Here is a 57,265-nt window from a genome sequence, read left to right as displayed (position 1 = left end):
CAGCCAATGTCGGCACGCCAATCTCGCCAGATCGGAAACGCACTTGGCTAAGCTCAGCTTCTGTGTGTTGCGCGAATGGCCCTGTGGCTTCGGTCAAGCGATCAAGGTGATAATCGTGGAACACCATCGCTTGGCCGTCTTTGCTTTGCTGAATGTCGATCTCTATGCCGAAGCCGCCTGCAATCGCCGCCTCAATCGCTGCGAAATTATTCTCCGCACGACCTTGCCCCTCATCATGCAAAGCACGATGCGCTATTGGCGATTTCAGAAAAGCATCAGGAAGAGAGACCCTCATTTAAACAACTTCGAAAATGGCTTCGATTTCAACAGCAACACCGAAAGGAAGAGAGCCAGCGGACACAGCAGAACGCGCATGGCGACCAGCTTCTCCCATCAGCTCAACCATCAAATCGGATGCGCCGTTGATGACCTTAGGCTGATCGGTGAAATCAGGTGTTGAGTTGACGAACCCAACTAATTTTACAAGGCGTTTGATCTTGGACAAATCACCGCCAGCGGCAGCTTTGGCTTGAGCCAAAAGTGACAAGGCGCATGTTTGTGCTGCCACAGCCCCCTGCTCAACGTTGAGATCAGCGCCAAGTTTACCTGTGATCAAACCATCTGGTCCGTTAGATATCTGACCAGAAACATGTACCAAATGACCGACCTGTACAAAAGGAACGTAGTTCGCAGCGGGCGCGGGCGCATCTGGCAGCGACAGGCCAAGCGCGGTCAATTTTGCTTCGATGGGATGGGTCATAATCTTGATCCTAACTCTAATGGTGTTGTCAATCTTCGCGGAACGCGCGCATAAAGTAATCTGTGAGCGGTTTTGTTAAATAAGCCAAGGGCGAACGTTCGCCCGTTGACATATATGTTTCTACAGGCATGCCGGGAATAAGAACAGATCCTGCAGGCAGCAGACTTCTTTGATCTTCATTGATACGGATTTCCACCAAATAGTAGCTTGTGCGTGTGGCATCATCGATGAAAGCATCAGCGGATATTTTGGTCACAGAACCGTTTATTTCAGGCGTGGTGCGACTGTCAAAAGTGGAAAAGCGCAAACGCACCGGTTGCCCTAGGTAGACTTTATCAACATGGATAGGGCTTACACGCGCGGCAACAACCAAAGGACGATCTTGAGGCACGATGAACAACAGTGGCTCAGCTGATGTCACCACCGCGCCAGCACCAAAGACCGACAGATCATACACAACGCCGGACAAGGGCGCGCGCACATCAAGCCGCTTAAGACGCTCTTGCAGGTTTTCGCGCTGCTGACGCAATTCCAAACTGCGCGCTTGGATATCTCGCAACGCGGTGATGGCGCTTTCGCGGCGGTCAGAACTCAGCTTAAGAATTTGCAATTCTGTCTCAGTGCCTTGAGATTCAGCCTGTGCCATCGCCGCGGACAGCGACCCGATTTGCCCTGCGGTGCCAACCTGTTCGCGACGCAAGGCATTTACGCTGCTTTGCTGCGTGAGGCCGCGCTTTAACAATGCTTCCTGAGACACCAAATCTTCGTCAATCAAGGCCAGTTGCTGTTCCAATGCCGAACGCTGCGCCATAAACCCTGCGATTTGTGCTGTGATTTGCGCTCTGCGCTTGCCAAGCTGTTCAATCTCTTTTTGAGCCGTAAGGCGGCGTGCTGTAAACAAGTCAAGCTGGCCAGCAATCAACCGCGCCACGTCGTTGTCGGTTTGCGCCCGATCCAACAACTCTGGAGCAAAAGCAATCTCGTCCGCCCCATCTCGCTCGGCTTGCAATCGCGCGGCACGGGCCATGGCCTCAAACAATTGCCCTTCAATGATCGCCAGTTCGCTAGTCAGTTCGCGACCGCTGATTTGCAGCAAAAGTTGACCCGCCTCGACAAGATCACCCTCAGACACTTTAACAGAAGCCACTTCGCCACCATCGCGATGCGCCACAACTTGACGATTCTGTTCAACTTGCACCTGTCCTGAAATGACAATAGCCCCGTCGATACGTGCCAGAACGGCCCATAAGCCAAAACCGCCGAACAGCACCAGAATACATATAAATCCCATGATCAAAGGCCCGCGAACAGACCATTGTGCAGGCTCTGGTGCCGCAACACTGGCGGCATTCAAGACATCTGCAGCGGGCAGTTTACCGATCTTAATTTTGGTTGGAAGCTTCTTGGTCATTGCACGCCCCCCGGGCCAGGCTGGCGCATAATATCCTTGCTGTTTTTGACCATCTCATTGAGCACAACATCACGCGAACCGAACGCGCGCAATGCGCCGCTTTCAAGCACCAATAGCTTATCGCATTCTTGAATCGCAGACGGACGATGCGCCATGATCATAACCGCACCGCCTTCTTCTTTGTGACGTCGGACGGCCGTGTTCAGCGCGACTGAGCCATCATTATCCAGATTAGAGTTTGGTTCATCCAAAATCACCAAAACCGGATTGCCGTAAAACGCACGCGCAAGGCCGATGCGCTGCAATTGGCCGCCAGACAGCAAGCCCCCGATTGAAGATACTGGCGTATCGTACCCTTTGGGCAAAGATAGGATCATGGCGTGCGCGTCGACTTTTTGAGCAGCGGCAACCACAGATGCGCCATCAGGTTCAAAGGCAAGTTTGGCGATATTTTCAGCAATTGTGCCATCAAACAACTGAATGCGCTGTGGCAAGTACCCAATATAGTTGCCCAGAACATCTGGGTCGTATTGATCGAGCTTGGCACCATCCAAACGGATCGCCCCGCCAGAGGGAGACCACACACTCGTTATTGCGCGCGCCAACGTGGACTTGCCAGCGCCTGAGGGACCAATCACAGCAATGGCTTCGCCCGGCTCAACTTTGAAAGACACCATACGCAACGAAGCTTGCGCTTGGCCCGGCGGGATCACGGTTAGATTCAGTACATGCAAATTGGCTTTTGGACGTGGTAATTCTGTGCGCGCCGGCTCGATATCAACCGAGCCAAGCAATTCGGATAGGTTTGACCAACCCCAATTGGCACGCTGTACCGAACTCCACTGGCCGACCATCACATCGATAGGCTGCAAGGTCCGTCCGAGCAAGATCGAACTGGCGATCATCGCGCCTGCAGAGATGTCCTGTTGCAGCACCAGCCATGCGCCCAGCGCAAGCACCGCCGATTGTAAAAACAAACGCAGAGCTCTGGACATCGCCGAGAAACTCATCGTCAGGTCAGAGGTTCGAATAGCATGACTCATTGCCACTTTGCGCGACTTGAACCAACGATCATAAGCAGCACGTTCCATACCCAGCGACCGAACGGCTTCGGCTTCAGAGCCAAGGCGGTATGCCATCTGTGACGATGCGGCCTCGGCGCGGGTCGTAATGTTTTGTGGATGTCTAGACATTGCGCGATTGATCAAGGTGACCAACACCAAAACAAAACCACCGCCAATCGCAAGATATCCCAAATAAGGGTGGAACAGAATGATGCCGAATAAAAACAACGGCACAAAGGGCAAATCGAACATGGCAGCCATCACGGGGGATGCCAAAAACCGCTGGATGGCTGTCAAATCATCCATGGGATTGGCTTTGCCGGGCTGTTGTTGATCGACAGAGGATCGACGTAAAGTGGCCCTAAAAACACGTTGTTCAAGGTCAGACTGAAAGCGCGCCGCGATCCGCGTAAGCACGCGCGAGCGCACTGCATCAAGCAACCCCATCATCACATATAAAAAACCGACGATCACGATAAGCGCGACCAGCGTTGCCTCAGAACCAGACCCAAGCACACGATCGTATACCTGCAACATGAACAGCGGGCCTGTTAACATCAACGCGTTCAAGCAAATCGAAAAAATGCCAATTGCGACGAAAAGGCTGCGAGATCGATTACGGACCTGAGCGAGTTCTTCTTTGCCCTGACGAATATTGTCTTGAGTCATTGGGTATTTTTAGCCCACTGTTGTAACGTCGTGCGGAGGTTCAGCGTGGAATAACGAATATCTGCTCGAACATTGTTGATTCTGTGTCACAGGATTTTATTGCGAAACATGTTAATATTGGGCTTCTGCCAATTAGAGACTATCTCGCAGCTACACCCAGCAGCTTTGCGCTGCCAACGCATCAAACTGGATTTTCAATCAGTGAAACAGCTTGCCCTTATTTTTGTCGCCGTGCTCACCTTGTCTGCCTGTGCATCCCGCACGCCGGCAACGGGCATAAACGACCCGCATGAAGCGCAAAACCGCGCGACATATGAGTCTAACATTCAGTTAGATCGCGGTGTGATCAAACCTATCTCGGTTGCCTACGGGACGGTCGTGCCTGATCCTGTGCGCAAAGGCCTAAGTAATGTGTCTGACACCTTGGGATTGCCTGGGACCGTGGTCAATAACCTGCTTCAGTTCAAACTTGTGGACGCGCTTCACAACACGGCACGCTTCGCCGTAAATGCGACGCTTGGGTTTGCTGGGCTTTTCGATCCAGCCTCCGAGGTTGGGCTTGAAGAACGCGAAAGCGATTTCGGCGAGACCTTGCATGTCTGGGGTTTTGCCGAAGGGGAATACATTGTGTTGCCCGCTTACGGCCCCTCGACGAAGCGCGATATGGTCGGGCTTATCGTCGACATCGCGCTTGATCCACTGGGCACAGTCTTGGACCCCAAGGTATCGAACGTCAAAACCGGTCTTAAAGTGGCAGACATTGTTGACACGCGATATCGTTACTCTGATCTCTACGAGTCTGTGATATATGACAGCGCAGATGGCTATGCGCAGTTGCGTTTGTCATATCTGGACAGACGCCGCTTTGAACTTGGCACACCGATTCCGCAAAACGACTCTGCGCCTGCGGATAACCCCTCCTACGATCTTTACGAGGATTTTTATGAATAACCTGTTTTCTTCCCGCCCCTCCGATCTTGGCCGCCGTCGTTTTTTGACTGGTGCAGTCTCTGGTGTGACGCTGCTTGTCGCCATGCCACACGCGGCGTTTGCTTTTTCAAGCTCTCAGGCTGAAGCGCTGATCACCAAGACCGTGAGCGACATCAACACAATCATCAACTCAGGCAAATCCGAGTCAGGCATGTTCGCTGACTTTGAACGTGTCTTGGTCAACTACGCTGACACGCCGAATATTGCGCGTTCAGTGCTTGGCCCGTCCGCGCGCTCAGCGTCTGCCGCTCAATTGAGTGCGTTTACACGTGCGTTCCAAGGCTACATTTCTCGCAAATATGGATCGCGGTTTCGCGAGTTCATCGGTGGCAAAATTGAAGTGAACAAGACACAAAAGATCAATTCGATCTACGAGGTGTCCTGTACCGCCATTTTGCGCGGGGAATCGCCCTTCGCGATCTCATTCATCGTGGCTGACAAAACGGGTAAGTTCATTGACCTGACGATTGAAGGCATTTCACTGCTGAAATCTGAGCGCGCTGAAATCGGTGCGATGCTGGATAAAGCCGGTGGCAGCATCGATAAGCTGACAGCAGCCCTTAAATAAGCCCAATCAAGACTGACATGCTTTCAAAAACGGCGCGCCCCACCATAGGGACGCGCCGTTTTCATTTCAAACCATATACATCACGGATGCTTCAATTCTTTTTGCCAAATATAGACGACAAGATATCGCCCAAAACATTCTGCGCCTTGTCGTTATTTTGGCGGGCGCCACTATTGGACACGCTTTGGCTGGAGTTCGCAGGAATCTGCGGTGGCACAGAGGGACGCAACATTGGCAATGGATTTCCCGGCTGACCTTGCTGCACACGCTTCATGGTTTCGTGCCAAATATCAGCAGGCAAACCACCGCCTGTGACCCCAGTCAAAGGCGAGTTGTCGTCATACCCCATCCAGACACCCACAACGTAATCTGCAGTGAACCCCATGAACCACGCATCGCGCGCAGCTTGGGTTGTGCCGGTTTTACCTGCGGCCTCGACACCATCAAGACGGGCGCGGGTGCCAGTGCCATTTTGAACCACGTTGTACATCATATAAATGAGTTGCTCAGCAGCAGCCGGCGTGATGACGCGTTCACCCAAGCCGCCATCTTGCCCCATGATCTCGTCCGATGTGCCTTTCAGACGCAAAGAGCGCAATCCATAGGGGGTTACTGACGATCCACCATTCAAAATACCCGCATATGCTCCGGTCATTTCCAGCAGTGTCGATTCTGATGCACCAAGCGCCAAAGCTGGCCCCTGCGCGAGATCGCTTTCAATACCGAACATCTGCGCCACGGTGCGCACGTTCTCAAGCCCCACATCCATCGCCAATTTTACCGCTGGAATGTTAAAACTTTTTTGCAGCGCCTCAGTCACAGTCACCATGCCGTGAAATTTACGATCATAGTTTTGTGGCGACCATGGACCAGAGCCAGGGATGTTCACCGTGATAGGTTCGTCCAAAATCGGGCTGTCGTATGACCAGCCCATATCCAAAGCCGTGGCAAAGACAAATGGCTTGAACGCAGACCCCGGCTGGCGCTTGGCTTGTGTGGCGCGGTTGAACGCGCCTGTGATGCCGCGCAATTTACGCCCACCGACCATGCCACGGACCGCGCCATCTGCGCTCATGATCACAATCGCGGCTTGGGCTTTGGACCCTTCACGCACCTTGTTATCAAACACCCAAGTCAGCGCCTCTTCGGCAGCGTTCTGCAAGCGGGGGTCAAAGGTCGTTTCAATGATGACGTCTTCAGTGGTTTCACGCGTTAAAAAGTCAGGACCAGCGCCCATCACCCAATCGGCGTAATATCCACCCGCACGTTGCTGTGCGGCCTCCGACAACTCGGCAGGATGCGCTTTGGCCTCGGCACGCTCAGCGTCCGAAATAAAACCCTGCTGGTTCATCAGCAGCAATACGATACCAGCACGTTCCTGCGAGCGCTTGAGATTGCTGGTGGGCGCATAGCGCGATGGTGCCGTCAAAAGCCCTGCAAGCATGGCACTTTGGGCAATATTCACGTCAGCAGCGGATATGCCGAAATATCGCTCAGAGGCCGCCTCGAACCCATTTGCGCCTGCCCCTAGATAGGCACGGTTCATATAGATCGACAGAATCTCGTCTTTGGAATAACGCGCCTCCATCGCCATGGCATATACGGCTTCTTTGGCTTTACGCGTGATGCTACCTTGGCGACAATCAGCTTCGTATTCAGTTTGGCTTTTCCACTCTTTGGGGTCAAAAGGCACCCCAAGACACAGCAGCTTCGCCACCTGTTGCGTCAAAGTTGAGCCGCCATGACCTGACAAAGGCCCGCGCCCTTCGCTCAAGTTGATCTTTACCGCTGAAGCGATACCACGCGGCGATAAGCCGAAATGTTTATAGAAGCGCCGATCTTCTGTCGCGACGATCGCATTTTTAAGGTGCGGCGAAACTGTATCGGCAGTGATCTGTCCACCGAACTGTTCACCGCGCCAAGCAAACACCGCGCCATTACGATCCGTCAGTGTCACAGACCCACGTGCCCGCCCATCAAGAAGCTCTGAGAACGGTGGAAGTGTGGTGTACACATAAAAAATCGCGAGTCCTAAGACAACGGCTCCCGCCAAAGCACCACGTGAGAAAACCAGCCAGATCAAGCGCAGCACCCAACGGATCATGCCCCCGATCACGCGCACAAAAATATTGGACGACCGTTTTGGTGCCGCTTTGCGTCTGCGTGTGGGGGCTGCGCGTTTAGGTTTTGCCTTAGCTTTTGATTTAGATTTCGGCTTCGCCTGTGATGCTGCGGGATACCTGCGTTCCGCCACCAAGCGCTTTTTACCGCCACCGCGACCTGTGCCACCTTGTCCTGCCATGTTACTGCTCAATCGTTTTTTGTATGTTGTTTGTACAGTATAGAGGCGCCTCAAGAATGTTGAGGGGAATCGCACCACGAACTTTGCTTTATTTTTCGCCTATTTTTTAATCTTACTGATTAAAATGTGCAATTTTTAAGCACCGCTGCCTATTTTCGACTCACAATTGGGCACCTCCTTGCTTGTGTACACCCCGTTAACAGCGTCTTTCTTGGCCAGTGCCTGTCTCACATGACAGCACCCGACTAATCGGAAGGGGAACAACGTGAAATTAATTATCGCAGCAATCAAGCCATTCAAGCTTGAAGAAGTCCGCGAAGCTCTCACCAGCATTGGTGTGCGCGGGATGATGGTAACGGAAGTTAAGGGTTTTGGCTCTCAATCCGGCCATACAGAAATCTACCGCGGTGCAGAATACGCCGTGAACTTCGTACCGAAGGTAAAACTTGAAGTTGTTGTGGCAGACGCCATGGCAGAACAAGTTGTCGACACCATCGCAACAACCGCCAAAACCGATAAAATCGGCGACGGCAAAATCTTTGTTCTCGACGTGGAAGGCGCGGTTCGCGTCCGTACCGGCGAAACCAACGACGACGCGATCTAAGCGCGCAAGATTTGAGACGAAAAGGGTCACCATACATGAAACTCACCAAACTCATCCCAGCCTCACTGGTCGCCACTGCGCTGCCTGTTGTGGCCTTCGCTCAGGACGCCGCGGAAGCCGCGCCTGATATCACCCCCTACATTCTGACCACGTTGCTCTTCCTTATCGGCGGCTTCTTGGTGTTCTGGATGGCCGCTGGTTTCGCAATGCTCGAAGCAGGCCTTGTACGCTCTAAGAACGTCACAACACAGCTCACCAAAAATATCGCTCTCTTCGCGATTGCGTCCATCATGTACTGGCTCATCGGCTACGGCATCATGTACCCAGGCGAATGGGTTATCGAAGGCGTCATGGGCCCATGGTTCGCCATCACATCTCTTGAACCAGTTGGTCTTGCCGCTGCCGATGCATCACTCGATTACGCATCTGGCGCATCCGACTTCTTCTTCCAGTTGATGTTCTGTGCGACAACAGCCTCCATCGTTTCTGGTACGCTTGCTGAGCGTATTAAACTGTGGCCATTCCTTATCTTCACCACGATCTTGACCGGCGTTATCTACCCGATCGAAGCATCTTGGCAGTGGGGCGGCGGCTTCTTGTCTGAAATGGGCTTCTCTGACTTTGCTGGTTCCACATTGGTTCACGCAGCAGGCGGTTTCGCGGCACTTGCAGGTGCTATCGTTCTCGGCCCACGCATCGGCAAATACAAAGACGGCAAAACAGTTCCAATGCCTGGTTCCAACTTGGCGCTCGCAACATTGGGTACATTCATCTTGTGGCTCGGTTGGTTCGGCTTTAACGGCGGCTCACAATTGGCTGCTGGCACTGTTGGCGATATCACTGACGTGTCTCGCATCTTTGCAAACACAAACATGGCGGCTGCTGCCGGCGCGGTTGTGGCACTGATCCTCACACAAATTCAGTACGGCAAAGTTGACCTGACTATGGTTCTCAACGGCGCATTGGCTGGACTTGTGTCTATCACAGCTGAACCACTCGCACCTTCCTTGTTCATGTCTTTGGTCATCGGCGGCATCGGCGGCATCATCGTTGTCTACACAGTACCATTGCTCGACAAATTCAAAATCGATGACGTTGTTGGCGCGATCCCAGTACACTTGGTTGCTGGTATCTGGGGCACAATGGCTGTTCCAATCACCAACGACGGCACATCTTTTGTCACACAAGCCACAGGCATCATCATCATCGGCGCCTTTGTCTTCATCACTTCGATTGTTGTCTGGTTGATCCTCAAAGCGTTCGGTGGCATCCGCGTCTCCGAAGAAGCTGAGGTCCTCGGTCTCGACAAAGCAGAGCTCGGCATGGAAGCATACCCTGAGTTCTACAAAGGCTAATCCCTTTCACCATACATCCAAATCGGCCCGGGCATCATTGCTCGGGCCTTTTGCTTTGGGTGCGGAATATTTTCAAACTCAACCAATTCTAAATAAATTGGACCGATAGTCTCCTTGTTCGCCGCATCCATCTGCTGGGGTGCGCTGCCATTACAGGGAGGTCAGAATGACTTTTATCTACCGTGCGCTTGGTGCTCATATCTTACTTTTCGTGGCTTTGGGGTCAGCCATCGCCGAACCCAGTACGATGATCGGTGGATCTTTGTTCTTTCAAAATCGCGGTGTACTTGCGCCAACCGGTAGCGCGCGCCCGCTTTTCCTTACCTCGACACAAAGCCCAAGCCTTGTCCCTATGAGTGCCAATTTGGGGTTATTTGCACAGCTGCCGCCGCGTCCTAAGCCCATCCCCGCACACACAGCAGCCAGCGTTCCTGCCGCACTCCCGAAACAAACCCATGTGATGACCGCTGCCATGCGTGCCCCGTATCGTCGCCCCAATGGCACGACGTCAATTGCACAAATTCGGCACATCATCGGTCAAGCAGAATCGCGCCGCGATGGTTATGACGCCGTGCAACACGGTGCCAAGATACGCCCGCAAAAACGTCCCACACAAATGACCATCGATGAAATCTATGCTTGGATTGATGCAACACCAGGACAGCCCCACGCCATCGGTCGCTATCAATTCATCCCTAAGACTCTCAAGCGGGTGGTTGCAGAGACAGGAGTCCCCACAGCGGCTCTATTTACGCCTGACGTGCAAGACGCGTTATCTGATGTCTTGCTGGTTGATGCTGGATTGATCGCGTTTCAGGCTGGTGACATGACGCGGCACGATTTCATGAATAACCTTGCCAAGATTTGGGCTGGCCTGCCCAATTCAAGCGGCAAATCTCACTATCATGGGTTTGCAGGCAATAAAGCCTCTCTCACATGGAAATCCTTCGACGCGCAGATGCAGAAAGTTCAATCCGGCTAACATCCAAGATCTTATAGTTTCGTCGAAACCTAAGACTGCGCACATAAAAAAAGGCCCTCAACTAAGGGGCCTTTTCGCGTCAAATGTGGTGCAATATCACTTGCAAGATTTTGCAATCGCCTCGGCCAACAAAGGCACTGTGGTTGGCGTCAGACCTGCAATATTCATCCGGCTGTCGGACACCATGTAGATCGCGAAATCTTCGCGCATCTTCATCACTTCCTCAGGCGTCGCGCCGATGCGCGAGAACATCCCACGATGCTTTGCAATGAAATCAAACCGATCAGAATTGGTCCGCTGGCGCAGCTCGTCTGACAGTTGTGTGCGCAGACCAAGCATGCTCAAACGCACATCTTCCAACTCAGTTTTCCACTGTGCTGTCAGCGCTTCATCCGTCAAAACAGTTGTCACCAAGCGCGCACCGTGGTCTGGCGGAAATGAAAATGCGACACGGTTCAGGTAGTTCATATTTGCTTGCGTCTTAGCAGTCATGGACGCCTCTTCCGAGATCGCCATCAAACACCCCGTACGTTCACGGTAGACGCCAAAGTTTTTAGAACAAGATGCTGCCACAAGCATTTCAGGCAGCTTAGATGCCAGTAAGCGCGTGGGGGCTGCGTCTTCTTCCAAACCGTCACCAAATCCTTGGTATGCGATATCGACCAGCGCCAGTGCGCCTTTGTCTGCGATCAAATCAGCTACGAGCCCGAATTGCTCAAGCGTCAGGTTCGCCCCAGTTGGATTGTGGCAGCAACCGTGCAACAGCACCATGTCACCCGCTTTAACACCTTTAAGGCTGTCAATCATCGCGTCGAAATCAACGCGACAAGTCACTGCGTCGAAATAGGCGTATTCTGTGTTTGGAATGCCCATAAATTTCAAAATAGCCAAGTGGTTCGGCCATGTCGGGTTCGATGTCCACACAGTCACATCGGGGTTCGCCAAGCGCGCCAATTCAAACGCTTGACGGATCGCCCCTGTACCGCCGGGTGTCGCGATAACGCCAACACGGCCTGCATCGACACTGTCAGCCAAAACCAATTCACGCATAGCCTGACCAAACGCTGGATCACCAGGCAGGCCAGTGTAGACCTTGGTGGTCTCATTGTCCCAAACCTTTTTGCTTGCAGCACGCACCGCTTGCATCACAGGCGTTTGTCCTGTGCCGTCTTTGTAGACGCCAACACCAAGATCAATTTTTGTATCACGCGTGTCTTCGCGACACAGCGTGATCAACTGCATGATCGGATCAGGATATTGCGGGTTCAAGTTGTTCAGCATCATGCTTCTCCTGTTGCGACTTTCAAGTCGCCATACATGCCCCATTCGGCCCAGCTTCCGTCATAAAGCGCGTGCTTTACACCGATCCGCTCAAGCGCAAGGCTCAAAATTGCTGCGGTCACGCCTGATCCACAGGACGTAATCGCGGGTTTGGTCAAATCGACGCCGGCGGCTTCGAAAACGAGACGCAGTTCACCGGGATGTTTCAACGTGCCATCAGCTTGCAACAGGTTGGCAAACGGCACGTTACGCGCATTTGGAATATGACCGACCCGCAAACCCGCACGCGGTTCTGGTGCCTCACCGCGAAAACGGGGCCCAGGGCGTGCATCAATAATTGTGTGATCGCCAAGCTTCGATGATGAGGCCACTTGAGTCACATCGCGCAGCAAATCGCTTTGCTCAACAACAACCATATGACGGTCACGAATGACAGGTGGCTCAGTGGTCGTGGGGCGTTTTTCGGCTTTCCATTTGGGCAAGCCGCCATCCAAAACAGCAACCTTGCTTTGGCCAAAATATTTAAACATCCACCAAAGACGTGGCGCTGAAAATAGTCCTGCGCCGTCATAGATCACAACTTGATGTCCATCGCCGACACCAAGCGCGCGCATCCGTGACATAAACTTTTCGGCTGGCGGCAACATATGCGGTAAGGTTGAGCGCGCATCGGAAACATCGTCAATGTCGACAAACCTTGAGCCCGCGATATGCTCGTTCACATATTCGGCTTTGGCGTCTCGGTTCATATCAGGCAAATACCATGACGCATCAATCAGACGCAAATCTGGGTCTTTTACATGTTCGGCGAGCCAAGTCGTCGACACGAGCGTTTTCGGATCGCTATGGGGCATTTCTCGACCTTTGGATTGGTACATCTTCGCATAACGCTCTGCCTCATTTCATGCAAGGCGCGAGACCTAGCAAAGGAATGATTCTGCGCCAAAATGGCAGACTTCAGACCAAAAATCTATAAATGCGCGGTTTCACTGCGACCACCCAAGTCGCTTGAGCTAAAGCTAGGTCTTGCGCATCTGCGACTTAAGCAGACCAACAACAACCATCAGCAAACCACCACCGACACCGCCGCCTGCGAAACTTTGAATGATCGCTTCGACATCGATGCCACCAGTCGCCATCCCGATACCGCCTGTGCCAAGCTTATTCAAAAGCTGCCCACCAATGCCGCCACCAACGATGCCAACGACCGAGTTTCCAAGCGTTCCAAGATCCAGCTTTGGCACAAGTTTGCCAACGGCATTTCCGCCTGCGGCACCAAAAATCAACTGTATCAAAAGGTATTCCATATCATTCTCCATCTCGGCCAACCACGAAGCGCCAAAGCAGGCCCTTCGCCTTGGTTTTCAATCCTTAAAGGAGAACACAGGCACAGACCCAGGGGAGAAATCGCAAGGTTGTCCCCACAAGGGGCAAACACAAGCGTCAGTTTATGAATTGTGACGTAGTAAGCGTGACTTTTGGCGAGCCCAATCACGCTTGGCATCCGACGCGCGTTTGTCGTGATTTTTCTTACCTTTGGCGATGCCGATTTTGATTTTGACACGGCCTTTATGGTTGAAATACATCACGAGCGGTACAAGGGTCATGCCCTCACGCCCCGTTGCCTGCCACAGCTTAGACAATTCACGTTTAGACACGAGCAACTTACGCCGACGGCGTTCTTCGTGCGGGAACATCGCCTGCTGGTAGGGCGCGATATAAGAATTGACCAACCACAGCTCGTTCGCCTCAACAGCGGCATAGCTTTCCGCGATATTTGATCCGCCAGTGCGCAAAGATTTGACCTCAGATCCATGTAGCAAAACGCCACATTCGAGATCGCTCTCGATCGCATAGTCATAGCGTGCGCGCCGATTCTCGGCGATCACCTTGTAGTTCTTTTCTTCTGCGGTCTGTTTCTTTGCCATAATCCTGTTCAAATAGGGCATCCGCAGCACAGTGTCCACTGGCCCGCGTAGGCTTGCTCAGCCATATTCATGCAAAATCAGAGGTTACCAGATCATGTTTCTTCAAATTTTCGTCGGAACCTGTCTTATTTGCTATCCGTTGCCGTGGCGACGCTTGGTTTTTGGTGTTTGAAATCACTCTAAACCGCGCGCAGAAATAGTTGATCAAGGAACCTCACACTCTAAATTTGCAGTCGTACTGGCGGGCGCTCAGCGGCATATGCCCCACGAAGGGGCTGCTGAATATCGGCATGATGACCGTATTGCTGATGGAAGTGCTATGCCATCTGCGGCGCAATCAATTGGACACGTTGAAAAAGCACACGCCAGTAGACCATTAAACATTAAAAAAGGGAGGCCAAAGCCCCCCCTTCCATAACTCGGTGCGATAGCGCGTTAGAACAATCCAGCAAACTCAAGCGCGGATTTAATCTGCGCCTTGGTCTCATCTGCCACTGGCAAAAGCGGCAAACGCACCTCATCAGAACACAGGTCCAAAAGTGACATAGCATATTTCACGCCGCACAGACCTGGCTCAACAAAAATCGCTTGATGCAATGGCATTAGTTTATCCGTGATCTCCAAGGCCGTCGTATAGTCGCCTTTCAACGTCGCGGCCTGCATATCACTGCACAGCTTTGGCGCCACATTCGCGGTGACAGAAATACAACCAAGCCCGCCATGCGCGTTGAATCCTAAAGCTGTCGCATCCTCGCCAGACATCTGCAAAAAATCAGTGCCGCATGTGATTCGTGTGGCTGGCACACGCGCCAGATCGCCAGTTGCATCCTTAACGCCAATAATACGTGGCAATTTTGCCAATGCAGCCATGGTGTCTGGCGTCATATCCACAATAGACCGTCCAGGGATATTGTAGATAATAATCGGAATATCAGCCGCGTCATGAATGGCGGTGAAATGCGCGATCAAACCCGCTTGGGTTGGTTTATTGTAATATGGCGTGACCACCAAAACAGCGTCAGCACCAACGGATGCAGCATGGCGTGCAAGATGGATGCTTTCAGCCGTATTGTTGGACCCAGCGCCAGCAATCACAGGAATGCGCCCAGCGGCAGTTGCCACAACGGCCTCGACAACCTGTTCATGCTCTGCGTGAGACAAAGTCGGGCTTTCGCCTGTTGTGCCCACGGGGACAAGACCGTTAGAGCCTTGAGCGATGTGCCACTCAACCAAACGTTTGAGCGCGTCAAAGTCCACTGAGCCGTCCTTCAACGGCGTCACCAGGGCTGGAAATGACCCTTTAAACATTGTGCGCTCCTTTTCGTCTGCAAGTTGGGCACCATCGCCCGCGCGGGACTGAATCGCCCCTTAATCTCACGCGGAAACTAGCCGTCTTCGACAGGAATGCCAAGATTGTGTCTTGCGACTTGAGGCATACACACTACCTTTGTGGCAATACGGACAAAAAGTTCGAGCACGAGAGGCACAAAACCACAATGATGCGAGCCATCTATATATCTGTTTTTATGGCATTATCTTCGCCATCCTTTGCACAATCGACAGATGCGCAGGCCTTGAGTGCTGCGTATAAATTTCGTGCCTCTGGCGACTGGGAAAAAGCAACATCTCAGGTAAATGGGCTTGGACGGGACGTCATCGAGTGGCACCGCCTGCGCGCAGGCATCGGCTCCTTCGACGACTACCGCGCTTTTTTACGCGACAATGCCGACTGGCCAGGCTTGCCTTTACTGGCGCAAAAGGGCGAAGCGGCAATCCCTGACAACGCAAATCCGCGCCAAATCATTGACTATCTGACGGCCTATCCACCAAGCACCGCTCAAGGTGCTTTACGATTGATTGATGCTTATGAAGCGACCGGTGCGAAAGGTGACGCGGCCGCACAGGCTGTGATCACTTGGCGCGAATTGTCCTTGTCTGCAGCTCAGGCGCAAATCTTGGTTGATCGCTACGGCGACATCGTCTCAGACCACAGCACGGCACGTATGCAACGCACACTTTGGGCTGGCAACTACGCCGAAGCATCGCGTATCGCACCACTTTTACCCGCTGGATGGGATAAATTGATTGCGGCACTCAAAGCCTTAGCTGAGGACGAAACAGGCATAAACACAGCTATCAACGCCGTGCCCAACGCATTGGGCGGAATGCCGATTCTCAGCTATGAGCGCTTTATTTGGCGCGCAAAGAACAACGGGGCTGACGACGCCGTCACATGGATGCTGCAACATTCCACCAGCCGCGAAGCGCTGGGAGAACCGGAACGTTGGGGGGATCGCAGGCGGGCCTTGGCGCGCCAAATGATGCGCGACGGCAAGTCTAAAATCGCTTATGCTGCCGCCTCACGTCACTATCTGCGCCCAGACGAAGACCACTATGCTGATCTTGAATGGCTGTCAGGCTATATTGCCCTACGCTATTTGAACGACCCTGCTCGGGCCTTAGATCACTTTAATCGCTTTCGCATTTCAGTGAGTACCCCGATCTCACTGGGGCGTGCCGGTTATTGGGAAGGACGCGCGCTAGAAGCTATGGGCGCCAAGGATGACGCAGCCGCTGCTTATGCGTTTGGGGCGCAATTTCAAACGTCTTTCTATGGCCTTTTGGCGGCAGAGCGCGCAGGCCTTCCAATGGATTCGAAACTTGTAAGTGAAGCGCGCTTTACGCCATACGCGCAGGCCACGTTTATGGGCTCAAGTGTGCTGCAAGCAGCGCTGCTTTTGTATGAGGCAGATGACCTTCCTCTCGCGGCACGGTTTATGCGTCATCTCGGCGAGGCGTTAACACCGCAAGAATTGGGCCAGTTGGGCGATCTCGCGCTCGATACAGATCCATACCTTGCAGTGCTTGTCGCCAAGTTTGCCGCAGATCAAGGCGTCGTGTTAGATCGCGCCTACTACCCTCTGCAAGGGCTTGAGAAAAACGCTTTACCTGTGCCACCTGAATTGGCCTTGTCGATTGCGCGACGCGAAAGTGAGTTCTACCCCAAAGCACGCTCACATGTCGGCGCGGCAGGCCTTATGCAATTGATGCCAAACACCGGTAAAGCTATGGCCGAACGCGTGGGCTTGCCAAGTTTTGAGACGAATGATCTGTATACCCCAGACGTCAACGTGCGCCTTGGCTCCGAATATTTGGCTAAGCTGACAGAGGATTACGGCTATAACATTCCCTTGATTGCGGCGGGTTACAACGCTGGTCCCTCACGGGCAAACGCTTGGATTGAACGCTACGGTGACCCGCGCTCGAACGATACGAATGTTATCGATTGGATCGAACACATTCCTTTCCGCGAAACACGCAACTATGTCATGCGTGTCGCCGAAAGTGTGCCTGTATATCGCGCAAAATTAAGCGGCAGCGTGCAACCGATCACTTTGTCTAAAGACCTAAAAGCGCGGTAAACACAGGTTATCGTTTACCGCGTGAGGCCGCCATTTGTGCGCGCACAAGTGCAAAAACCCCTGCGCCGACCACAAGTGCTGTCCCAATCGCCACGTTCAATCTGATCACATCGCCAAACACCAAAACCCCCATCACGGACGCAAATGCCAAATGCAGATAAGCGAAGGGTTGAATGGCCGAAGCTTCGGCAAGCTCGTAGGCACGGATCAAAAGGTAATGCCCCAAAGTGGCCGAGACACAGAGCAGCGCCATCATCGCCCAGTCTGCGGGTGTCATAGGTTCCCAAAACCACGCGCCGATCAGTGTCATCACCACTGCACCGGACACACCCGTATAAAAGAACGTCACCGAAGCGGCATCTTTGCGCGACACATAGCGGTTGAGCAATCCGTAGACGGCAAACATGGCAGCTGCAACCAGTGGGTATATGGCTGCTGGCGCAAAGACACCTCCGCTCGGTTTTAAAATAATCAAAACCCCCACGAAGCCCACGGCCACCGACATCCAACGCCGCCAACCAATTTTTTCGCCCAAGATCGGTCCCGACAAGGCCGTGATCAAGAGCGGATAGATGGCAAACATCGCATGGCCTTCCACAAGCCCAAGTTTAACGAAACCGATCACCATTACGATCACTTCCAGCGCCAAGATAGCGCCGCGAAACATTTGTAATTTCGGTTGAGCAGATCGGACCACAGCCCGCAATCCGCCCTGCGCGCGCATGGACCACATGATCACGAAGCCTGCGAAAAACCAGTAACGAACCATCAAGACCATATAGACGTTATACTCATCGGCCAAATGGCGTGACAGCCCGTCTTGCATGGCGAAAATGAACATGGTGATGACCATGATCCAAATGCCCATGGTCGAATTTTGTTTCAAGGGTTGCGATGAACTCATGCTGTTTGTCCTAAAGGTATATCGATAAAAGTCCCGCGGCTCATATGCCGCTTGTTGCCGAAACCTGAAACGCGTTCAACATCAAAGCCAGCCGCGCTCAATGAGCGGCGTACATGCCCTGCCGCCGTATAGGTCGCAAAAGTTCCACCGGTTGCCGTATGCGCGCCAACCTGTGCCATCAGGTCTGCGCTCCAAAGCTCAGGATTTTTGGCGGGGGAAAACCCATCTAAAAACCAAGCATCCGCTTTGCCAGACCAGTGTTCAAGTGTTTCGCGTGCATCGCCCACAACAACGTCCACCTCTATATTTTCGACCCTGAACTGGCGCAAACCTGTACGCCATGCATCCAGAAATGGCCCAGCAATGGCATCCGCTTCGGGAAACGCAGTAAGCGCAGTTTGAATATCGTTCGCGTCCATAGGATAAGCCTCAAACGACGTAAACCTAAGCGTTTCATCGCCGCACCACATCAACGCCAAAGCCAGCATATTGAGCCCTGTGCCAAAGCCCAATTCGGCCACATGAAACCCCTCCGTCAGGCGCACAGGCAGATCATTGCCAGCCAAGAAAACGTGACGTGTTTCTTCCAGCCCAGAGCCAATCGAAAAATACGGATCATCAAATTGTGTTGAAACAGGGATAACCCCGTCACGCCATTCTATGGCTGCTGTCTGGTGGTTGGTCATAGGATGTCTTAGATAAGGAAAATCTGGGCCGACCATGCGCGTGTGTTCGGCGAAATTCAATGGGCAAAAATCCACTATGTGCAGTGCAGACATCACAATTTATGGCGCTGGGGCCTTTGGTCTCACGGCGGCACTTGAGGCCTTGATGCGCGGCACAAAGGTGCGGGTCATCGACCCGAACGGTGTCGGCTTTGGATCCTCAGGCGGCATTGTTGGCGCATTGGCGCCGCATACCCCCGAACGCTGGGACGCTGTGAAAGAGTTTCAACTGGACAGTCTTTTACTATCACGAAGCTATTGGCCACAGATTGAACAGATCAGTGGCATCTCGACGGGATATGACAACTTAGGGCGCCTGCAAGCCATCCCCAATGATCATCAACTGGATTTAGCGCACACCCGCACCAACGATGCACAAACGCTGTGGCGAGGGTTGGCAGAGTGGCGGGTTATTTCAGTTGAACAGGCGCAGGGATGGGCGCCGCACACACCAACAGGCTGGCTTGTCCACGACACCCTATCTGCCCGTATCAACCCCGCCCGCGCTTGTGCAGCTTTGGCCGCTGCGGTCATTTCCAAAGGTGGCGAGATCGTGACCGACGCCGCCCCCGAAGGCAAAGTGATCCACGCGACGGGCGTTTGGGGATTAGACGAGATGAGCAAACGTTTGGGCCGTGAAGTCGGAAACGGCGTCAAAGGCCAAGCAATTTTGTTGCAATATGACCTGCCAAACGCGCCACAGATTTTCACGGGTGGCATCCATATCATTCCGCACAGTGACGGCACTTTGGCCATCGGATCAACGTCAGAGCGCTATTTCGAGAACCCGCAAGACACCGATGAATTGGCCGATGACCTTTTGGCACGCGCTATTACGGCGATGCCGCAACTCGCAGATGCCCCCGTACTGAAACGATGGGCTGGCGTGCGTCCTCGGGCAGCGACCCGCGCGCCGATGATGGGCGCGGATCCTGATCGCATGGGCGAATTTGTGTTCAACGGTGGGTTCAAAATCGGTTTTGGCATCGTACCGCTGGCAGCTCAACGATTGATGGATTTGGTGCTGGAAGGCCGCGATACGATTCCGGAAAATTTCAAAGTGGAAGCATCACTATAAGTTCCAGATGCCTCAATCCGCGACGGTCAAGATTTGATCCAATGTCTTTTTCATTTTGGCAACCTTCGGCACCAATGCATCCTCAGCAGGGTGCCCGACCGCCAAAATCATGATTGGCTTTTCTGACTCTGGGCGCCCCAAAAGGCCGTTTAGGAATTTCATAGGATTGGGCGTGTGGGTCAATGACACAAGACCCGCATGGTGCAATGCAGACAGCAAAAAACCAGTGGCAATGCCTGTGCTTTCAGGCACGTAATAGTTTTTAAACCGTGTGCCATCATCAAACTGCCCCCAGCGTTGCGCAAAGATGACAATAAGCCACGGGGCAATATCAAGGTGCGGTTTGTCCGCACTTGTGCCAATCGGTTCAAGCGCTTTGATCCATTCATCACTGGCCCCACCATCGTAGAATCGCTTTTCTTCCTCTTCAGCGGCCAAACGGATTTGGTGTTTCAAATCAGGATTAGAAATCGCAACAAAGTGCCAAGGTTGATGGTTCGCGCCAGATGGAGCCGATCCCGCTGCGCGAATGCATTGCTCAATCACCTCACGGGACACGGAACGATCTGAAAAGTCACGCACTGTATGGCGGCGTTTCATTTTGTCGTAAAACGCATTGGCATTTTCTAGCATTTCTGCGTCGCTTAAATCCATGCGGTCCGGCAATTCCAACGCTTCGTATTCAATATGATCACGCGCAAACATCGGCTTAATACTCCACGCCGATTTGTGCTTTCACACCAGACCGGAACGGATGTTTGACCAATTCCATTTCAGTCACCAAATCAGCCGCTTCAATCAGTTCCTCTTTGGCGTTGCGCCCCGTCAAGACCACATGTGTGAGCGGCGGTTTTTCGGCCTGCAAAAAGGCGACAACTTCGTTCACATCCACATAATCATAGCGCATCGCGATGTTGATCTCATCAAGCAAAACCATACGGTTGCTTTCATCGCGGATCAATTCTTTGGCCTTAGCCCAAGCGGCTTGCGCCATCTCAATATCGCGAGCTTTGTCTTGGGTTTCCCATGTAAAGCCTTCGCCCATGGTGTGAAATTCACAAATATCGCCAAAGCGCTCGGTGATCAAATTGCGCTCACCACATTCCATACCGCCTTTGATAAACTGGACAACGCCGCATTTCATGTCATGCGCGATACAACGAAAAATCATGCCAAAAGCGGCTGAAGATTTGCCCTTTCCCTTGCCCGTATGCACCATAATCAGGCCTTTTTCACCTGTCTTTGTGGCCATGATTTTATCGCGGGCGACTTTTTTCTTTGCCATTTTAACGGCGTGGCGGGCGTGATCTTCGCTCATGGGTCTCTCCTGAATAGGGTGACTTTAAATTTGCATTGCTCGGGCGCGAATGGCAATGGGCCGCCCTGCGATTGAGGCGACCCTTTTTGTGGTGAGACACACATAAAATGCGCGTTACCAATCTAGTTTTTGCATCAAAATTTTGGGAAATACATATCACCCGGAGATAAGGTGAAAATTTCACTTCCTGTGGCAGTCACCACAATCGAATGTTCAAACTGCGCGGTCAGCTTTTTGTCCACAGTGATTGCAGTCCAGTCGTCTTTCAGAACCTTAGTCTCAGGACGCCCCAGATTGATCATCGGCTCAATCGTAAAGATCATGCCCTCTTCCAAAACTGGTGCTGTTTCACCAGCACGACGTGCAGGGACGTAGTGCAAAACATTGGGCGGAGAGTGAAATACGCGCCCGATACCGTGGCCGCAAAAATCGCGCACAACAGACATACGGTTTTTGTGGGCATGGGTTTGGATCGCGCCTGCGATGTCGTCAAAAGTGTTCCCCGGTTTGACCGCATCGATACCAAACATCAAAGCGTCATGCGTCACAGTGATCAAGCGTTCTGCGAACTTTTTGGCTTTGCCTGCAACATACATCCGGCTGGTGTCGCCAAACCAACCGTCTTTGATGACTGTAATATCGATATTGACGATATCGCCTTCGAGTAAGACATCATTCTTACGCCCAGGGATTTTCGATCCTGGAATGCCGTGACAGACCACGTGATTGACCGAAATGCACGACGCGTGCGCATAGCCTTTATAGCCGATGGTGGCCGATGTGGTTCCAAGCTCAACCACGCGGCGTTCCACAAAGGCGTCAATCTCGCCAGTGGTCGCGCCGGGTTGCACCAGTGCTCCAACTTCGTCCAAAATCTGTGCGGCTACCTGACCAGAGGCGTGCATGCCTGCGTAGTCGGTGGGCTCATATATGCGAATGCCATCTTTGGTGATGCGGCCATGATGCGTGTCGTTCACATCGTTCTCCTGATTGCGATGCGGGTGATATAAGGCCAAAGACAGCAAAGTGCCAGAGTGTAGGTGTCACATGTGATCTAAGGGCCTCGGGTCCAATGTGATTTCATGGGGTGACACGTGGATACGCAACACCATGATCTCTACCCCAGCGTCTTTCGCGTCGCTTTCAGCAGCGGCATAGACTGGATCAATGTCAGCAGCAGGCGCAAACCGGTCGCAATCATCGCGACTGACCAAATACAACATAACGGCGCGGTCGCCAGCCAGAACCCGCTTAGTCAGTTCCCCCAAATGTTTGGCCCCGCGCGCTGTTTTACTATCGGGAAATTCAGCAAGGCCTGTTTGGCGCGACAAGGTAACCGACTTCACTTCTACCCATGTTTTAAGTCCATCTTTATCGACCAAAAAATCGACGCGCGAGTTGTCCCCATAAGGCACTTCGGATCGTACATCGCCTTCCAAACCAGAGATCAATCCAGCCACCAGAGCTTCTTTCACCACCCGATTGGCGATCCCAGTATCGACGACAATTGTAGCCCCGCTCTTTTCAATCAAGCGCAATCCGTATTTGAGCTTTTTCTTAGGATCATCATTAGGCTCGACCCAAACCTCTAGGCCAGCATCAGACATGCCCATCATTGATCCGGGGTTGGGACAATGCGCCGTGACTTCACGCCCATCCGCCAATCGCACATCTGCAAGAAAGCGTTTGTAACGTTTTAGCAGAACGGCAGGAACGAGAGGGGTTTGAAAGCGCATAGGCAAGCACTATACCTTAGTGAACCCTGACTCAAGGATCACTCAAGGAACGTGTTATGCCCAATCCCACTGCAGCCATGCTTGTTATCGGCGATGAAATTCTATCTGGGCGCACACGCGATGCGAATATGTATCACCTCGCCAATGAACTGACCAAAGTTGGAATCGACCTCAAAGAAGTGCGCGTGGTCTCGGATGACAAAGATGCAATTGTCGCGGCAATTCAGTCTCTAAAGCAGGGATTTGACAGCGTGTTTACCTCTGGCGGCATCGGCCCGACGCATGACGATATCACTGCTGACTGTGTGGCCGCGGCCTTTGGTGTTGGCATCGACGTGCGCCAAGACGCGTATGATGTCATGGCCGCGCATTATATCGCGCAAGGGTCGGAGTTTACGGAAACGCGGATGCGGATGGCACGCATTCCAGACACAGCAACATTGATCGACAATCCCGTGTCTGTCGCGCCTGGGTTTAAAATTGAGAATGTTCATGTGATGGCAGGCGTGCCTAAAATATTCGAAGCCATGGTGGCCTCTGTCTTGCCCACGCTGACCGGCGGCGCGCCTTTGACATCGCAGACCTATAGAATTGAACGCGGTGAAGGCATCGTCGCAGCCCCCTTACGCAGCTTGGCTGAAAAATACGCTGACTTGTCTATTGGCTCATACCCGTTTCAAAAAAACGGCGCCTTTGGCACGAATATCGTAATCCGTGGCGCAGACGAAGCCGAGGTGTCCAAAGCCATGGCGGAACTGGTCGCTATATTTCCAGATCATGGCGCGTGATGACGCAGGCGGACCTTTGGCAAGTGCTTGAGGCCACTTGGCCTGCCGCCTCACGCACCGCTTTCGGGCCATTCATTTGGCGTGAAGGCGCAGGAGGCGGAAGTCGTGTGTCTGCTGCAACGGCCGATACTCTGCCTGACGTCCCTGCTTTAGACTCTATTGAGCGCAAATTTACTGCGGCCAACCGCGACGCACTGTTTCAACTGCGCGACACAGAGGGTACTTTCGATCAGATGCTAGAACAGCGCGGTTATGATTTCGTGGACCCAACGCTGTGCCTAGCTGCACCTGTCGATAGCTTTGCCAAATCAGACCCTAAAGCGGCTTATATCAGCTGGCCGCCAATCGCCGCACAGCGCGATATCTGGGCCCTCGGGGGCATTGATTCTGCGCGGATCGACGTGATGAAACGCGCTCAAATGCCAAAGACAACCTTGCTAGCCCGCGATCAAGATGCGCCTGCAGGGACGGCGTTCGTCGCCACTTTAGGGTCGATTTCAGTTCTTCATGCTCTGGAGGTCGCGCCCCAATACCGGCGGCGTGGCCTAGCCCGTGCGCTGATGAACCATGCCGCTGATTGGGCTAAAAACAACGGCGCATCCACGATTGCCGTTCTGGTCACCCGCGCCAACACAGCCGCCATTGCTTTGTATTCTTCTCTTGGAATGCGTGAAGTAGGTCATTACCACTACAGGCGAAAGAGGACATTGTAATCTATGCCTGCATACTCAAAACCTATTGCCAGATCTGCCTACTTGACCTGTTTCATTATACACCTTGCTGCCGCGCCTTTGGCCGCACTGGATTTAAACGTACCTGCGAATATGGTCCGCACCGCCCAGCGCGAAGAAGTCACAACAGTGCAGCCTTTGCCTAGCGCTGCTTTCTCCGGCGCCGAGACGCCGTTTTTATCCGCCGAAGGGCGTGTCGTGCATACGGCTTATACGATTTCATCCACAAGCCTCACACCATTTCAGTTGATCGCGCCTCTCAAAGAACAACTGGAATCACAGGGCTATCAAAGCGTTTTTGCTTGCGCTGATACAGTATGTGGCGGCTTTGATTTTAGATACCTTCTGGACCTACTGCCTGAACCGCATATGCACGTGGATCTCGGAAATTTTCAGTATCTATTGGCCTCAACCCCCCAAGGCCGTGTTGCAGCACTTGTGACCAGTCGCGCGCGCACAGCAGGTTTTTTACAAATCACCGAAATCACGCCCAAGACTGGGCCGACGGACCTTTCAATTGTCGAGAGTGCGCCATCCGAGACGATAGACACAACACTGGTCACGCAGACCCTTGGTCCGCTTGCGCAAGAACTTTCCGCGCATGGGTCAGTGGCGCTCGATGATTTGGCGTTTGAAACCGGCTCGTCGCAGCTTGGCGATGGTCCATTTGAAACATTGCAAGCCCTAGCCGCATATCTGATGCAAACCCCTGATGCGCACATTGTTTTGGTTGGTCACACCGATGCAGTAGGAAGCTTAGAAGGCAACATAGCTCTATCGCGAAAACGCGCCAATTCGGTTCGCGACAGACTGGTGAACCGTCATGGCGTGACCTCACACCAAGTTTCAGCACAAGGCATTGGGTATCTCGCCCCGCGCACGAACAACAGCACAGAGCAAGGACGTAACATAAACAGAAGGGTCGAAGCCGTTTTGGCCTCAACCCCCTAAAATTTCAAAATTGGATCTGATTTAGCTCCAGTTTTCCGGCCCTTTATCTGCGAATGCATGTGCCAGAAAGTCGATGAACGCACGCACTTTCGGCTGGGTAAAGCGCCCCGGAGGATACACAGCGTAAACCCCTTGGACCTCTGCCGGCAATTCGGGGATGGCTTCTTCGATCAGGCCTTTTTCCAAAGCGTCCGCGTATAGGAATGACGGCAAGTAAGCGATGCCGAGGCCCGAAATACAAGCGTTCAGCAAGGATTGCCCATCATTCACAGTCAACCAGCCCGCCGTGCGCACTTGGCGCTTTTCACCAGATGGCGCAGTCAATTTCCACACAGCGGAATTCGATTGATTTGAGTAATGCAAAAGCTTGTGATCATTTAGATCGTCAATTTTCTCAGGCCGCCCATATTTTTCAAAATACGCAGGGCTGCCAACCATTCGTTTTGTGGTTTCAGTCAATTTACGCGCACGCAGGGTACTGTCTTCCAGCTCTCCAATGCGCACGGCCATATCAAAACCTTCGGAAATCAGTTCAACGTAGCGATTGTTCAGCACCATATTAACGGTGATGTCAGGGAATTCTGTCAAGAACTCGCCGAGCACAGGCGAGAGGTGATTGACCCCAAAATCCGTCGCCACAGAGATACGCAACAGGCCAGACGGTGCAGATTGCATCGATGTGACCAAAGCGTCAGCTTCACCTGCGTCATTTAGAACGCGACGGGCACGATCATAGTAAGCCAGACCAATTTCAGTAGGGCTTACACGGCGAGTTGTGCGGTTTAGCAAGCGCGCCCCCAATCGGGCCTCTAACGATGAGACATGTTTAGAGACAGCAGATTTTGAAATCCCCATCTTCTTTGCTGCATCTGTGAAACCACCTTGGTCCACAACGGTGGCAAAGGCTTCCATTTCAGTCAATCGATCCATTGGTGTGCTACCTACATACTTGCGCTCGTTCGAAACCTTTATGCAGGTCAAATTGGGCAACAATAGGTCCACCGCAGGACAATAGCGTGTTGATGTCAGGATCGTTTGAAATTTGGAAACGCAGGCATCTCGCTTGAAATGGAACGCAAACAGGTCTTTAGCTTACTTATAGAATCGCAGCCAATCGGACACCCTGATCGATGGCACGCTTCGCATCCAATTCTGCCGCGACATCTGCGCCACCAATCACATGCACGCGACGCCCAGCGCTTTGCAGCTCGTCGGCCAAAGATCGATTTGGCAGCTGACCCGCACACATCACAATCGTGTCCGCTGCTATGAACTGGCGTTCTCCCGCCTTAGCGATCCAAATACCGTCTGGTGTGATTTCATCATAAGACACGCCCCCCATCATCCGCACGCCTTTCATTTGCAACGTCGCGCGATGGATCCAACCTGTGGTTTTCCCAAGTCGCTTGCCTGGCTTTTCCGCTTTACGTTGCAGCATCGTCACTTGTCGCACGGGTGGCTCTGGCTCGGGGCCATCCACAGACAATCCGCCACGATTCACCTGAGGATCTGTAATACCCCATTCATGTTTCCACGTCTCGATGTCCAAGGTTGGGCTGGTATCTGTGGTCAAAAATTCAGACAGATCAAAACCGATACCGCCAGCACCGATCACCACAACATTGGCCCCAACGGACACAGCGCCCTTCAAAACTTTGGTATATGAGACGACATTGGCGTGTGTGGTCTGGCCTGTGATCTGTGGGTCACGCGGCGTGATGCCCGTGGCGACCACCACCTCGTCGAACATGACAAGGTCTTGTGGCACTGCCTTAGTCCCCAGTTTTACCGTGATAGAAGAGCGGGCGATCATGGTCTCATACCATGCAACAAGCCCATGGAATTCTTCTTTACCAGGCACCTGACGCGCTAAGTTCAGCTGCCCGCCCAAGGTTGCAGACTTATCAAACAGCGTCACTTTATGCCCTCGTTCGCTCGCTGTCAGTGCAGCAGACAGACCGGCAGGGCCAGCCCCAACAACTGCAATTGTTTTCACGCGAGCAGCGGGATCATAAGTCAATTCGGTTTCATGGCACGCTCTGGGGTTCACCAAACATGAAGTCAACTTGCCGCCAAACGTGTGATCCAAGCAAGCTTGATTACACGCTATGCAGGGCGCGATTTCATCCGCATTATCCGCAGCCGCTTTGGCCACAAAATCTGGGTCAGCCAAAAAGGGACGCGCCATAGACACCATGTCTGCGCAGCCTTCGGCCAAAACGGATTCGGCGACATCAGGCATATTGATACGATTCGATGCGATGACTGGAACAGACACTTCGCCCATGATCTTTTTAGTCACCCAAGAAAATGCGCGGCGCGGCACAGAGGTGGCAATTGTCGGCACACGCGCCTCATGCCAACCAATGCCTGTGTTCAAAATGGTCGCCCCTGCGGCCTCGACTTCTTTGGCGAGCATGACAACTTCGGACCACGTTGATCCTTTGGGGATGAGATCAATCATCGACAGACGATAAATCAAAATAAACTCAGGCCCGACAGCGGCGCGCACGCGCTTAACCACCTCAATGGCAAAGCGCATTCGATTTTCATATGATCCACCCCAGTCGTCACTACGCTTGTTGGTATGAGCGACAAGGAACTGATTGATCAGATAACCCTCAGATCCCATGATTTCGACGCCATCATAACCAGCCGCCTTAGCGCGCTGTGCAGCCGTCGCGAAATCGGCTATTTGTTTCTCAATCCCAGCAGCATCTAATTCAGTCGGCTTAAACGGTGATATCGGCGACTTGATTGGTGACGGGGCCACACAATTGGGACCATAAGCATAACGCCCCGCATGCAAAATCTGCATCGCAATTTTGCCACCTGCTGCATGAACACGATCTGTAACGGTCTTGTGGTTTGCGATGTCTTGGTCTGAAAACAACCCTGCGGCCCCTGGGTACACTTCGCCCTCAGAATTGGGCGCCATTCCCCCCGTAACGATCAGGCCTACGCCACCTGCGGCCCTTGCCGCGTAAAAAGCAGCGACCGCATTCCAATCTTTGCGTTCTTCCAGCCCTGTATGCATCGACCCCATAAGAGTACGATTGCGCAAGGTGGTGAACCCTAGATCAAGCGGTGCCAAAAGATGCGGATACTGTGTCATTATATCTGTCTCCCTAAGCGCCAAGGTGCACGTATGCGTCAGCCGTTGTCACGCACAACGCAACGTCAAAACTGCGACAGCCGCAACGGGATACAATCAGTTGTCGCGCGTTTCCAAACAATGTCGGCGAAAAGCGCGCTTGAGCATATCAAGCTCGGCACGCAACAACCCAAGGTCAGCGCGAATATCATCACTCAGCGCTTCGCCTGCAATGATAGAAAAACTTGCCAGTTGATCGCCTGTGTCCACATTAGAGATCAAGAAAGCCTGCACCCCATCGCTAATCAATTCAGCAGGGATGGCAACACGAAAGAACCAAACCCCGGCTCGATCAGGGTCTTCGTCCAGCACATGATCCCCAATCGGCTGATCGAGATGAGTGACTTCAAGCGTTGGCAGGGCTTCGATGTCTTCTGGGACGTGTAATTCACCCTCCCAAATACCACCATGTAAACGTGTTTTGACCAGTTCAATTTTGCTCATCACCATGTCCTTATAATTCTGCGCGCGGGCGGCGCGAAAGCGTGAGATCACGCAAAACGATCTGGTTCATTTCAGGATCTTCAAAAATAAAATCGACCCAAACTTTCTCGACCCGTTTTTCATTCAACTTGGTATAGGCCAAATCGAACTCCGCGAAGACTTCGTCGCTGTTCAATGGGATGTCACGCACCACCTGTTCCAAATTTGGTCCGTGTTTGACGTTCAGCCGCGCAAAAATTTCGATAGGGGCTTCCAAATCAATGGCACAATCGAGACGCAAGATATGCCGTTTGCTTAATCCGTCACACACATCAGTGGGCAAGTCGATCGCCAGCGACAAAAAACTGCCGTCAAAATGAAACACATCTAAACGCAGTCCAAAAGGCGCAAGGTCCGTATCAGAAACATTGCGCACTTGCCTATATGTCAGTTCGGGCACACGGCAATCGTGGAACAAAGTCCCCTCGTTGCCAATACGCGCTTTTGTCAAAACCGACGATGCGCCCAAAGGCGTAATGGGGCCGCGCCAGATTTCAGGCCGATGTGACCAATCTGTATACAGCGGCAATTGCATCGCATTTGATCCGATAAACGGCAGCGCCAAGCGCCCTTCGGCTTCAAAAATGAACCGATCCAATTGCATCCGCAAATCACGTGCTTGGGCGCGTACAGCCCGCAAGTCACCCAAACCAATGGATTTGACCTTGTTCGCCCGCTTGGACCAACGCTTTAAGGCAGCTGCGTTCAAAAGCCGCTCGATATAATTCCCAATGCGCGAACTCATATGTCTGAAAATGCCTTATACTCTTGTGCTCGTAAAATCGTCATGTTCGTTCCGTTATATCCGTATCATCAAGGATGTCTGTGTTGCTTAAGATGTTTCTGTAACGGGAAACAACGCGATTCAGATCAATCTGACAGATAAAGGTTTCATCTCAACAAACGCGACAAAATACTAGACTTTGGCTCGCATTTCGCAACAATCGAGCGCTATTGCGCTACATTTTCATCCTGCAAGAGGCGTACAAGCTGGATCATAAGCGTTTTTGCGTTTGAATCGCTGGCAGCACCGCCCACAAACGGCGCGGCTGACAGCGTCACCAAACGATCATTAATGACAGAAAACGCGCGCCAGTCATCTTGAGAAAGCCCGTCAATATGAACTGGTGACGAATCGTGAATATGTAAAATCAAAGTTTGATCAGCCACGATCTCCATGTTCGCAGAAATCGTAGCAGCATCACCGTTGCGCGACAGGATGGCGCGTCCCTGTTCTGTGTCAAAGAATTGTTTCAACGCTTGTGGTGTCACACTGTCAGGACTTTCAAGCGGAGTCGCCACAGTTGTTGTGAGCAATACAGACCGCGCTTGGTCCACTTTGTGTTTTCTACCGCGCAGAGCCGCACAATCAGCCATTAAGACGAAGCCTGTTTCCAGCGTATCTTGGACCGATGCCCCATCTACACAAAATCCATCAGGTGCGCTGACAGTAAAATTTGAAGACACCAAGCGCACCGAGGTCTGGCCTTGTGGCGCTCCACCGCCAAGCTCGGGCAACGTCATCTGACAGCCGTTAAAAGCGGTACAAACACATAAAACCAAAGCTATTTTCTTCATCAACATACTTCGCCACTCTGTCACTCACCATGTTCAGATACAGTTCACGCCATAAGCCCGCAAGAGCTGTAAAACAATTGGCATCCAAACTCTTTGCGATCCCCAGTGCGACTGCTATGTCCACTGAAAGTCAACCTGTAAGGACACGTGATGAGGTACAACGCATACGCGTACATGGTGGCATCTGCTCTCCGGCAACGGGCCTATTGGCGCATAGTTGTGGTGCTAGTCGCCACGTTTTTAGTTGTTTCCCTACTAACCCCTTTGGCGTTGGGGTTGATTGGCGCGCTTGCGCCTGAGCTGTCAGCGATCAAACTCACCCCAACAGGGATCGAAATCGGCACGTCGCAGGGCGGGCTATTTCTAATATTGGCAAGTTTCGCGATATTAATTCTGGCAACGATCGTATGCGCCAAAAAACTTTCCAATCGTACTCTGCGCGATCTTACAGGCCCCGCCCCGCTGTTACGCAGTCAGTTTGTTGTGACAGTCAAATGGATGATCGGCCTCACGGCTATGATGTTGTTGGTGCCAGCCCCGCAGGCATCGATGGAGGTTCAAAAGCAACTGGCGTTAGGGGTATGGCTCACTTGGCTACCACTGGGATTGATCGGGCTTGCTATACAGGTCACCGCCGAAGAACTATTTTTCCGCGGATATCTACAGACACAACTGGTTGGCGCGACAGGGTCTTATGCAAAGGGTATGGTTATAAGCGCTCTGATTTTTGGATTGGGGCATATATCTGGCGATGCTGAGGGGCTTTCTGCGCTCTTTCCCGTTGTCTGGGCCACACTCTTTGGCCTTGTCGCGGGCGATTTGACGGCACGCTGCGGCACCCTTGGCCCGGCAATTGCCGTACATTTTATCAACAACATGACGGTGATGTTTATCGCACCTGTGGCTGGGGTTTTATCAGGATTAGGCCTGTGGACGCGTGATGTTGATCTGAGCACTGCCTTTTCAGATCCGAGTTTAATGTGTTTCGAAGGTCTGATTTTGCTGATAACTTGGCTCACAGCGCGTATTGCGCTTAAGCGTTGATTGCAATTCCCGTCATTGCTGCTTATTTGAAGGCTAACTCAGACTTCGGCCAAAGGCTTACGCATGAACTGGATTTCCAACTACGTCCGCCCGACAATCAACTCGCTCTTTTCGCGCAAAGAAACGCCCGATAATCTTTGGACCAAATGTACAGAGTGTGGAACCATGCTGTTTCACCGTGAGCTGACTGACAATTTAAACGTATGCACCAATTGTGACCACCATATGCACATCACGCCACGCGCGCGATTTGGCGCATTGTTTGATGGCGGTATCTTTTCCGAAATCGCAGTACCAGCCGTTGTCGAAGATCCGCTGAAATTCCGAGATCAGAAAAAATATCCCGACCGCATGAAGGCCGCACAAAAATCCACGGGCGAAAAAGATGCGATGCTCGTGGCAGAAGGCGAGATTGGCCGCACGCCCATCGTCGCAGCAGCGCAAGACTTTTCCTTTATGGGTGGGTCCATGGGCATGTATGTCGGCAATGCGTTTATTGCTGGCGTCGAACGTGCGATTGAACTGAAGCGCCCATTTGTGATGTTCTCGGCCGCTGGCGGCGCACGCATGCAAGAAGGCATTCTGTCCCTAATGCAAATGCCACGCACGACTGTTGCGATTGAGATGCTGAAAGAGGCAAACCTACCCTATATCGTTGTGCTGACCCATCCGACCACCGGTGGGGTCACAGCCTCTTACGCGATGCTTGGCGATGTACAAATCGCTGAGCCGAACGCGTTGATCTGTTTCGCTGGTCCACGCGTGATCGAACAAACCATCCGCGAAAAGCTGCCTGAAGGTTTCCAACGCGCTGAATATCTTTTGGACCACGGTATGCTTGACCGCGTCACCCATCGATCAAAGATGAAAGACGAATTGGTCACCATTTTGCGCATGTTGGGCGGTTTGCCCCCTGCTGTTGTGGCAGATTTACCTGCGCCAACAGATGCTGAAGAATTGGCAGCGCCGGATGCGGATGCCGACACAGCTGAGTAATATGGAACGGCGGCCACACTTGGGCCGCCCTTTTCATCAGCTATCAGCACGCTGTAACCTCTGAACAGTCCCACCCTTTCATCGCAGGTCCAACTATGCGTTCCGATATCATCCTCGATCGTCTGATGTCTTTGCACCCCAAAGTGATAGACCTTGTTTTGGACCGCGTTTGGCGCTTGCTTGACGCGCTCGACAACCCCCAAACCAAGCTGCCCCCTGTGATCCACATCGCAGGTACCAATGGCAAAGGGTCGACGCAAGCGATGATCCGTGCAGGGCTTGAGGGCGCTGGAAAATCAGTACATGCCTATACCTCGCCGCATTTGGCACGGTTTCATGAACGCATTCGCCTTGCAGGGGAATTGATTTCCGAAAACGCATTACAAGACATCTTGGAAGAATGCGAACGCGCCAATGGCGGCGAACCCATCACCTATTTCGAGATCACAACTGTCGCAGGTCTTTTGGCCTTTTCACGCACACCAGCCGATTACACTTTGCTTGAGGTCGGCCTTGGCGGACGCTTGGATGCCACCAATGTCATAGACGCGCCCGCGTTGACTGTCATCACGCCGATTTCTATCGATCACACCCAGTTTTTGGGCGACACGATCGAAGCCATCGCCGGAGAGAAAGCTGGCATCATCAAACGCGGCGTGCCCTGTATTGTCGGCCCCCAACCTGAGGCCGCGATGGAGGTGATCGAGCGTCAAGCCATGCGTCTTGGCGCGCCCTTGCTGGCTTATGGTCAACACTGGCATGTGACTGAGGAGCATGGTCGACTGATTTTCCAAGACGAAACAGGCCTGCGCGATTTGCCTTTGCCAAACCTGATTGGCAGACACCAAGTTGAAAATGCTGGCATGGCCCTTGCTGCGCTGCGCCATCTTGATATGGGCGATATAGCCCTAGAGGCTGCCGTCACAGGTGCGCAGTGGCCTGCACGGATGCAACGTCTCAAGACAGGCCCGTTGATTGATGCCGCCAAAGACGCCGAAGTCTGGCTTGATGGCGGGCATAACCCCGCCGCAGGGCTTGCCCTTGCGGAAGCCATGGATCGCTTACAACCCCGCGCCACCTATTTGATTTGCGGCATGTTGAATACCAAAGACATCGGGGGGTATCTGCGCCCGCTTGCCCGTCACGCAAAGCAACTCATCGCGGTGTCGATCCCTGGTGAAGCTGCTACACTCAGCGCTGAGGATACCGCAAAAGTCGCCCAAGATGTTGGCATGAACACTGCACAAAGCGGTAGTGTTTTAGATGCTGTGCGGTCTGTTACCGCAACTGATCCAAATGCGCGAATTTTAATCTGTGGATCACTATATCTAGCAGGTGCAGTCTTGCGCGAGAACGGCTAAACACCTCGCGCCGCGTCACTCATCGCGACCTTACTCAACCTCGTCCGCCGCCCAGTCTTTGTCTTGCATCTCGCGCAATCGAGACGCCGTGCGTTCAAATTCAAACACGCCAGCACCTTCGATATATAGGCTTTCAGGCGCGTCAACCGCACTGGCGACCACACGCACTTTTGCTTCGTACAACGCATCGATCAAGGTTACAAACCGCTTGGCTTCGTTAAAATTACCTCGGCCCAAGCGCGGAATGTCCTCAATAATCAACAGCTTCACCGCGTCTGCAATCGCCAAGTAATCTGCTGGACCGTACATCTGCCCACACAGATCCCAAAACGTCGCACGCGCAATTCCGTTATGAAACTTCGGCAGTTTCACCTCGCGACCTTTGACTTTAATCGTCAGCCCCTCAGATGCATCACCCGTCAGGTCTGTCCAAATCTCATTGATCGTCGTGCGCGTATCGTCATTGATCGGACTGAAATAAACGGGCGTTCCCGTCAAACGCCCCTGACGATAATCGACAGGAGAATGCAGATGATGCACGTCCAACTTGTCTTTGATGATGTCGATAAAGGGCAAAAAGAGCTGTCGATTGAGACCGTTTTTATACAGATCATCTGGGACACGGTTCGAGGTGGTCACAACAGTCACACCCCGTGCAAACAGCCCTTCGAACAGACGCCCCACAATCATGGCATCGGCGATGTCGGTGATCTGCATTTCGTCGAAACACAGCAAACGCACGTCTTTGGCGATTTTATCGACAACTGGAACAATCGTGTCAGAGATGCCTTTTTGACGTGCCTCAAATATCTGTGCCTGCACGTCTTGCATGAAGGCGTGAAAATGAACGCGGCGTGAAGGAACGGGGGAATGCTCATGGAACAAGTCCATCAACATAGACTTGCCACGCCCAACGCCGCCCCAAATGTACAGACCTCGTATGGGATCAGGCTTTTTGCGCCCACCAATCAAAGACAGCAAGCCACGCTTCCCAATGGGAGCCGTGGCCAAATCATGTTGCAATCGATCAAACAACGGCAAAACCGCTTCTTGTGCGGCATCTGCGCGCAACGTGCCATCTGCAACGCGCGCTTTGTATACTTGGGTCAAACTATCCATGGCACATCCATAATACGCTCGATCTCATAAGAAAAGATGATGGGTGTCATGCAGATCATTTGTTTGACGTTATCAATAGAAATGACGATAGAGAGAGCGCAAAGGAGACATCTATGTCCAGCACACGCGCGCCCCTCTTTACTCCCGTTCTTTTGGCGGGCTGTGTTGTCATCCTGATCAGTTTTTCGATCCGCGCGTCTTTTGGTGTTTTCCAAATCCCGATTGCCACCGAGTTCAATTGGCCGCGCGCAGAGTTCTCGCTGGCCATTGCGATTCAAAACCTGTTTTGGGGCATTGGCCAGCCGCTGTTTGGCGCGCTGGCCGAACGCATCGGCGACCGCAAAGCGATCATTCTAGGCGCAACTGTTTATGCGGCAGGTTTGGTTTTGTCGTCTTTCGCGGTCACGCCTGAAGCGCATCAACTGTTCGAGACACTAATCGGCTTTGGCATTGCTGGCACTGGGTTTGGCGTAATCTTGGCCGTTGTAGGCCGTGCATCCTCGGCCGAGAACCGATCCATGTCATTGGCGATTGCCACGGCTGCGGGCTCTGCGGGCCAAGTCTTTGGCGCGCCGCTTGCCGATTGGTTGTTAAGCTTTATGGGCTGGCAAGACGTATTCCTTTTGTTTGCCGTTGCCATTTTGGCTTCGCTCTTGGTGCTGCCGTTCATGCGGTCGCCGCAGATGGCCACCAAAACCGAGCTTGACGACAGCCTTGGTCAAATTTTGAAAAAAGCCTTCAAGGATCCAAGCTATACGTTGATCTTTTTGGGCTTCTTTTCGTGCGGATATCAACTTGCTTTTATCACAGCGCATTTTCCAGCGCTTGTGACTGAAATGTGTGGCGCTGTTGATCCAACTGGATTGCTCGCCAGTATTGGCATCGGGTCGACATCAACCCTTGGTGCAATTTCAATTTCGGTCATTGGTGCTGCGAATATCGCTGGCACTTTGTTCGCAGGTTACTTGGGAAATCGATTGCCTAAAAAGTACCTGCTGACCGGTATCTACACATTGCGTGCGATTGCGTCGATCTTGTTCATCGCCTTACCGATCACGCCCGCCTCTGTGTTGATTTTTTCACTGGCGATGGGCGCTTTGTGGTTGGCCACAGTGCCTTTGACATCAGGATTGGTCGCGCATATTTACGGGCTGCGTTACATGGGAACCCTATACGGCATCGTATTTTTCTCGCATCAACTGGGCGCGTTTTTAGGCGTGTGGTTGGGCGGACGCCTGTATGATATCTACGGCGATTACACAGCTGTTTGGTGGGTTGGCATCGGCGTCGGCGTATTTTCTGCAGTGGTCCACTTGCCAATCAAAGAAGTGCCATTGGGCCAACGCCTTGCCAAGGTCGTGCGTTAAAGACCGGCCTCTTCCATCGTCAGCAGGCCTTCATCCACCAAGCGCCTAGCCCAGCCTTGAGGTCCCTCAAACAGATGGGTCTGCCAGCCACGGCTTGCGGCCATATCGATGTTCTCTTGACGGTCATCCGCAAAGAGGACCCCATCAGGCCGTGCCTGTTCGCCCGCTTCTAGCATTTCGTAAATCAAACTATGTGGTTTGACGCAGCCCATGCGGCCAGACACATATGTTTTGTCGAACTCAGTCAAAAACGGATATTTAGTTTCAGCAAATTCAAAGCTTTCGATCCCGAAATTGGTCAATGCGATCACACGAATTCCCTTGGCACGAAGCGCACGAAGTAAGGCAACCGAGTGCGGGATCGCGGGTGCAGCCATTTTGATCCAATCGAAATACCACATCAGAATTTCAGTTTTAAACGCGGGGTAGTCATCTGCCGCTTTTTCAATGGTCGCACGAAATGGTGCGCCGCGATCAACCGCGTCATTGATGGCGTGCAGATCGACAGCGGCGAACATCTCTTTGCGGCGCGCCTCTCCAATCACGTTGTCATAATAACGCTCGGGCTGCCATTCGATCAGCACATTTCCAATATCAAAAACAACGGTCTCGATGGTCATACGATATCCCTTTTTGCCCCCTGCACGGCGCGTTCTAATGCATCTAAAAATCTTGAGCGATCCGCTTTGGCAAACGGTTTGCCGCCACCTTGGCGAAACGGGTCCGCAGCACGCAGATCGGCCATCAAGTCGCGTGTCGCCAACACATTGCCGATATTGGCCTTCGTCAACGGCTCACCATTGTGTTTGATCACGCGCGCCCCCGATTCAACGACTTTTGCAGCCAGAGGAATATCACCAGTGACAACGACATCCCCAACACCTGCGCGATCCGCGATCCACATGTCGGCCACATCAGGGCCGTCAGGCACAAAGATCATTTCAACGTAAGGGTTTGCCGAGGGCCGCAAGCCACCATTGCAAACCAAAAAGCATTGAATTTTATGGCGTGTCGCCACTTTTGCAGCCTCGTCTTTAACTGGGCAAGCATCGGCGTCGATATAGATTTTAGGCATCTTCGGCTCAGGGTTGTCAAGCGTATCAGTCACACAGGTCTCCTTTGGGCCAACCTTACCCGCCCCCGATCAAAGCGCCAGCGGCAAAGACCAGTCCGCCCCCTAAAACGACTTGAAAAACTGCGCGCATGAATGGGGTTTCCATGTATTTATTTTGAATCCAAGCAATGGCCCACAGCTCAACAAACACAACGAAGAACGCGGTGATGGTCGCCGTCCAAAAATCTGGAATAAGATATGGCAGCGTGTGACCCAACCCGCCAATAGTTGTCATAACGCCAGCGGCGATGCCACGTTTGATTGGCGAGCCTCGACCAGACAGCTGACCATCGTCAGATGCAGCTTCGGTAAAGCCCATTGAAATACCCGCCCCCACAGAGGCCGCTAGACCAACAAGAAAGGTCGTATGAGTACTTTGCGTCGCAAAGGCCGTGGCAAAAATAGGCGCAAGCGTCGAAACAGACCCATCCATCAAACCAGCAAGGCCAGGCTGCACCCATGTTAAAATAAACTTGCGATGCGCGTCGCTGTCTTCGCTTGAGCGCTTGTCACCATCCAGATGCGTGGCTTCAAGGACAGCCGCTTTTTCGTCATGGCCGGCTTCTGCCGCCGCCAAACGTCCCAGCAGATCGCGTGTGGCCGCATCTTGGGTCATCGTTGCGGCTTTGCGGTAGAATACCTCGGCGGCTTGCTCCATCCCGCGGGCCTCAGACCTGATACGATCCAAAGACAGGTTTTCAATCAGCCAAACAGGTTTACGGGCATAATAGCCAGACACATGTTCGCGGCGGATCATAGGAATGACATCACCAAACCGTTTTTGGTGCAGTTCGATCAGCGCGGATCGGTGACCATCTTCTTCAACAGCCATCTCATCAAAAATCGCAGCGCTGTTTGGAAAGTCTTTGCGCAGATTATGCGCATACGTCCTGTAAATGCGCGCGTCGTCTTCCTCTGACGAAATCGCAAGCGCAATAATGTCCTGCTCTGACAGATCAGAAAACCGTTTTCGGTGTGCAAACCCAGGGATCATATGAACGGACCTTTTTGAAACAATTCAAGCGCACGTAAGTCGCAAACGATCTTGGTCACTTTTAGATCAAAAGGTCCAGTGCGCTGATTGCCGCTGGAATTGGATTCGAATTCCAACCATAGCCCGCCCCACACCAATTCTGAATTGAACGGGACGAGCCGATTGCTACGCTTTGAGCGTCGTGTATCGCTTACATGCGGTACTCTGAATGGCAATCTTTACAGGAACCACCCACAGCACCCAATGCTGGCCCGACAGATGAGGCATCTGTGATTGTGATCGCCGCAGCGGCTGCATTCAAGCTGTTCGCTTTGGATACGAAATCGTCCCAGTTGGTCCAAATTTCTGGCTTGGCTTCGCTTTCCGGATCGGTTTCTTGAGCTTCAAACAGTGCAGGTAGCGCACCAGATTGTGCTTCAAGTGTATCAACTGCAGCCTGTGCAGCGGCTGCATCAAATTCGGTCGCCCCTTTGGCCATATCGCCAAGCGTTTTCATTGAACCGCCAATAGCTTTCATCGCTGCCATACGGTCAGCAACCGCTTGGTTTTCAACCCCATCGTGTGCGATTGCGCCAATAGAAAGACTGATAAAAACGGCAGATGCCGTGAGGATTTTTTTCATTGTAGATCTCCTGTGAACTCTTTGACTTAGGCTACGAGATCATCCAAGGCGAATGATATTGCAACCATATACAAGTTGAACCCTACTCGAATTATTTTGAAACAAAACTCACAAATCTGCCAGATGCCAAACTCGTTGGGCTTGAGCGTGATATCGCTTGCCAAAAACCACCAATATGTGGGCATATATGTGCCGACATTGCACGACTAAGGCCTGCAAATATGAAAAGCCGAAGCAGGATTGCCTGCCTCGACTTTACAATGACTTAGAGCGAGATCCCCGAGATCGCGAACTGGGTGGGGGCTGTTAAACCGCGACCTCGGGGTAAGCGTTCTCGCTCTGTGTTTAGTATTGCCCTTAAAAGCAGGCGAAAAGTGGAAGCGAACAAGGAAAGGCCCGGTTCTTTTTGTGGCAACACTGGGGCAAACATTTTGGCAAAATTTTCTACCTCTAGGTAATCTCTTGATTTGTTGTCTTTTTGCGCCCAATCTTGAACAATGACGACACCAACGCCCTTTCCGATCACAAAAACCGCATACGATAAAGTTGCCTTCGACCGGCATGAGCTCGGTGCGATTCTCGGAATTTATGGACAAATGGTTGCCGCTGGCGAATGGCGCGATTACGGGATGTCCTTTTTAAAGGATGTCGCGGTGTTTTCCGTATTTAGGCGCACAGCAGAGCATCCGATGTATCGCATAGAAAAACGCCCCAAACTGCGCGGCCGCCAAGGCATGTATTCTGTGATCGGTATGGACGGGCAGATTTTAAAACGGGGTCACGAGCTGCGCAATGTGTTGCGCGTGTTTGATCGTAAGCTGATCCGCTCAGTTGATTGATCGCTACAGGCGACGATGCGCCGTCACGGCCCCATTTCCCTGCGCTTGAATCCGCGCAATCGCTTTCAAAATCGGCTCATAGGCCACAGCCATATAATGCTCGCTGGCATGGATCAACGTCTCACCATCCACACAAAGCGCAACATGGCCCTTCCAAAACAACAAATCACCGCGCTCATATGCGCCAGAGGCAACCTGCCCCAAGTCCATTTGTTGGTCACTATCGCCCGGACAGACCAAACCGCACGCCGTGAAGCCCGCTTGTACCAAACCGGAACAATCGATCCCAAAGCTGGAATTGCCCCCCCATAGATAGGGCGTTCCGAAAAAGAGCTGCGCCACAGTCACGGGGTCAGAAAAAGGTCGTTCAATAAGACGCACATGCGCTTTGGGCACAAAGCGCCCCGTGTCCGTTTCGACAAACTTATGCCGCTCATCCACGACGCGAATGCGTGACCCAAAGGACAGGCTTTCGCGTGCCTCAGATTTAAAATCGGCTTCAGGATATAAATGCGTAGCACGCGCGGAAATCCAGTGAGTTGGTACAAAAGGAAACCCAAGTTCCCCTTCAGCGACATAGCCCACATATCCATCACGTGCTGCACGCCCAAAAGCCCAACCGTTGTGACGCTCAAACACATCAAAGTGTTCGCCCATCACCAATTGACGCGCGCGTGCTCCATTTGGTTCATCGCGCAGATCAGCCACAGGCTTGGTGACGGATGACGCCTCAGCCACAACTTCAGTCTGGCCCTGCAGCGCAAATCCCTTCAAAGCTACACGGTCATTGGCAGGCGTTAGGCGTCGATCAGTCATGGTTCAAAAGATCTGGCAAAGCAGCCAAAAGCGCACGTGCCCCCATGCCGACACCGCCTTTGGGGCGGCCAGGCAAGGACGACGGGCACCATCCATACACATCAAAATGCATATAGCGCGGCGTTTCCGTTACAAAGCGACGCAAAAACAATGCTGCCGTGATGCACCCCGCCATACCACCCGCAGGTGCATTGTCGAGATCGGCAATACCCGGTTCAATCATTTTCTCGTAAGGGTCCCAATAGGGCAATTGCCACACGGGGTCGCTTGCGGCCTCAGCCCCTTTTACCACTGCTGCTGCGTCTTGTGCTTGCGTGGCAAAAAATGGTGATAGGTCAGGCCCCACAGCCACACGAGCAGCACCCGTCAGGGTGGCCATCGAGACAATCAGGTCTGTGTCTTCTTCATCCGCTAAGGCCAAAGCATCTGCCAAAACAAGACGGCCTTCGGCATCTGTATTGTTGATTTCGACGGTCAAACCCTTGCGGGATGTCAAAATATCCTGCGGGCGAAACGCATTGCCCGATACCGAATTTTCAACAGCGGGGATCAAAACGCGTAACTGAATAGGCACATTCAGCGCCATGATCATATGCGCCAAACCCAACACAGTGGCGGCACCCCCCATGTCTTTTTTCATCAAACCCATGGATGATCCCGGCTTCAGGTTCAACCCGCCCGTGTCAAAGCAAACACCTTTACCAACCAATGTCAGTTTAGGGCCTTTGTTGCCCCAGCGCATATCGATCAAACGTGGTCCACGCGGAGATGCCCGTCCAACTGCGTGGATCATTGGAAAATTTTCATCCAAAAGCGCATCGCTTTGGATGGTTGAAATCTGCGCGCCAAAGCTTGTCGCCAATACGTTCGCGGCATCTTCAAGCTCTGCCGGTCCCATATCGGACGCCGGTGTATTGATCAGATCACGCGTTAAAAATTCGCCCTGTGCGATAGCTTCTAAACGCGCAGCATCCACACCTTTGGGGGCGAGCAATTGTGCGCTTGGCAATGATTTTTGCACATACCTGTCAAAGACATAACCAGCCAAAAGCCAGCCCAAAACTTGCTCATCAAGCTGTGCGCCGTTTAGCGTCGTGATCAAATGATAGGTCGCCTTAGGCAGCTTGCTGCGTATATCGGCAAGGCCAAAGCGTGTACGTTTAAGGTCGGCCTCAGACCCAAGTCCAGCAACAACCGCGCCAACACCACTCGCGGATGGTATCACACATACAGCCCCTGCGGCCCCTGTGAATCCATTCGCCCTCAGCCATGAGGCCTCTTGGTCAGATCGCGATGAAATAAAGTTATCAGTCTCACTGCTTAAAACGAGGTGTAGCGGGATTGACTCGGATGTAGGTTCAGCAAAAAAAAGTGGCATTGGACAAGCTCTTGTGAGTGTTTCAACTCAGCCTAACCTATCCAACGCCACCTGCAAGCTGGATCGCCAACGGACGACCCAATACCCGCGCATTTTGCACCTGCCTAGACGGAAGCGCCTTGTAAATCCCAAACAGCCAGAAGGGAGTTTTCCCCAATGCGCATCAAGCGATCGACAGTGGCCGCCAGAGCAGTCCCGTCATCTAAGGTCGCCAAATTGTTCACATCTGCGGCGACATTGGCAAAGGTTTCCATGCCGATTTGTTCAGAAATAGCGATCATTGATCGCGCGGCTTTTTTCATGTCTTCCAACTGTCCTTTTTTGTAACAACTGTCGACTTTGGCCAAACGCACAGCGAGCTCTTCCATCGCGCGCGATACGACACCGTCAGCCCCTGAATCACCAAGTTGCGCGTAAAGCTGATCTAGCCGTTCTTTGTTTACATGTACGACCCCTATAGGTCGCAACCTCTTCACCACCATTATAACACCCCAATGTTATGCACGCCCCCACGCGCTGTGTCCCTACATTGACGTAAAGGCCTCAAGAAAAGGTTTAGCCCAAGTGGTTTTTCCCTCGAATGCCACTCAAAATTTCTCTACATTTGAACGAATACAAAAGCCCACCTTTAAGAGGACGCGCACCAATGAAGTATGTCAAACACCTACCAACCTATATGGTTCAGCGTTACGTTGGCTGGAAAGCCACGACATACACCGAGAATAAAGCTTGGTATCGTCGTCTGGCGGATGAGGGGCAACGCCCTCGTGCGATGATCATTTCGTGCTGCGACTCGCGCGTTCACGTGACATCTATATTCGGCGCAGACCAAGGCGAATTTTTCATTCACCGCAATATCGCCAATCTGGTGCCTCCGTTTACGCAAGATGGCGATCACCATGGGACGTCGGCTGCAGTCGAATATGCAGTGAGCGCACTCAAAGTGGCGCATGTGGTTGTTTTGGGTCACTCAAATTGCGGCGGCATCAAAGGCTGTCACGATATGTGTGCAGGCCTTGCGCCAGAACTTGAAGAAAAATCATCTTTCATCGGACGCTGGATGGACATCATGCGCCCTGGCTATGAACGTGTTGCATCTTTACCGGAAGCAGATCGGACGCGCGCCCTTGAAAAAGAGGCTGTGCTCGTGTCGCTTGAAAACTTGATGACCTTTCCCTTTGTCCAAAGTGCCGTTGAAGACGGCAGCCTAACATTGCACGGACTTTGGAATGACATCGGCGACGGATCGCTGCATCAGTATGACACCGCTTCGAAGTCGTTTATCCCAATCTAAACCTCTTACGCAGCAGCACGCGGCGTACCGAGGATCACAAACTCTTGGGTCAGGACAAAGACATCTTGAGGTGCGTGGTGCGTTTTAACATTGGCAACCATGTCTGAATGCGGTGTTTCGATCATTGCAGAGGTCTGAACAGACTGCGAGCGCAGGCGCATTGGTCTGGACACATGTGTCACTGCGCGGCGACCAGTATGAACCTTGCCAGCTCGTTTGGCGGTATCATCCTCAGGAAAGAACATCTCGGTCCCTTTGCTACTGAGGTTCAAAGCGATGATGCGGTTCGTGCGGGCCTTGGCGATAAAATCAATCATTTGGTGTCCTTCAATTGTCTATTTTAGGCCAAGGGCCCTGAATGCGTCGAAACATTACGCAGCAATCGCGAGGCGCACGCCGAGGTCTGGGCGAAAATCACCATCGTCACGATGGCCGCCAAGAACGATCACATTTGCGTTGCGCGCTTCTGAAGTCAGATTGTGATTGGCATGGCGCGAGGCCGCTTTGGCTGCATAAGCGGCCCACTCAAAAGTGATCGCGCCGCCGAATTCATCTACGGTATTGATGGCCTGACAGGTGTTTGTGTTTGTATCGATCATGTTTCCATCCTCTGTGTTCCGAGCCCCCGGAACCCTTGAATACATGTGACCACAAACATCGAAATACGCGTATTAAACCTTCAATCGAATTTGAAACAACTACGGTTTCTTAGCATCCTTAGGTTCAGGGAATGGCAATTAATCTAGCAAAAACAAATGCATAAAAACACCACCCGCGAAAGTTAAAATTTGACGCATCCCCGAAGTCATAGTTAACATTGATTCAGAGCCTTGCCGAATGGGTGGCAGCACTGTGGCAAATCTGTGGCTCACCTGAATTCAGGCCTATACAACGCGAATCGGCGACACTCGAAAACAGAGCGCCGCCGTAAAATGTCGCCGTATACGGTATAGTTCTGTGTGACCTAGCGCAGAGTTTTCCCTTCCGGCCAGCGCAGATTTTCATCGACTGTGATGCTTTTGGTTTCACCTGCAGGCAGATCAAAACGCCAGCTCAACACGCCACGGCGATCACCTACCCCCTGCTCTGTCGGCATAGGCGTGGCGGTCCAATCAATAACAAGATCGTCCTGCTCAGACACAGACACGCGGTCCAAAACTTCGACGGGCCAAGCGCGCGCTGTCAGGTTTTCGACATCAAGACGCACACTGCTGCTGGTTTCATTGGATTTAGAGATAAAGCCGCGATCACCTTCATTGCGACCCAAAACAACACGAGAGACCTTGACGCCGTCGACACGCCCAAAGGGCATTTCAAATTCGGCGCCCTCAACAACGGTCTTTAGAGTATGCGTCCCGACATACACACCATCACGGAACAGCTTGGCGGGGCCATGCAACAACGCTTCGCCACTGTCGTTCGTCAAATCAGAAACCAAATAACCTGCATCATTATAGAGCGGCACAGCACGCACGGTCAGATCAGGTGTAAGTGCAATTGCATCCATCGCCAACTCAGTATGGGCTGCATCCGAAGACAGCAACGTCACAGGGCGTGGATAGGTATAAGTCTGACTGAGGCCATAAGTTTGGACCATCGCCGTCTCTTCGATCACGACAGGTGTTGCATCCATCATAGGTTCCGCTACAGACATCGCCATCTCTGCCTGCATGTCAATTTTTTGCACCGCACGCGGCTGGATTGGGTCCATGATACGGCGAATGTATTCGCTTAACTCACTTGGCGCGACATCCTGAAATGGCATATCCGTCGATACGTTCAGATTGACATCGACCCAAGGTTCGTCGGTGTTTTGCAGCACGACCAAAGACCGTTCCAAATTCAACGTATTTTCGACGGTATCAAGGTCAGCCTTATAGGCCGGCGCCCAGCTGGCGTCAGTTGTGAAATATGAAAGCGAGATATCCACCTCACCCGCCGATGCAAGTGTCAAATCAAACGTCACCCGCAAACGATCTTCTGTAAGGGGGGCAATTTTAGCCAGTTCCGCTTCAGCTGCCTTTAGGTCTAGTTCTAATTCCTGAACTGTTTCAGATGCCGCCCGCGCACGCACCTTCGCATCTTGTGCGGCCAAACGCGCCTCAAGCGATTGCGCCCGAACCATCTGAGAAAACTCCGCGATCGTTGCGGCAGTCGCGTTTTCGGGGGCTTTAAGTCCGCTGATAAACAGCAACGCATCGCCAGCGGCCGTCACTTCCAAGTCTATAGCCTCGACATCTTGCTTGGCTGACGCCAGTTTGTCCTTAACCTCAAGGTAAGCCGTATATTCAGGTAGGCCGCTGAGGCGTGCCAAAACATCGCGCTCCTCCAAGGTCTCTTTTGCAACTGAAACCTGACCGAGCACACCGGCGCTTACCCGTGTTTTCAAACTATCGGCCTCAAGTGTTCCGAAATCGACCGGAATATCGAGAAGGGTGATTTGATGCTGTCCTGCGGGAAGCGTGACAGTCGCCTCGCGGGTTACATTCGCACCTTGCACATAGATCGTGGCCTCAGACACCACGCTGCGTGCCTTAACCAGATCAGCAAATGCCACGCTGGGCACAAGTGCAGTTGCGGCAGTCAGGGCGAAAATCGTTGTAATGGATTTGGGGGTCATGTTTTCCTCCGATGGGTTGAAGGAACTCTTCTATGACAGTGCTTTAATCGCAAGTCATGAGATCATCTGACATTACAAAAGGGCGATTCATTGCCGACTTACAGGATGGCACTTATACGATGTGTTTGCTCGTAAACCCGACACGTGCTGCGAATTTGTTTTGGACGATCTCGCACAGGTCTTCGCTGATCATATAGACCCCTACGTGGTCTTTGCCCTATGCCCAAAGCGTTCACTCGCCATAACCTTAAACAAAGCGCAGGAAACAAATCAAATCGGCACAAAAAAGGGCGCCATTAAGCGCCCTTTTGTTAAGAGTATAGTCATCACCTTAGGTGTGATTAGCCTTTTTTGAGCACGCGACGCCCAAGCAACTCAGCGATTTGCACCGCATTCAAAGCAGCACCTTTGCGCAGGTTGTCAGAAACACACCATAGGTTCAGGCCATTTTCAACAGTCACATCTTGGCGAATACGCGAGATGAATGTGGCGTAATCACCAACACATTCGACGGGCGTGACATAGCCACCTGGTTCACGTTTATCGACCACCAAAATGCCTGGTGCTTCGCGCAAGATATCGCGCGCTTCGTCTTCGTCCAAGAACTCTTCGGTTTCGATGTTGATAGATTCAGAGTGGCCAACGAACACAGGCACGCGCACACAGGTCGCTGTGACTTTGATAGACGGGTCGATGATCTTTTTGGTCTCGACGATCATCTTCCATTCTTCTTTGGTGTCGCCGGAATCCATAAACACATCGATTTGCGGGATAACGTTAAAGGCGATCTGCTTTGGGTACACCTTTGCCGGCTTTTCTTGGCCAGGCACATACATGCCCTTGGTTTGATCCCACAGTTCATCAATCGCGTCTTTGCCTGAGCCAGACACGGATTGATAAGTCGACACTACAACGCGTTTGATTTTTGCGCGATCATGCAGTGGTTTCAACGCAACAACCATCTGAGCGGTCGAACAGTTTGGATTCGCGATGATGTTTTTGTTGGAATACATTGTGATCGCATCTGGGTTCACCTCAGGCACGATCAACGGAATTTCCGGATCGTAACGGTACAAAGATGAGTTATCGATCACAACACATCCAGCTGCAGCCGATTTCGGCGCGTACTCTTTGGTCGCTTCAGATCCCACAGCAAACAAAGCCATGTCCCAACCGGTAAAGTCAAAGGTCGCAAGGTCCTTGGTCTTCAGGGTCTTGTCGCCGAAAGACACTTCCGTGCCCATAGATTTACGGGACGCCAAAACAGCGATCTCATCTACAGGGAACTGGCGTTCAGCCAGAATGTTCAGCATTTCGCGACCCACATTGCCTGTGGCACCTACGACGACGACTTTATAACCCATTAGGGGTACTCCTTATGTCCAATGACAGCACTGGGAGATAGCAATTTGTGCGGATTTGTAAAGGCAGAATCCTTGATGCCCCTTATTCCATAGGGTGAAGCGTCACTCTATGGTCCGATTTTATCAGTGAGTGTACAAAATCGCTCTCTGACGTGAAATTGTGCGGCACACTTGCCGCATCTCTGCGCCCCGATAATGACAGGCTGGAAAAGAAATCAAAGCCAAAGAGATGGATTTCTGACGCATTTGACTGGGCTGCAAAATCGAGCAACATCGCGCCTGTTGTTGGCTGAGCACCCAATTTAACTTTTAAGGCCTCATAATTGGTTCGAGGGAACAGGATGAAACCGCCAGTCTGCCCCATCCAATATTTTAACCGCTTGCGCTTATGCGACATCCAAATCAGTCGCGAAGCCTCAAGGGCTTGGAACTGATCCCGCGGCAAAGCCGTTGCCAACGCCAGCCAATCGGTGCGCGCACCATGGCTTTCGACACTCGGCATCGGGGCGCGATTGATACGGATCACCAAATCACAGGTATCGATTTGAACGCCAAGATCCGACTTTGCCAGCGCACGCGCATTGCCGACAATCGCAATACGCTTTCCAGCCATCTCCTGCGCAATTTCGTCAATGGACGATGCTGATCGCCCAAGCACAGCATCATCATTTCGCCATGCAGCAAATCGAAACAGGCACCTATCCCAAAGCGTCATGACAGCAGTCGTTTATATATTTCGATCAAAGATTGGGCTTCTCTCTCTATGGAAAAATGCTGTTCAACATGTGCGCGCGCCGCCACGCGCATTTTGTCGGTGCCAACTCTGTCGTCCATCATGCGCTTGAGAGCCTCGATCAAAGCTGGCGCGCTGCCCTTCTCTATCAAATGCCCCGTTTCACCTTCAACGATTTGCGTATCAAACGCGCCAACCTCGTGGCACGCCACGGCAGGTGTCCCACATGCCATCGCCTCAATTGGCGTCAGCCCAAATCCTTCCCATCTTGCTGGCGTCGTGAACACATCCAAAGTTTGATACAGGCGCACAACATCATCCCAAGGGATTTCACCTAGGAATTTAACGCGATCTGACAGTCCTGCCTGTGCGATCTTTGCTTCCAAGTCCGCCTGGTACGCTTCAAATTTTTGCGTGGCGCGCCCCGTGAAAACGATATGAATATCTGGCCGTGATGGCAAAAGTTCAAGCGCCGCCTCGACAAGCAAGTCTTGTCCTTTTTGTGGCCGAATACGCCCAAAGCACCCGATCAAAAACCCTTGGGGAAGCGCCAGCTCCTCGCGGATAGCCAAACGGTCTTCCGCTGGGTGAAATACATCTGTGTCAATGCCGTGCATGACCACTGTCGCGGGGTGATCTAGAAAACCGGCAGCCTGCGGTGAGGTCGCGACCAAAGCATCCATTTTAGCGATCAACCGCTTGGTGAAGGGTTTGTGGTCACGCTGAGCCGCAGAGGTGAACAGTAATTTAAATTTGCGGCGAAATACGCTGCGCAGCAACAACCCGAGGATCATTTCATTGTTACGCCGCGCATGCCACACGCGCCATGTGTCTCTGGGCAAGAACATGACCCGCCACAGCGAAATATGAGGGATACCCTGCGTCAAACCGGGGCCTGTGGCGCGGATGTCAATATGGCGCGCTTGCACGGGGATCAAACGTAAAACTGTCGTGGTCACCCCCGACAGTCGCCGTTTTAAATTCGGCGCAATAACTTGTATACTGGCATCACGTTGCGTCATATTTTTTCTCAAGTCCTCCGTTCTTTACTCGTCAGATATATCAGAAATCCAATGCTTAATAATACGACAAAAAGACCAAAAACCGCGCGATAGCCGACAATGGCTTCATCAGTATGTTGCATCGCGCCAGCGAATACACGAGCGCTCCCCATTTGAAACAGCCCTGCACCGCCGATGGAAAATAAATTGATCAATGTCACTCCACGTCCGGTGAGGCGATCAGGCAAAAGAAGCCGCCCGTGATTGATAATTTGACCATAAGCAGACCCAAAAAAGCCGATCCCAACAAGCAGAGCAGAAATCTGCCATACGCTTTGCGTCCCAGCGCCAAGCCAAAGCCAAATAAGACAGGCTAATGCGATAAACGTACCAATCAATACGATGCGTTTTCGACTGCGGATGATTCGATCCATCGGGCCATAGGCCAGCGCGCCAGCAATCATCGACAAAGCCATAAAAAACGTCACACGCCCAATGCCATCAGACGTCAGGCCAGACACATCGGACAAGTAGCCCCCTGCCCAGCTGCCGCGCAACCCCGCAGCTGGGGCATAGGCCACCGCTGCCATCGCCAAGACTGGGTATAATGGCCAGATTTTTAAAAGGTCACGTAATCCGGTGCGGTTTTCCGCGTTCGAATGATCTACAGCGGGGGGGTCTTGTACGAACTTACTCAGTGCCAATGCGATGACTATCGTCGCACCAGCCAAGACCAAACAGGCCCCCCGCCATCCGATGAGCGACATCGCCCATGACAACGGCACGGAGGCGGCAAGATTGCCAAGTGATCCCAACCCAACCACAAGCCCCGCCAAGGTCCCGAAACGATCAGTGGGTGCGCTACGTGCAAATATGTACAGAGATAACATAAGCACCGGAGAACACCCGATACCAATCAGCGCCATCGCAGTGTAGATGCCCCAAGGCCCTTGAGCCATGGCAAAGACCAATGCGCCACCACCGCCACCAATTGCCAGCAAAATTGATGCGGATTTTCGCGGAGATCGATGATCCAACAACCACCCCACAGGAATCTGCATGGCTGCAAAGATAAGGAACCAAATCCCCAAAGCAGTCGACACCTGATCTGCTTGTAAACCAATTTCGGTTTTCAAAACGGGCGCGAAAACGGCAAGACATGCACGATAGAATTGACTGAGGCTATACGCAACGATGAGCCAGACCAGACCTTTGATCATTTGGAAATCCTTTATTCTTCTCGTTCGAGTGCCTGAAACATAGTCAGCTGTCCACAGAGAATCTGTCACGTTGCCTACGCTGGAGTCTCGATATAGGGCCCTGCATTTACGGGGAGTTTTTTGAGTTTTGCATCAACTTAGGCAAATACGGGCACCAAATCGCCAAAAATGTGCTGTCTGTGCCACTACTCCCCCCTCACGCGACATTGCCAACAGAAGTTTGGGGTTTATATGTGTAAAAGAATGTGCCACATCTTTGTGGAGCTTGACCGAGTGGTCGAGTGAATACCTCTTGATGGAGATTTGGTTATGAAAAAAGTTATCCTTGCGGCAACTATCGTTGCAGCTTCTGCGTCTGCTTCTTTGGCTGGCGCTTACTCCGATCCAGTTATCGAAGTAGCACCTGTTGTTGTTGAAGAGTCTTCTTCTTCTTCTATGGGCTCTCTCGGCGGCAGCGCTGCATTGCTCTTGCTCGGTGCAGTAGCAGTCGCAGTTGCTTTGAACTCTAAGTAAGTTCAGGCGCTCGCCTCATAAGTTTTAAAACGGCGATCTTTTTAGGTCGCCGTTTTTTTGTGTCTCAATTTTTGGGCTCCAACGAGAAAGGGCTCACACGTGGCGAGCCCTTATGAATTCTGTCGCTTTTCTCGGTGAAGTTCCGGTCTTTTAAAAGCGAAGACGCCGAAAGACGATTGTGCCCACATCAGGGCCCGCCCATTGGACCGATTGAACCATGCGTCCAGACATGTCGACCCAATAGGTATTTGTAAACTCAGCGCCGCCCTCGGACTGACAGGATTCCGTCATCACTTGAGCCGTCACAGATATTTCACCCGATGAAACATGATCCGTGCTGCCCACGGAAATATTACAATTGACGACGAACCGTCCAGTTTGATCCAAACCATTCAAAAATCGATAGGTCTTTTGCACCTGCCCTGATCTACGCTGCGACACAAGCCGCTCAGCGCCACCCTGTTCAATGGACATGACATCACCGCCAAATCCGCGCGTCGCCGCCAACAAACCTGTTTTTAACGTTATCGATTTCTGATCCGGAGAAATCCACGTCACATTCCGACCATTCACCCCCTGAACGGTGGACACAGCAAAGCCGCCAGTTTTTTCCATCAAAATGAATTGCAACGGCGCATCAGGGACAGCCCTCAAAGCATAATCGATCATTGCGACGGGGTCTGCTGGCGCGGCCGGTTCAGCTTTTTTGCCAAACAAACGCGACTTTGCAAGAACAGCCAACTCCTTAACTGTATCCGTACCACGGCGCGCCTGAACATCGTTGCCGCAAGCTGCGAGAGATAAACAAACGACACAGGCAGCCATCAATTTTGCAGCAGTTTTATACTGCATCATCATCTCCAAAATTTACCCCAACGCGATTCGATGTCAGCGCCTTGCATCCCTCGAACACGGTCATACAGACGACCGCCAACACTCAGCTTGGCCCCACCGTCACGGGTCAAAGATTGGATAACGAAATCATTTGTTTCTGTCGTTGGCGTGCCAGCAAACCATGCTGACGGCACGGTGAAACGGATGCCCTTATCAAAAGATCCTTCACCAAAGTCTTCGAACGGGACATCCGTAAGGGTCGCATAAGCCCCAACGCGCCAGCCATTGTTGAATTCACGATCAACAGACACCGTCGCTCCCCAATCACCAGCAAGATATCTGCCCACGTCAAGCTGGCCATGAAATCCACCCTCAAAGGCGTAATAGGCAGACACATGTCCCGTCACGATGTCGTAGTCGCGAAAACCAAAGGGATCGTCATAATCGCGCTGGACGGCGTAATTGAGCTCCGCGCCCAAAGCAAACGGGCTGTTCGGCTTTTTCCAAAGCACCTCGCCTGAAACACCTCCGTACATAGTTTCAAGATAGCCAACAGTCACACGGCCAAACAGATTTTGGGCAGGCCGACTATACCAATTCGCTGTCAGTTTTTCGAGCTGCACACGGTTGTCGTATTCGCGCGCGCTGGTCCGCACGTTCTGTATTTTTGAATCGTTGGTGTCATTTTCTTCGTCTGATATATCGCCAGACACGCGCAACGTTGCGGCGGCATCCAAGCTGAAACCAGGCGCCACTTCATAGTTGATTTGCCCACGAACTCCGTAGTCAAGCCGGACGGGGCTCTGCGGATCAAAAACCGATACAGCCAAATAAGGTGCCACAGACCAAAGCGTGTTCGGGAAGGCATCCTCATGTGCCACCAAGTCATCCGCCTGCAAGCTGAGCGGGTCGGTAAATGTCGCGGCATCCAGCATGCTGCGCGCGGGTGAAAATTCATAGGCTTCCAACTTAGACCGCGGCAAGACAGTGGAATGAATAGGCAGTCCATCAAGCGTTTCTGTCAACACGAAAGTCTCAACAGATGGAGGGAATGCTCGCGTCATGATCCGTGCCAAACGCCCTAAAGCCTGCGAGTGAGCACCATAGCGCTTATTGCGAAACTGAACTTCTGTCCGTGTGGTTGTCAAAGACATAGCTTCAAGCGCCAAGCCTTCTTCTGCCATTGCTTTTGCCAAAGCAGACCGAATGCCACTGGCATCACCAACTTCGGCGACCCATTCGCCAGACCAACCGACAGGATCAGCCGAACGGCTTGGTCGAGGACGGATGGGAAGTGGCGCAGTTTCGATCCCGCCTGCAACCTTCGGATTTTTCGGATTTAGCCCCGTTGAGAATTGCAGCCCAACAGCGTCGCCATGCAAAAAGAATGCTGTGACAGATGTATTTTGACCAAGCTTGTAATCAAGAGCGACGTTGATCGGAGATTTATGAGTGAACACATCTTGTTCGACTTCTGTGGTATAGGCGTCCGAAGAATACTCTGCCAAGACCGTTAATTTATCGTTCAACTGATAGCTCAGGCCGCCGAAGATCGCTGCCTCGCCCTGAAACCATTGACCGAAATTGAAGGTTCCGCCAGTGTCCAAATATGAGGTATCCCTGTCGCCTAGCGAAAAGCCGAGGGAGTTATAACTGCCCAAACGTCCCCAGCCCAAACCACCGGACACTTGCAACTTATCACCAATCGATTTGGTCGCGACGATATACTCGCCGCTCAGTAATCCTGTTCCCATAAAATCTTGCAAACCAACCGAGACAGCGGGGCGGTAGGCGCCCTCGTTCATGAGCAAATAGCTTAGATCAAATGAGCGATCCCAATAAGTTTCGAATGAATCACTATAATCTTCAATGCCAGAATATCGAAAGCTGCCAGACAGGCGTGGCGTCATCTGAAAGGTCAATGTGGTACGCGTCACCTTGCCGAATTTCGAATAGCTGAGGGCAAGTTGCCCATCGGGTGCCACCTCGGCGGACGGCATTTCAATGATGCCTTGGCGCCCCATAATATTCAGGCGTGTCGTTGATAGATCTTGCGCAGCGCTGGCGGAAACACAGCACATTGATACAAAACCAATACCGATCACATTTTTTCGAAAATACAAAGACACTGTTCCACCCGCTTCTTAAGTTGGAGCCATCATATCAAATTTTCACCAAACACCCACTCGAATATGCATCATAATTCCAAGAGACGCCGCTGAACCGTGAATCAATTTTCGGACGTGTCTTTTCGGCAGCAATAGTCAAACCGCAATTGCCGTCAGCAAGTTCTCAAAGCACACATCACAGACAAAGGTGGTGCACAATAGCGCGCAAAAACCCGACGCGCATTACATCAACGATAAAGAGAAAATTAGATCTCATCCATTTGATACTGCTGTACTGACGCACCCTGCGGTTCGTGATACCCGTCAACTCGTTCGCGCACAATTTCACGCATATGCGCGGCATTGGCAAATTTGATCGCAGCATTAAGATCACGCAACATACCGGCGACTTCTAATGGTCCCAGCATGGCCTCCTCTGCACGCAGAATTTTGGGGTTAGGGGTTGCACATAAATTTTTGTGATCTAGTAAAAGTTCTTCATATAACTTTTCACCGGGCCGCAACCCCGTCACGACGATTTCGATATCGCCCGTTTCAGAACCTGGTTTTTTAACCGCGCGGCCAGACAGCTCAATCATTCTATGCGCGATATCCATGATTTTTTGTGGTTTACCCATATCTAGAACAAAAACATCACCGCCTTCGGCATAGGCCCCTGCCAGTAAGACCAGTCGTGCCGCTTCGGAAATCGTCATAAAAAAGCGCGAGACCTCTTGGTGAGTGACTGTCACGGGACCGCCGGCCTCAATCTGTGTTTGAAAAAGGGGCAACACCGATCCAGACGACCCTAAGACATTGCCAAAACGTACCATTGAAAACTTTATCTCTGGTTCGCGGGTTTGCAAATCCTGCACGACCAACTCAGCCATACGTTTCGTTGCCCCCATAATATTGGTGGGCCTTACCGCTTTATCCGTAGAGACTAAAATAAAGCGTTCTATATTGGCCTCAGCCGCCGCTTCAGCCACAACATTGGTGCCGATGACATTGTTTTTTGCCCCCTCTAATTCATTGTTTTCAACGATTGGGACGTGTTTATAAGCTGCCGCATGGAAAATAATCTCGACATTTTCTTGCGCCAAAACATGGCGCACTCTCACGGGGTCGGTCACAGACCCCAAATACGTCGAGAGCTGAACCTTGTGTTGCGCAGCAAGGTCACGCAGTTCAAAATCGATTTGATAAAGGTTGAATTCACTTTGCTCAAACAAGACGATCTTTGCTGGGCGACAGTTTAGAATTTGGCGGCATAATTCAGAACCGATTGATCCGCCTGCCCCCGTCACCATCACGACACGTCCAGCATATGTTTTAGCAATTTCAGGGGTTTCCAAATCGACTGCATCACGGCCCAAAATTTCGTCAGCGCCAACAGTTCGGAACAAGGCCTCGTTGCCGCGCCCTGCCAGCATATCAACGAAAGGGGGGAGAACCCGCACTTTGACACCAATCCGTTCTAATTGTTCAATGATTACAGCGCGCCGCTCCTTTGCACTTTCAGGCAGCGCAATCAAAACCATCTCAATCTTGTAATAGGCCAAACTGGCTTTCATCCGCTTTGCATCCAATACGGGAATGCCACCGATAGCCATGCCTTGTAAGTGTAGATTGTCATCAAAAAAGATCACCGGCCGCAGAAGGTGAGATTGACGTAATGCCGATGCTAATTGAATGCCCGCGCTACCCGCCCCAAAAATGGCGACCGACTGTCGGTTTGAATTTCTATCACGAAAATAAGATAAAATTGCAATCGTCACAACACGCGCGCCGACGCTTCCAGAGAAAAATGCAGTTCCAAAGATGAGTGCTTTAGCGACCAATCCTGTCGCGCCATGCAGGGCCGCACACACTATAAAAAGCAGGCTCAAGCACCCAGTCGCAAGAGCGATTTTAGAGACATCTTTGGAATTAAACATCACAAGCTTAATGCAATGAAGCCTTAGACTCATCACAATGGTGACGCCCATAAGGGTTATTTCCACGAAGAAGGCGTAGGTAAAGGAAGGCGTCGACAATGTGGCGAGATCGCCTTGCAATGCAAACGCCAACACGACAGAAGCTATGATCAAAAACGTATCTGAGAGCACCAATATGCGGCGCACGACATGTCTTGGTAGCGTCGTCAGGCCCTGTATCAACATAAGCGCTTACACATCTTTCATTCTTCACATACCAGTACGACCATCAAATATATCTGGCGATAAAATAGACGAAGCGCAAGTTTCTGCACAAACTATAATCAATAAGGTGCTTTTCGAACATACCACTTAAGGCTGTCGTAATATATTTAAGTGCTCGTTAAAATTTTCGCAATTTTGGCCAAATGGTTTCAATCATAATACGCAAATCAAGGCATCTTGATTGGTGGGCTTGATAAATCAAATCCAAGCGCGCCTTGCGAGGAACACAGGCCCGCGCATAGACCTCGTCCGTCTGTTCCGCTGTAGTACAACGCGCCAAGAGCATCTCTTCGTGGGCATGATATCGCACCGACGCCAGCCCTGTTATACCGGGGCGCGTGTTCAGCACCTGCGCATAGACTTGGGGAAATCGCTCGACATATTCACGCAAAGGCGGGCGCGGCCCCACAAATGATATATCCCCACGCAGTACATTCCATAGTTGAGGCAATTCGTCCAAACGTGCCCTACGCAAAAAGCGACCAAACCGTGTGACGCGGTTAGTTTTGTCACCTCCTGAGACGCCGCTGTCGTGTGCGACCACTTTCATCGTGCGAAACTTGACCAGCTTAAATCCTTGGGTTGGGGTCTTCATACGTTCCGAAAGATAAAAAACTGGACGTCCCTCTTTGATCAAAAGAACAATAGCCAGCCCAATGATCGCCCCTCCAAGAAGGATCGATAAAATCAGCGCCAAGACAACATCAAATACCCTTTTCCCAATTGTCATAGAGCCTCCAAAGCGCTGCGCCACTGTGCAACAAGACCATTTGCTGCGCCGTCAGATTCTTTAATATCGGACAGAGTTGCGAGGCGCTCGCAATCCAATACAATGTCTTGCAAAGGCGATGCGGAAACGGGGCGCGGCTCCCAATCGACAGCCGCAGCTTCTAACAGCGCCTTCATAGAAACACTCACAGGTGCAGCGACATTGATCACCTGCGG

General features: G+C 52.1%; 58 protein-coding genes (2 of these 58 only partly in view). 17 read left to right on the top strand and 41 right to left on the bottom strand.

What is annotated here, in order from left to right:
• The 4 genes in view from KO503_RS14600 to KO503_RS14585 are tightly spaced (at most 28 nt apart) and all read right to left on the bottom strand, a layout consistent with a single transcriptional unit that may run on beyond the window.
• A protein-coding gene (locus tag KO503_RS14600) for a glycerophosphodiester phosphodiesterase family protein (protein ID WP_215992289.1) crosses the window boundary here: on the bottom strand, positions 1–295 show its 5' end (the start). Its footprint begins 467 nt before the window's first position; only the first 295 of its 762 coding nucleotides appear in the window; the start codon lies at positions 293–295; its stop codon lies beyond the left edge, outside the window.
• On the bottom strand, positions 296–760 hold the full coding sequence (locus tag KO503_RS14595) for a RidA family protein (RefSeq protein WP_215992288.1): 465 nt from the start codon (positions 758–760) through the stop codon (positions 296–298).
• Between the two features lie 28 nt (positions 761–788).
• On the bottom strand, positions 789–2,171 hold the full coding sequence (locus KO503_RS14590; protein ID WP_215992287.1) for an HlyD family type I secretion periplasmic adaptor subunit: 1,383 nt from the start codon (positions 2,169–2,171) through the stop codon (positions 789–791).
• Positions 2,168–3,904 (bottom strand): type I secretion system permease/ATPase, encoded by a 1,737-nt coding sequence (locus tag KO503_RS14585; RefSeq protein ID WP_215992286.1) that lies wholly within the window; start codon positions 3,902–3,904, stop codon positions 2,168–2,170. Before KO503_RS14585 ends, KO503_RS14590 begins: the two co-directional genes overlap by 4 nt.
• 201 nt (positions 3,905–4,105) lie before the next feature.
• Here KO503_RS14585 and KO503_RS14580 point away from each other — a divergent pair, with 201 nt between their 5' ends.
• Both KO503_RS14580 and KO503_RS14575 read left to right on the top strand, forming a co-directional pair.
• A complete protein-coding gene (locus tag KO503_RS14580; protein ID WP_303505334.1) occupies positions 4,106–4,855 on the top strand; it encodes an MlaA family lipoprotein in 750 nt (249 codons plus the stop codon).
• Positions 4,848–5,462: an MlaC/ttg2D family ABC transporter substrate-binding protein gene (locus KO503_RS14575; RefSeq protein ID WP_215992284.1), complete on the top strand. Its 615-nt coding sequence runs from the start codon at positions 4,848–4,850 to the stop codon at positions 5,460–5,462. Before KO503_RS14580 ends, KO503_RS14575 begins: the two co-directional genes overlap by 8 nt.
• A 91-nt stretch (positions 5,463–5,553) precedes the next feature.
• Here the strand turns inward: KO503_RS14575 and KO503_RS14570 are convergent, their stop codons facing one another.
• Positions 5,554–7,764, bottom strand: coding sequence for a transglycosylase domain-containing protein (locus KO503_RS14570; RefSeq protein ID WP_215992283.1), 2,211 nt, complete (start codon positions 7,762–7,764; stop codon positions 5,554–5,556).
• A 265-nt stretch (positions 7,765–8,029) separates the two neighbouring features.
• Between KO503_RS14570 and KO503_RS14565 the strand changes: the two genes are divergently transcribed.
• From KO503_RS14565 to KO503_RS14555, 3 genes are all read left to right on the top strand, one after another.
• Positions 8,030–8,368 carry a P-II family nitrogen regulator gene (locus KO503_RS14565; RefSeq protein ID WP_215942698.1) on the top strand — a complete coding sequence of 113 codons (339 nt, stop codon included), beginning with the start codon at positions 8,030–8,032 and terminating at the stop codon, positions 8,366–8,368.
• Positions 8,369–8,403: 35 nt separating this feature from the next.
• Positions 8,404–9,723 (top strand): ammonium transporter, encoded by a 1,320-nt coding sequence (gene amt, locus KO503_RS14560; protein ID WP_215992282.1) that lies wholly within the window; start codon positions 8,404–8,406, stop codon positions 9,721–9,723.
• A gap of 166 nt (positions 9,724–9,889) precedes the next feature.
• A complete protein-coding gene (locus tag KO503_RS14555) occupies positions 9,890–10,705 on the top strand; it encodes a hypothetical protein (protein WP_215992281.1) in 816 nt (271 codons plus the stop codon).
• Between the two features lie 96 nt (positions 10,706–10,801).
• Here KO503_RS14555 and KO503_RS14550 read toward each other — a convergent pair whose 3' ends face one another.
• The 5 genes from KO503_RS14550 to dapA all read right to left on the bottom strand — a co-directional run bounded on the left by KO503_RS14550 (position 10,802) and on the right by dapA (position 15,222).
• The gene (locus KO503_RS14550) at positions 10,802–11,986 is read right to left on the bottom strand and encodes an aromatic amino acid transaminase (protein WP_215992354.1); all 1,185 of its coding nucleotides are present in this window, start codon (positions 11,984–11,986) and stop codon (positions 10,802–10,804) included.
• The gene (gene sseA / locus KO503_RS14545) at positions 11,986–12,840 is read right to left on the bottom strand and encodes a 3-mercaptopyruvate sulfurtransferase (protein ID WP_215992280.1); all 855 of its coding nucleotides are present in this window, start codon (positions 12,838–12,840) and stop codon (positions 11,986–11,988) included. The genes KO503_RS14550 and sseA overlap by 1 nt, the downstream gene beginning before the upstream one ends.
• Before the next feature lie 165 nt (positions 12,841–13,005).
• Positions 13,006–13,293, bottom strand: a complete 288-nt coding sequence (locus tag KO503_RS14540) for a hypothetical protein (protein WP_215992279.1) — start codon at positions 13,291–13,293, stop codon at positions 13,006–13,008.
• 141 nt (positions 13,294–13,434) lie between these two features.
• Positions 13,435–13,914 carry an SsrA-binding protein SmpB gene (gene smpB, locus KO503_RS14535; protein WP_215992278.1) on the bottom strand — a complete coding sequence of 160 codons (480 nt, stop codon included), beginning with the start codon at positions 13,912–13,914 and terminating at the stop codon, positions 13,435–13,437.
• Between the two features lie 435 nt (positions 13,915–14,349).
• The gene (dapA, locus tag KO503_RS14530; protein WP_215992277.1) at positions 14,350–15,222 is read right to left on the bottom strand and encodes a 4-hydroxy-tetrahydrodipicolinate synthase; all 873 of its coding nucleotides are present in this window, start codon (positions 15,220–15,222) and stop codon (positions 14,350–14,352) included.
• A 218-nt stretch (positions 15,223–15,440) separates the two neighbouring features.
• Here dapA and KO503_RS14525 point away from each other — a divergent pair, with 218 nt between their 5' ends.
• Positions 15,441–17,336, top strand: a complete 1,896-nt coding sequence (locus tag KO503_RS14525) for a lytic transglycosylase domain-containing protein (RefSeq protein WP_215992276.1) — start codon at positions 15,441–15,443, stop codon at positions 17,334–17,336.
• 7 nt (positions 17,337–17,343) lie between these two features.
• On the opposite strand, the gene KO503_RS14520 is transcribed toward KO503_RS14525, so the two are convergent.
• Positions 17,344–18,240 carry a DMT family transporter gene (locus tag KO503_RS14520; RefSeq protein ID WP_215992275.1) on the bottom strand — a complete coding sequence of 299 codons (897 nt, stop codon included), beginning with the start codon at positions 18,238–18,240 and terminating at the stop codon, positions 17,344–17,346.
• Positions 18,237–18,926, bottom strand: coding sequence for a tRNA (5-methylaminomethyl-2-thiouridine)(34)-methyltransferase MnmD (gene mnmD, locus KO503_RS14515; RefSeq protein WP_215992274.1), 690 nt, complete (start codon positions 18,924–18,926; stop codon positions 18,237–18,239). Before mnmD ends, KO503_RS14520 begins: the two co-directional genes overlap by 4 nt.
• 76 nt (positions 18,927–19,002) lie before the next feature.
• Between mnmD and KO503_RS14510 the strand changes: the two genes are divergently transcribed.
• Positions 19,003–20,043: an NAD(P)/FAD-dependent oxidoreductase gene (locus KO503_RS14510; protein WP_215992273.1), complete on the top strand. Its 1,041-nt coding sequence runs from the start codon at positions 19,003–19,005 to the stop codon at positions 20,041–20,043.
• A gap of 12 nt (positions 20,044–20,055) precedes the next feature.
• Here KO503_RS14510 and KO503_RS14505 read toward each other — a convergent pair whose 3' ends face one another.
• The 4 genes from KO503_RS14505 to sfsA form a co-directional block, all read right to left on the bottom strand.
• Complete coding sequence (locus tag KO503_RS14505) at positions 20,056–20,748, bottom strand: nitroreductase family protein (RefSeq protein WP_215992272.1); 693 nt, start codon at positions 20,746–20,748, stop codon at positions 20,056–20,058.
• A gap of 4 nt (positions 20,749–20,752) precedes the next feature.
• A complete protein-coding gene (gene cobO / locus KO503_RS14500) occupies positions 20,753–21,361 on the bottom strand; it encodes a cob(I)yrinic acid a,c-diamide adenosyltransferase (RefSeq protein WP_215992271.1) in 609 nt (202 codons plus the stop codon).
• Positions 21,362–21,495: 134 nt separating this feature from the next.
• Positions 21,496–22,338: a type I methionyl aminopeptidase gene (map, locus tag KO503_RS14495; protein WP_215992270.1), complete on the bottom strand. Its 843-nt coding sequence runs from the start codon at positions 22,336–22,338 to the stop codon at positions 21,496–21,498.
• Positions 22,339–22,404: 66 nt separating this feature from the next.
• Positions 22,405–23,097 carry a DNA/RNA nuclease SfsA gene (gene sfsA / locus KO503_RS14490; RefSeq protein ID WP_215992269.1) on the bottom strand — a complete coding sequence of 231 codons (693 nt, stop codon included), beginning with the start codon at positions 23,095–23,097 and terminating at the stop codon, positions 22,405–22,407.
• Between the two features lie 56 nt (positions 23,098–23,153).
• Here sfsA and KO503_RS14485 point away from each other — a divergent pair, with 56 nt between their 5' ends.
• Genes KO503_RS14485 through KO503_RS14475 form a run of 3 tightly spaced genes read left to right on the top strand, consistent with a single transcriptional unit; the run spans position 23,154 to position 25,567 of the window.
• Positions 23,154–23,885, top strand: coding sequence for a competence/damage-inducible protein A (locus KO503_RS14485; RefSeq protein WP_215992268.1), 732 nt, complete (start codon positions 23,154–23,156; stop codon positions 23,883–23,885).
• Positions 23,885–24,598: a GNAT family N-acetyltransferase gene (locus KO503_RS14480; RefSeq protein ID WP_215992267.1), complete on the top strand. Its 714-nt coding sequence runs from the start codon at positions 23,885–23,887 to the stop codon at positions 24,596–24,598. Before KO503_RS14485 ends, KO503_RS14480 begins: the two co-directional genes overlap by 1 nt.
• 3 nt (positions 24,599–24,601) lie before the next feature.
• Positions 24,602–25,567 carry an OmpA family protein gene (locus tag KO503_RS14475; protein ID WP_215992266.1) on the top strand — a complete coding sequence of 322 codons (966 nt, stop codon included), beginning with the start codon at positions 24,602–24,604 and terminating at the stop codon, positions 25,565–25,567.
• Between the two features lie 21 nt (positions 25,568–25,588).
• Here KO503_RS14475 and KO503_RS14470 read toward each other — a convergent pair whose 3' ends face one another.
• The 5 genes from KO503_RS14470 to KO503_RS14450 all read right to left on the bottom strand — a co-directional run bounded on the left by KO503_RS14470 (position 25,589) and on the right by KO503_RS14450 (position 30,782).
• A complete protein-coding gene (locus KO503_RS14470) occupies positions 25,589–26,497 on the bottom strand; it encodes a LysR family transcriptional regulator (protein ID WP_215942680.1) in 909 nt (302 codons plus the stop codon).
• Between the two features lie 166 nt (positions 26,498–26,663).
• A complete protein-coding gene (locus KO503_RS14465) occupies positions 26,664–28,682 on the bottom strand; it encodes an FAD-dependent oxidoreductase (protein WP_215992265.1) in 2,019 nt (672 codons plus the stop codon).
• 96 nt (positions 28,683–28,778) lie between these two features.
• A complete protein-coding gene (locus KO503_RS14460) occupies positions 28,779–29,165 on the bottom strand; it encodes a hypothetical protein (protein WP_215992264.1) in 387 nt (128 codons plus the stop codon).
• Between the two features lie 10 nt (positions 29,166–29,175).
• The gene (locus KO503_RS14455) at positions 29,176–29,949 is read right to left on the bottom strand and encodes a DUF6478 family protein (protein ID WP_215992263.1); all 774 of its coding nucleotides are present in this window, start codon (positions 29,947–29,949) and stop codon (positions 29,176–29,178) included.
• Between the two features lie 206 nt (positions 29,950–30,155).
• Complete coding sequence (locus KO503_RS14450; protein ID WP_215992262.1) at positions 30,156–30,782, bottom strand: hypothetical protein; 627 nt, start codon at positions 30,780–30,782, stop codon at positions 30,156–30,158.
• A 150-nt stretch (positions 30,783–30,932) separates the two neighbouring features.
• On the opposite strand from KO503_RS14450, the gene KO503_RS14445 reads away from it, so the two are divergent.
• The 3 genes from KO503_RS14445 to KO503_RS14435 all read left to right on the top strand — a co-directional run bounded on the left by KO503_RS14445 (position 30,933) and on the right by KO503_RS14435 (position 34,183).
• Positions 30,933–31,826 (top strand): CPBP family intramembrane glutamic endopeptidase, encoded by an 894-nt coding sequence (locus tag KO503_RS14445; RefSeq protein WP_215992261.1) that lies wholly within the window; start codon positions 30,933–30,935, stop codon positions 31,824–31,826.
• 63 nt (positions 31,827–31,889) lie between these two features.
• Positions 31,890–32,822, top strand: coding sequence for an acetyl-CoA carboxylase, carboxyltransferase subunit beta (accD, locus tag KO503_RS14440; protein WP_215992260.1), 933 nt, complete (start codon positions 31,890–31,892; stop codon positions 32,820–32,822).
• A 95-nt stretch (positions 32,823–32,917) separates the two neighbouring features.
• A complete protein-coding gene (locus KO503_RS14435; RefSeq protein WP_215992259.1) occupies positions 32,918–34,183 on the top strand; it encodes a bifunctional folylpolyglutamate synthase/dihydrofolate synthase in 1,266 nt (421 codons plus the stop codon).
• A 30-nt stretch (positions 34,184–34,213) separates the two neighbouring features.
• On the opposite strand, the gene zapE is transcribed toward KO503_RS14435, so the two are convergent.
• Positions 34,214–35,302 carry a cell division protein ZapE gene (zapE, locus tag KO503_RS14430; RefSeq protein ID WP_215992258.1) on the bottom strand — a complete coding sequence of 363 codons (1,089 nt, stop codon included), beginning with the start codon at positions 35,300–35,302 and terminating at the stop codon, positions 34,214–34,216.
• A gap of 113 nt (positions 35,303–35,415) precedes the next feature.
• Between zapE and KO503_RS14425 the strand changes: the two genes are divergently transcribed.
• Positions 35,416–36,669 carry an MFS transporter gene (locus tag KO503_RS14425; RefSeq protein WP_215992257.1) on the top strand — a complete coding sequence of 418 codons (1,254 nt, stop codon included), beginning with the start codon at positions 35,416–35,418 and terminating at the stop codon, positions 36,667–36,669.
• Here the strand turns inward: KO503_RS14425 and KO503_RS14420 are convergent.
• From KO503_RS14420 to KO503_RS14405, 4 genes are all read right to left on the bottom strand, one after another.
• On the bottom strand, positions 36,666–37,289 hold the full coding sequence (locus KO503_RS14420) for an HAD family hydrolase (protein WP_215992256.1): 624 nt from the start codon (positions 37,287–37,289) through the stop codon (positions 36,666–36,668). The genes KO503_RS14425 and KO503_RS14420 overlap by 4 nt on opposite strands.
• Positions 37,286–37,744, bottom strand: a complete 459-nt coding sequence (locus KO503_RS14415) for a YaiI/YqxD family protein (protein ID WP_215992353.1) — start codon at positions 37,742–37,744, stop codon at positions 37,286–37,288. The genes KO503_RS14420 and KO503_RS14415 overlap by 4 nt, the downstream gene beginning before the upstream one ends.
• A gap of 55 nt (positions 37,745–37,799) precedes the next feature.
• Complete coding sequence (mbfA, locus tag KO503_RS14410; RefSeq protein ID WP_215992255.1) at positions 37,800–38,777, bottom strand: iron exporter MbfA; 978 nt, start codon at positions 38,775–38,777, stop codon at positions 37,800–37,802.
• A gap of 190 nt (positions 38,778–38,967) precedes the next feature.
• Positions 38,968–39,399: a c-type cytochrome gene (locus KO503_RS14405; protein WP_215992254.1), complete on the bottom strand. Its 432-nt coding sequence runs from the start codon at positions 39,397–39,399 to the stop codon at positions 38,968–38,970.
• 497 nt (positions 39,400–39,896) lie between these two features.
• Here KO503_RS14405 and KO503_RS14400 point away from each other — a divergent pair, with 497 nt between their 5' ends.
• Complete coding sequence (locus KO503_RS14400; protein ID WP_215992253.1) at positions 39,897–40,238, top strand: DUF2794 domain-containing protein; 342 nt, start codon at positions 39,897–39,899, stop codon at positions 40,236–40,238.
• Positions 40,239–40,241: 3 nt separating this feature from the next.
• On the opposite strand, the gene KO503_RS14395 is transcribed toward KO503_RS14400, so the two are convergent.
• From KO503_RS14395 to KO503_RS14385, 3 genes are all read right to left on the bottom strand, one after another.
• Positions 40,242–41,054 carry an NlpC/P60 family protein gene (locus tag KO503_RS14395; RefSeq protein ID WP_215992252.1) on the bottom strand — a complete coding sequence of 271 codons (813 nt, stop codon included), beginning with the start codon at positions 41,052–41,054 and terminating at the stop codon, positions 40,242–40,244.
• A complete protein-coding gene (locus KO503_RS14390) occupies positions 41,047–42,432 on the bottom strand; it encodes a leucyl aminopeptidase family protein (RefSeq protein ID WP_215992251.1) in 1,386 nt (461 codons plus the stop codon). Before KO503_RS14390 ends, KO503_RS14395 begins: the two co-directional genes overlap by 8 nt.
• 104 nt (positions 42,433–42,536) lie before the next feature.
• Positions 42,537–42,914 (bottom strand): hypothetical protein, encoded by a 378-nt coding sequence (locus KO503_RS14385; RefSeq protein ID WP_215992250.1) that lies wholly within the window; start codon positions 42,912–42,914, stop codon positions 42,537–42,539.
• A gap of 164 nt (positions 42,915–43,078) precedes the next feature.
• Here KO503_RS14385 and KO503_RS14380 point away from each other — a divergent pair, with 164 nt between their 5' ends.
• Positions 43,079–43,726: a carbonic anhydrase gene (locus KO503_RS14380; RefSeq protein WP_215992249.1), complete on the top strand. Its 648-nt coding sequence runs from the start codon at positions 43,079–43,081 to the stop codon at positions 43,724–43,726.
• 5 nt (positions 43,727–43,731) lie between these two features.
• On the opposite strand, the gene KO503_RS14375 is transcribed toward KO503_RS14380, so the two are convergent.
• From KO503_RS14375 to KO503_RS14345, 7 genes are all read right to left on the bottom strand, one after another.
• Positions 43,732–44,043, bottom strand: coding sequence for a hypothetical protein (locus KO503_RS14375; protein WP_215992248.1), 312 nt, complete (start codon positions 44,041–44,043; stop codon positions 43,732–43,734).
• A gap of 54 nt (positions 44,044–44,097) precedes the next feature.
• On the bottom strand, positions 44,098–44,325 hold the full coding sequence (locus KO503_RS14370; RefSeq protein WP_215992247.1) for a hypothetical protein: 228 nt from the start codon (positions 44,323–44,325) through the stop codon (positions 44,098–44,100).
• A gap of 365 nt (positions 44,326–44,690) precedes the next feature.
• Entirely contained in the window at positions 44,691–46,346 is a 1,656-nt protein-coding gene (locus KO503_RS14365) for a DUF4139 domain-containing protein (protein ID WP_215992246.1), read from the bottom strand.
• A gap of 341 nt (positions 46,347–46,687) precedes the next feature.
• A complete protein-coding gene (locus KO503_RS14360) occupies positions 46,688–47,710 on the bottom strand; it encodes an aspartate-semialdehyde dehydrogenase (RefSeq protein WP_215992245.1) in 1,023 nt (340 codons plus the stop codon).
• Between the two features lie 82 nt (positions 47,711–47,792).
• Positions 47,793–48,425: a glycosyltransferase family 29 protein gene (locus KO503_RS14355; RefSeq protein WP_215992244.1), complete on the bottom strand. Its 633-nt coding sequence runs from the start codon at positions 48,423–48,425 to the stop codon at positions 47,793–47,795.
• Positions 48,422–49,465, bottom strand: a complete 1,044-nt coding sequence (locus tag KO503_RS14350) for a glycosyltransferase family 4 protein (protein ID WP_215992243.1) — start codon at positions 49,463–49,465, stop codon at positions 48,422–48,424. The genes KO503_RS14355 and KO503_RS14350 overlap by 4 nt, the downstream gene beginning before the upstream one ends.
• Positions 49,466–49,473: 8 nt before the next feature.
• Complete coding sequence (locus KO503_RS14345) at positions 49,474–50,664, bottom strand: MFS transporter (protein WP_215992242.1); 1,191 nt, start codon at positions 50,662–50,664, stop codon at positions 49,474–49,476.
• 309 nt (positions 50,665–50,973) lie between these two features.
• Between KO503_RS14345 and KO503_RS14340 the strand changes: the two genes are divergently transcribed.
• Positions 50,974–51,177: a hypothetical protein gene (locus KO503_RS14340; protein ID WP_215992241.1), complete on the top strand. Its 204-nt coding sequence runs from the start codon at positions 50,974–50,976 to the stop codon at positions 51,175–51,177.
• A 150-nt stretch (positions 51,178–51,327) separates the two neighbouring features.
• Here the strand turns inward: KO503_RS14340 and KO503_RS14335 are convergent, their stop codons facing one another.
• The 5 genes from KO503_RS14335 to KO503_RS14315 form a co-directional block, all read right to left on the bottom strand.
• Positions 51,328–52,029: a YjbF family lipoprotein gene (locus KO503_RS14335; RefSeq protein ID WP_215992240.1), complete on the bottom strand. Its 702-nt coding sequence runs from the start codon at positions 52,027–52,029 to the stop codon at positions 51,328–51,330.
• A gap of 2 nt (positions 52,030–52,031) precedes the next feature.
• The gene (locus KO503_RS14330; protein ID WP_215992239.1) at positions 52,032–54,134 is read right to left on the bottom strand and encodes a YjbH domain-containing protein; all 2,103 of its coding nucleotides are present in this window, start codon (positions 54,132–54,134) and stop codon (positions 52,032–52,034) included.
• Positions 54,135–54,385: 251 nt separating this feature from the next.
• Positions 54,386–56,056, bottom strand: coding sequence for a polysaccharide biosynthesis protein (locus KO503_RS14325; RefSeq protein ID WP_252731106.1), 1,671 nt, complete (start codon positions 56,054–56,056; stop codon positions 54,386–54,388).
• Positions 56,057–56,438: 382 nt separating this feature from the next.
• Positions 56,439–57,050, bottom strand: coding sequence for a sugar transferase (locus KO503_RS14320; protein WP_215992238.1), 612 nt, complete (start codon positions 57,048–57,050; stop codon positions 56,439–56,441).
• Positions 57,047–57,265, bottom strand: the end of a protein-coding gene (locus KO503_RS14315) for an NAD-dependent epimerase/dehydratase family protein (protein ID WP_303505291.1). Its footprint extends 705 nt past the window's final position; 219 of the gene's 924 nt are visible here — the last part of the coding sequence; the start codon falls outside the window, past its right edge; its stop codon occupies positions 57,047–57,049. The genes KO503_RS14320 and KO503_RS14315 overlap by 4 nt, the downstream gene beginning before the upstream one ends.

The organism is Pacificibacter marinus, assembly GCF_018860505.1.
Taxonomy (GTDB): domain Bacteria; phylum Pseudomonadota; class Alphaproteobacteria; order Rhodobacterales; family Rhodobacteraceae; genus Celeribacter; species Celeribacter marinus_B.
This window is presented reverse-complemented; position numbering and strand designations above follow the sequence as displayed.

Coding starts and splice junctions, on each gene's coding strand:
- KO503_RS14595 (WP_215992288.1), bottom strand. CDS start 760: ATGACCCATCCCATCGAAGCAAAATTGACCGCGCTTGGCCTGTCGCTG.
- KO503_RS14590 (WP_215992287.1), bottom strand. CDS start 2,171: ATGACCAAGAAGCTTCCAACCAAAATTAAGATCGGTAAACTGCCCGCT.
- KO503_RS14585 (WP_215992286.1), bottom strand. CDS start 3,904: ATGACTCAAGACAATATTCGTCAGGGCAAAGAAGAACTCGCTCAGGTC.
- KO503_RS14575 (WP_215992284.1), top strand. CDS start 4,848: ATGAATAACCTGTTTTCTTCCCGCCCCTCCGATCTTGGCCGCCGTCGT.
- KO503_RS14570 (WP_215992283.1), bottom strand. CDS start 7,764: ATGGCAGGACAAGGTGGCACAGGTCGCGGTGGCGGTAAAAAGCGCTTG.
- amt (WP_215992282.1), top strand. CDS start 8,404: ATGAAACTCACCAAACTCATCCCAGCCTCACTGGTCGCCACTGCGCTG.
- KO503_RS14555 (WP_215992281.1), top strand. CDS start 9,890: ATGACTTTTATCTACCGTGCGCTTGGTGCTCATATCTTACTTTTCGTG.
- KO503_RS14550 (WP_215992354.1), bottom strand. CDS start 11,986: ATGCTGAACAACTTGAACCCGCAATATCCTGATCCGATCATGCAGTTG.
- sseA (WP_215992280.1), bottom strand. CDS start 12,840: ATGCCCCATAGCGATCCGAAAACGCTCGTGTCGACGACTTGGCTCGCC.
- KO503_RS14540 (WP_215992279.1), bottom strand. CDS start 13,293: ATGGAATACCTTTTGATACAGTTGATTTTTGGTGCCGCAGGCGGAAAT.
- smpB (WP_215992278.1), bottom strand. CDS start 13,914: ATGGCAAAGAAACAGACCGCAGAAGAAAAGAACTACAAGGTGATCGCC.
- dapA (WP_215992277.1), bottom strand. CDS start 15,222: ATGTTTAAAGGGTCATTTCCAGCCCTGGTGACGCCGTTGAAGGACGGC.
- KO503_RS14525 (WP_215992276.1), top strand. CDS start 15,441: ATGGCATTATCTTCGCCATCCTTTGCACAATCGACAGATGCGCAGGCC.
- KO503_RS14520 (WP_215992275.1), bottom strand. CDS start 18,240: ATGAGTTCATCGCAACCCTTGAAACAAAATTCGACCATGGGCATTTGG.
- mnmD (WP_215992274.1), bottom strand. CDS start 18,926: ATGACCAACCACCAGACAGCAGCCATAGAATGGCGTGACGGGGTTATC.
- KO503_RS14510 (WP_215992273.1), top strand. CDS start 19,003: ATGTGCAGTGCAGACATCACAATTTATGGCGCTGGGGCCTTTGGTCTC.
- KO503_RS14505 (WP_215992272.1), bottom strand. CDS start 20,748: ATGTTTGCGCGTGATCATATTGAATACGAAGCGTTGGAATTGCCGGAC.
- cobO (WP_215992271.1), bottom strand. CDS start 21,361: ATGAGCGAAGATCACGCCCGCCACGCCGTTAAAATGGCAAAGAAAAAA.
- sfsA (WP_215992269.1), bottom strand. CDS start 23,097: ATGCGCTTTCAAACCCCTCTCGTTCCTGCCGTTCTGCTAAAACGTTAC.
- KO503_RS14485 (WP_215992268.1), top strand. CDS start 23,154: ATGCCCAATCCCACTGCAGCCATGCTTGTTATCGGCGATGAAATTCTA.
- KO503_RS14480 (WP_215992267.1), top strand. CDS start 23,885: ATGACGCAGGCGGACCTTTGGCAAGTGCTTGAGGCCACTTGGCCTGCC.
- KO503_RS14475 (WP_215992266.1), top strand. CDS start 24,602: ATGCCTGCATACTCAAAACCTATTGCCAGATCTGCCTACTTGACCTGT.
- KO503_RS14470 (WP_215942680.1), bottom strand. CDS start 26,497: ATGGATCGATTGACTGAAATGGAAGCCTTTGCCACCGTTGTGGACCAA.
- KO503_RS14465 (WP_215992265.1), bottom strand. CDS start 28,682: ATGACACAGTATCCGCATCTTTTGGCACCGCTTGATCTAGGGTTCACC.
- KO503_RS14460 (WP_215992264.1), bottom strand. CDS start 29,165: ATGAGCAAAATTGAACTGGTCAAAACACGTTTACATGGTGGTATTTGG.
- KO503_RS14455 (WP_215992263.1), bottom strand. CDS start 29,949: ATGAGTTCGCGCATTGGGAATTATATCGAGCGGCTTTTGAACGCAGCT.
- KO503_RS14450 (WP_215992262.1), bottom strand. CDS start 30,782: ATGAAGAAAATAGCTTTGGTTTTATGTGTTTGTACCGCTTTTAACGGC.
- KO503_RS14445 (WP_215992261.1), top strand. CDS start 30,933: ATGAGGTACAACGCATACGCGTACATGGTGGCATCTGCTCTCCGGCAA.
- accD (WP_215992260.1), top strand. CDS start 31,890: ATGAACTGGATTTCCAACTACGTCCGCCCGACAATCAACTCGCTCTTT.
- KO503_RS14435 (WP_215992259.1), top strand. CDS start 32,918: ATGCGTTCCGATATCATCCTCGATCGTCTGATGTCTTTGCACCCCAAA.
- zapE (WP_215992258.1), bottom strand. CDS start 35,302: ATGGATAGTTTGACCCAAGTATACAAAGCGCGCGTTGCAGATGGCACG.
- KO503_RS14425 (WP_215992257.1), top strand. CDS start 35,416: ATGTCCAGCACACGCGCGCCCCTCTTTACTCCCGTTCTTTTGGCGGGC.
- KO503_RS14420 (WP_215992256.1), bottom strand. CDS start 37,289: ATGACCATCGAGACCGTTGTTTTTGATATTGGAAATGTGCTGATCGAA.
- KO503_RS14415 (WP_215992353.1), bottom strand. CDS start 37,744: ATGCCTAAAATCTATATCGACGCCGATGCTTGCCCAGTTAAAGACGAG.
- mbfA (WP_215992255.1), bottom strand. CDS start 38,777: ATGATCCCTGGGTTTGCACACCGAAAACGGTTTTCTGATCTGTCAGAG.
- KO503_RS14405 (WP_215992254.1), bottom strand. CDS start 39,399: ATGAAAAAAATCCTCACGGCATCTGCCGTTTTTATCAGTCTTTCTATT.
- KO503_RS14400 (WP_215992253.1), top strand. CDS start 39,897: ATGACGACACCAACGCCCTTTCCGATCACAAAAACCGCATACGATAAA.
- KO503_RS14395 (WP_215992252.1), bottom strand. CDS start 41,054: ATGACTGATCGACGCCTAACGCCTGCCAATGACCGTGTAGCTTTGAAG.
- KO503_RS14390 (WP_215992251.1), bottom strand. CDS start 42,432: ATGCCACTTTTTTTTGCTGAACCTACATCCGAGTCAATCCCGCTACAC.
- KO503_RS14385 (WP_215992250.1), bottom strand. CDS start 42,914: ATGGTGGTGAAGAGGTTGCGACCTATAGGGGTCGTACATGTAAACAAA.
- KO503_RS14380 (WP_215992249.1), top strand. CDS start 43,079: ATGAAGTATGTCAAACACCTACCAACCTATATGGTTCAGCGTTACGTT.
- KO503_RS14375 (WP_215992248.1), bottom strand. CDS start 44,043: ATGATTGATTTTATCGCCAAGGCCCGCACGAACCGCATCATCGCTTTG.
- KO503_RS14370 (WP_215992247.1), bottom strand. CDS start 44,325: ATGATCGATACAAACACAAACACCTGTCAGGCCATCAATACCGTAGAT.
- KO503_RS14365 (WP_215992246.1), bottom strand. CDS start 46,346: ATGACCCCCAAATCCATTACAACGATTTTCGCCCTGACTGCCGCAACT.
- KO503_RS14360 (WP_215992245.1), bottom strand. CDS start 47,710: ATGGGTTATAAAGTCGTCGTCGTAGGTGCCACAGGCAATGTGGGTCGC.
- KO503_RS14355 (WP_215992244.1), bottom strand. CDS start 48,425: ATGACGCTTTGGGATAGGTGCCTGTTTCGATTTGCTGCATGGCGAAAT.
- KO503_RS14350 (WP_215992243.1), bottom strand. CDS start 49,465: ATGACGCAACGTGATGCCAGTATACAAGTTATTGCGCCGAATTTAAAA.
- KO503_RS14345 (WP_215992242.1), bottom strand. CDS start 50,664: ATGATCAAAGGTCTGGTCTGGCTCATCGTTGCGTATAGCCTCAGTCAA.
- KO503_RS14340 (WP_215992241.1), top strand. CDS start 50,974: ATGAAAAAAGTTATCCTTGCGGCAACTATCGTTGCAGCTTCTGCGTCT.
- KO503_RS14335 (WP_215992240.1), bottom strand. CDS start 52,029: ATGCAGTATAAAACTGCTGCAAAATTGATGGCTGCCTGTGTCGTTTGT.
- KO503_RS14325 (WP_252731106.1), bottom strand. CDS start 56,056: ATGTTTAATTCCAAAGATGTCTCTAAAATCGCTCTTGCGACTGGGTGC.
- KO503_RS14320 (WP_215992238.1), bottom strand. CDS start 57,050: ATGACAATTGGGAAAAGGGTATTTGATGTTGTCTTGGCGCTGATTTTA.